Source organism: Zooshikella harenae (assembly GCF_018837975.1).
GTDB lineage: Bacteria > Pseudomonadota > Gammaproteobacteria > Pseudomonadales > Zooshikellaceae > Zooshikella > Zooshikella harenae.
The window spans coordinates 1-57,671 of sequence record NZ_JAGSOY010000023.1 but is presented as its reverse complement, the minus strand read 5'-3'; the positions used below and the strand labels follow the sequence as shown (position 1 = coordinate 57,671).

The following is a 57,671-nucleotide window of genomic DNA, read 5'->3' as shown; positions in this document are numbered from 1 at the left end:
CTTATACCCTATTCCGCACCCCCACTAAAATTGCACGTATCCGTCAAACGTCTTATTTAAATCAGTCTGAACTATTCAAAAACGATGTCATTCCTATTGATGTATTGATTAGCCCAGAGCAAGTCGTCACAAACTATATTCAACGCTTAATTGAACATCCAGGTGCCTTACAGGTACTTGATTTTGCTGGTGGAAAAGTACAGTTGGTTGCAGTAAAAGCTTATTATGGTGGCCCTCTTGTTAAACAAGAATTACGCTTTCTTCGTGAGCATATGCCCTCAGTTGATACACGTGTAGCCGCCATTTTTCGTCGAGGCAAAGCCATCATGCCTGAAGGATCAACAGTCATCGAAGCGGACGATGAAGTATTTTTTATTGCTGCACGAAAACACATTCGCGATGTAATGAGTGAGTTAAGACGACTGGACAATGTCTATAAGCGAATTATTATTGCTGGTGGTGGGAATATTGGTCAGCGCTTAGCTGAGTCTATTGAGAACCGGTATAACATAAAAATCATTGAGCGTGATTTACCCCGCTGTCATTTCTTGTCACAACTACTCAATAAGTCAATTGTCTTCCATGGTCATGCATCTGATCGAGAGTTATTACTTGCAGAAAATATTGAGGAAACAGATATTTTCTGTGCTTTAACCAATGATGATGAAGCTAATGTCATGTCTGCAATGTTGGCCAAACGTTTGGGTGCAAGAAAAGTCATGGCATTAATCAGCAACCCAGCTTACGTTGATCTTGTCCAAGGGGGAGAAATTGATATTGCTATCTCACCACAAATGGCAACAATAGGCAGCTTACTAACTCACGTCCGTCGAGGCGATGTTGTAAATGTTCACTCATTAAGAAGAGGAGCTGCAGAAGCTATTGAGGCTATTGCCCACGGGGATTCCAAAAGCTCAAAAGTTGTTGGTCGCACCATAGGAGAAATAGACTTACCTCCCGGCACATCAATTGGCGCTATAGTTCGGAGCGAACAAGTATTAATTGCTCATGACCATATTGAAATTGAATCCGATGACCATGTCATTTTATTTGTAACCGACAAACGCCGTATTAAAGAAGTTGAGCGCCTATTCCAAGTAGGTCTCACATTCTTCTAGCGTAAAGGACTATAATTTTAAGGCAAGCATGCGCTTTTCTATTATCATCAAAATTCTTGGCATCTTGCTCATGCTTTTTAGTTTTACGTTATTGCCGCCCGCAATAGTTGCTAAATGGTATGGAGAGCAAGAAGTTGCTATCTTTGGTTATGCCTTTCTTATCACCTTAGTTACAGGTTTTATAAGCTGGGCTCCAGTCTGGAAAGTTAAACAGGAATTACGGATTCGTGATGGCTTTTTGGTCACTGTTCTGTTTTGGACAGTGCTAGCCACCTTTGGAACACTGCCATTATATTTAATGACCAGTCCACAACTGTCGTTTATTGATACACTCTTTGAATCATTGTCTGGACTTACCACAACAGGTGCGACAGTTATTACCAGTTTAGACACCCTACCTAAATCCATTTTATTTTACCGCCAACAACTCCAGTGGCTTGGAGGTATGGGGATAATCGTTCTTGCTGTAGCAATTTTACCCATGCTAGGTATTGGTGGAATGCAGCTTTACCGAGCAGAAACGCCTGGCCCAATCAAAGACACCAAATTAACACCGCGCATTACAGAGACTGCTAAGGCGCTGTGGTATATCTATTTATGCCTAACCCTAGCCTGTTTCCTTGCTTACTGGTTAGCTGGCATGAGCCTCTTTGACGCGATATGTCATAGTTTTTCAACCATTGCAATCGGTGGATTCTCAACACATGATGCCAGCTTAGGTTATTTTAATAACAGTGCAATAGAAGCCATCTGTATTATCTTTATGACCCTGGCAGGTATTAATTTTGCGCTCCATTTCTTTGCCTGGAGACACAGAAGTGTAAAGCATTACTTTAATGACTCAGAGGTCAAACTTTACCTATGCTTACTTATCTCTATTAGTTTGGTAGCTGCTGTTGTTTTATATTTTGATTCTCCTTATAACCTTTCAGAATCAATTCGTTATGGCGTTTTTGAAGTTGTATCCATTGCAACAACTACAGGATTTGGTACAGCAGATTTTTCAATTTGGCCACACTTTTTACCTTACTTACTCTTTTGGACTTGTTTTGTTGGGGGGTGTGCTGGATCAACTGCGGGTGGCATCAAAGTTATTCGTGTTCTATTGATTTTTAAGCAGGGTATGCGTGAGATTCAAAAGCTTCTTCATCCAAGTGCTATTGTTCCGATTAAGCTTGGGAAAAAAGCATTACCTGAACGTGTTATTGAAGCCGTCTGGGGTTACTTTTCTGTTTATGTGTTTATTTTTATCGCGCTTTTCTTGACAATGCTGGCTCTAGGTTTGGATTTACCCACATCTTTTTCAACCGTTGCATCATGTATGAATAACTTAGGGCCTGCCCTTGGTGATGCAGCGGCAAACTATGCAGATCTACCTGATGCGGCAAAATGGATTCTTTGTTTAGCAATGTTGTTAGGTCGCTTGGAGATTTTCACATTACTTGTGCTATTTTCTCCATCATTTTGGCGACGTTAAGAAGCTATGTGGATAGCCTGCTATTTTTATGAAGGGACTAAATCAATACTAATAACGTTAATTTATGATATCTAACTAGGTGAAGCAAACAGCTTTGCTCTTAATGTAAGACAACTGATTTAAATCTTTAACTTACCTTAAGCTTATCGACCTATGAGGTCTAATCTATAGGGAATATGCTAATAAATATAATAAGCAATCCTTCAGGAGCTGGACATGAATGAGTTTAAAAATATTCTTGTAGCCATTACTCACACTCATTACAACAACGATGAGATTGACAAGGCTATCAAACTTGCAAAAGCAAATAATGCAAAACTCACTATTGCAGCAATAGACGAACCCATCTCTCGCCTAGCCGAACTGGCTATGGAAACAAAGTTAAAACGACTATTTACTCACCAGTTAGATGAAGTGGTTAATGAGTTTCGCAATAAAATAACTCAAGCAGGTATTAATGACTTTGATACCCGCATACTGTGGGGCAAAGCTTACACTGAAATCATACGACTGGTTCAAAAAGAAAGTTTCGATTTAGTCATTAAGCTAGCTGATCCTTTTGTCAACTTTAGCCGTAAAAAACTGACAGGAGATGATCTTAACTTATTACGAAAATGCCCTGTCCCTGTTTGGTTACTTGTTGATACTGGGACGCACACAGGTGATGTGAAGAAAATTTTAGTAGCTATCGACTCTGACTTTGACAACGATGAACGAGTAACGCTCAACAAACGGCTCCTCAACTATGCCGATAATTTATATAAAATGGAACAAGCTGAAGAGCTTCACATCATACAAGTATGGAGCCTATATGGTGAAGAACGATTAAGAGGGCCATTTATTAATCTTCCTGAAGAAGAAATTGATGAAATGCTTGAAAAGACTCGCAGTGAAAATGAACGTGCGATGAATAACTTAATCAGTGCAGAAGGAATGGATAAACCAGGTGTTATTCCACACCTCATCAAAGGTAGTGCCTCAGTTGAGATACAACGCCTGGCTCAAAAAGAAGATGTTGATATGATTGTTATGGGGACAGTAGGCCGATCAGGTCTCGCAGGATTCGTCATTGGTAATACAGCTGAAAATGTACTCAATGAAGCAAGTTGTTCAGTACTAGCTGTAAAACCAGAGGGTTTTGTCACGCCACCCGTTAAGTAACTATTTCAACAAACACTCTTCAGCAACTTATTACCTATAGAGGATGTCGCAAAGCATCTGGGGCATTGTTTTTTAAACCACTGTATGTTTGCGACCCTCTATTAATTAGAGTATGTTCAAACCACTCTTGAGACATAATTTACAAGCCAAACATAAGCTCCCATTCGTGAAACATTTATGAAAGTATCTAGTTTTACGTTCTTGTAATACAAGTATTTGGGGGCTTTCTCTATATTTTCATATCTATAACACGCTATAATCCCGCTCATTTTTCCATCGCATAATGCTATTACCGAGGTGGTATTGTGGCTAAGCAGAATTCACCAGACATCAGTACATTTCAGGGGTTGATCCTGGCACTCCAAGAGTATTGGGCAAACCAGGGCTGTGTTATTTTGCAACCATTGGACATGGAAGTAGGTGCAGGCACATTTCACCCAGCTACCTTCCTGCGTGCTATTGGTCCTGAGCGCTGGAGTTCTGCTTATGTGCAACCCAGCCGCCGTCCCACTGATGGTCGTTATGGTGAAAACCCAAACCGATTACAACATTACTATCAATTCCAGGTTGTCATAAAGCCTTCTCCAGACAACATTCAAGAACTTTATCTAGGTTCTCTTAAAGCCTTGGGTATCGACCCATTGGTTCATGATATTCGCTTTGTTGAAGACAATTGGGAGTCCCCTACACTAGGAGCTTGGGGTCTTGGCTGGGAAGTCTGGCTTAATGGTATGGAAGTGACTCAGTTTACTTACTTCCAACAAGCAGGAGGCATAGAGTGTTATCCCGTTACTGGTGAGATTACATACGGTTTAGAGCGTATCGCAATGTATTTACAAGAAGTAGATACTGTATATGACTTGGTATGGACAGATGGTCCTTTTGGCAAAGTAACCTACGGCGATGTTTTCCATCAAAACGAAGTGGAGATGTCGACGTTTAATTTTGAACATGCAGACACTGACGAGTTATTCAAACAATTTGACTTCTTTGAACGTGAAAGTCAGCGGCTTGTTGATCTAAATTTACCTCTTCCCGCTTACGAGTATGTGCTGAAAGCTTCTCATACATTTAACTTGCTAGATGCCCGGCATGCCATCTCAGTGACAGAAAGACAACGCTTTATTTTGCGTGTACGTACACTTGCTCGAGCAGTCGCCCAGGCTTATTTCAACACACGTCAAGCACAGGGCTTTCCTCTAGCTGATCCATCAATTCGCGCAGAAGTTCTAGCAAAATCTCACGAGGAACAAAAGTAATGGCAAAGCAAGATTTCTTAGTTGAGCTGGGAACTGAAGAGTTACCACCTAAGGCTTTACAATCACTGTCTATTGCCTTTGCCAATGGGATTATTGATGGCTTAAAAGCTGCTAATTTGAAGCACTCTAACCATCAAGTATTTGCTACACCACGCCGCTTAGCATTGCTTATTAGCCAACTAGAAACAGAGCAACCAGATCAGGAAATAGAGCGAAGAGGTCCCGCACTTACAGCAGCATTTGATGCTGACGGAAAACCGACAAAAGCAGCAGAAGGTTTTGCCAAATCGTGTGGCACAACTGTGGATAACTTGGATACGTTAACTCAAGGAAAAAATGCCTGGTTAGTTTATCGTACAGTACAAAAGGGCTCTAAAGCATCAGTCCTACTGCCATCAATTGTGGATAAATCTGTTGATAGTTTACCAATACCAAAGCGTATGCGCTGGGGGGCAAAGCGAGATGAATTTGTCAGACCAGTGCAGTGGCTCGTCATGATGTTGGGACAAGATGTCATCAACTGTGAGATTTTAGGTCAACATGCTAGCAATATAACTTATGGTCATCGCTTTCACTGTGGCAGGCCTCTGCCACTAACAGCACCAAAAGACTACGCAAAAGTACTAAAAGAACAAGGCTCTGTCGTTGCAGACTTTGCTATTCGAAAAAAGCAGATTTATCAACAAGTTGAAGTCTTAGCCAAAACAATCTCTGGCCATGCTGTTATTGATGAAAGTTTATTAGATGAAGTAACGGCTTTAGTTGAATGGCCTGTTGCACTGTTAGGTTCATTTGATGAACGTTTCCTGGCAGTTCCTGCTGAAGCACTTATCTCTTCAATGAAAGGTCACCAGAAGTATTTTCATTTAATTGATAAAAACCAGCAGTTGTTGCCTAACTTTATCACGATCAGCAACATAGAAAGTAAAGACCCCAGTCAGGTCATTTCAGGTAATGAAAAGGTAATACGTCCTCGCTTGGCTGATGCAATGTTTTTCTTTGAAACCGATAAGAAAAAATCTTTATTTAATTTCAGGGACAAGCTTAAACCTATTGTATTCCAAGCAAAGCTAGGCAGCGTTTTTGATAAAACTGAACGTGTTGCCAAACTAGCCAGTTACATTGCTACCATAATAAATGGTGATGCAGAACTTGCTTTACGTGCAGGTCAGCTATGCAAGTCGGACCTTGCTTCAGAAATGGTGCTTGAATTTCCAGAACTGCAAGGAACAATGGGCTACTACTATGCCCAAAATGATGATGAGCATGCTGAAACTGCAAGCGCTCTATACGAGCAATATATGCCTAGATTTGCTGGTGATCAGGTAGCAACTACTACCACTGGCGCCGCACTGGCTATTGCAGATAAATTAGATACTTTAGTGGGTATTTTCGCAATTGGTCAGCTCCCGACAGGAACGAAAGATCCATTTGGTTTGCGTCGTGCAGCATTGGGTATCCTCCGTACTATTATTGAAAAATCGCTTGATTTAGACTTATTGAGCTGTATTCAAAAAGCGATTGAGCTGCATACAGAGAGCAACTCGAAACTTAACGCTGCTAATAATTTACAAGAGCTCGTCTTTGAATTCCTATTAGAGCGCTTTAGAGCTTGGTATCACGATGAAGGCATCGCAGCAGAGGTCTTTATGGCAGTTAAGGCACTTAAACCTGCTAAGCCTCTAGATTTTGACCAGCGTATTAAAGCTGTTGCTCGCTTTACTGAACTTCCTGAAGCCACAGCTCTTGCTGAAGCCAATAAACGTGTATCCAACATTTTGGAAAAACAAGGTAAAGCGCTTGCTAACCAACCTGTTGATGAAAAATTGCTTCGAGAAAAAGCAGAGCAGCAATTAGCAAAAGCGCTTAATAGCAAACGCCAAGAAGTTGCTCCACTCTTTCAGCAACGTTCTTATACTGCAGCGTTAGAGGCATTAGCATCACTTAAAGACAGTATTGATAACTTTTTTGATGATGTTTTAGTAAATGCTGAAGATACTGCATTACGTCAAAATCGCTATGCATTGCTTAGAGAACTACGCGCTTTATTTTTAGGTGTAGCGGATATTTCTCTATTAACAACTAAATAGAAAATAAAGCAGCTGTTTTGCAGCTGCTTATTCATACCAGAGCAGTTATGAGCAAGCTAATCATTCTCGATAGAGATGGTGTCATAAACCAAGATTCAGATAGTTACATTAAGACGGTTGAAGAGTGGCAGCCAATTCCTGGTAGTATTGAAGCCATTGCAAAACTTTCTCAAGCAGGTTATCTGATTGCAGTGGCAACTAACCAATCAGGCATTGCTCGTGGATTATTCTCAGAACAAACATTACAAGCAATGCATGAAAAACTCTTATCAATGGTTAACGATGCAAAAGGCAAGATAGAGTGTATTGTTTATTGTCCACATGGGCCTAATGACACATGTGATTGTCGTAAACCACAAACTGGTTTAATAAAAAAAATCGAATCTGCATTAAAAACATCAGCCATCAATGCCTGGTTAGTGGGTGATTCCTTACGTGACATAGAAGCAGCTCGAAAAGCAGGGTGTAAACCTATATTAGTTAAATCAGGTAAAGGTCTGCGTACATTAAAAACATACCCAGCAATTGAAGCAGAAATATATGATGATTTAGCAGACTTTGCCAAAGTTCTTTTATCCCAGGATCACTAAAGCATGAAGGACAACACTATTTTATTAGCTTCCAGAACTATTATATTTTATATTATATTATCTGTATGGACATGCTTGTGGACAAGTTTTTTTATTTTAGTAGGGCTTGCTATCCCTCCACAAAAACGTCATGCCATTATTGTCAGCCCTTGGGCTAAAGTCGCTGTTTTTTTATGTAAAATATTTTGTGGTATAACCTTTGAGATAAAAGGAAAAGAAAATATACCTGAAGATAGTTGTGTTATTATCAGTAATCACCAAAGTGCTTGGGAAACTTTTTTCCTTCAAACACTGATTAGTCCACAAAGCCAAGTAATTAAGCGAGAACTTCTTTTTATTCCCTTTTTTGGTTGGGCTTTTGGTTTAGTGCAACCAATAGCCATTGATCGTAGCAACAGGCGCCAATCAATGAAACAAATTTTAAAAAAAGGGTCTAACTTACTTAAAAAAGGCTATTTTGTTTTAATTTTTCCTGAAGGCACACGAAAGCCATCAGGCCACTTAGGTAAATTTTCCACAGGTGGTGCCGTTTTAGCTGTGAATTCTGGTAAAAAAATTCTACCTATTGCACATAATGCTGGTGACTGCTGGCCACCAAAATCTTTCATAAAACGCCCTGGCCACATTACTATCCATATAGGAAAACCGATTCCCACAGCAGGCCGAGAGTACAAAACCATTAATGATGAATGTCGCCAATGGATTTTTTCAGCTTTAGATTCAACACGTAATGAAAGTGAAGCAGCCTGACTGCTTCACTATGGCTCTTATATTTTATAAATACTGTTTATGAAATCTTAAGTGATCTTCGATAAAAGATGCTATAAAGTAATAGCTGTGGTCATATCCTGGCTGCAGTCTATATTCCAACGGATAGTCTATAGCATCGCAAATATCTTTTAATTGATCAGTTTTCAGTTGATTAACTAAAAATTCATCTTCACTGCCTTGATCCACCAACATTGGTAGATGGGTAATATTTTCCTTTCTTAGAATACAGCAAGTATCGTATTCTTCCCACACAGAACTATTTTCTCCAAGATAGTTTCGAAATGCTTTTTTACCCCAAAGAGAATCAGTTGGATTAACAATAGGTGCAAATGCAGACACTGATTTAAATTTGTCAGGATTTCTTAATGCAATCATCAATGCACCATGTCCGCCCATAGAATGACCACTAATACTCCAATGCTCACTTAATGGAAACTCCTTCATTGCTAAAGAAGGCAATTCATTCACAATATAGTCATACATTAAATAATGCTTAGACCAAGGTGACTGTGTAGCATTGATATAAAAACCAGCCCCAAGCCCAAAATCATAGAGTCCATCAGGATCATCAGGAATGCCATCTCCTCGAGGACTGGTATCAGGCATTATCAATGCAATACCTAACTCTGCCGCAATACGTTGAGCTCCCGCTTTTTGCGTAAAATTTTCATCCGTACATGTCAATCCTGATAACCAATATACAACAGGTACAGACTGCCCCATTAATGATTTAGGAGGCAAATAAATAGAAAATGTCATCTGACAATTTAATGTAGATGACAGATGGCTATAGCGTTGTTGATGACCTTTAAAACAGTAATTATCTGCCAGCTTTTCTAATACCATAACCAAACTCCTGAGGCTGGTTTTCTATCTGCCTAACTAAAAGTGGATAACTGTCCGTATCGACTTACCTTCATGCATTAAATCAAAAGCAGTATTTATCTCTTCTAATGGCAAAGTATGGGTAATAAACGTATCTAACTCAAACTCACCTTTTAAATACCTTTCTACATAATCTGGTAATTGAGACCTGCCTTTTACACCACCAAATGCAGAACCTTTCCAAACACGTCCTGTTACTAACTGAAAAGGCCGTGTACTTATTTCAGCTCCAGCTTCAGCAACACCGATAATGACAGACTCCCCCCAACCTTTATGGCAACATTCAAGTGCTGAACGCATGACATTAACATTACCAATACACTCAAATGAAAAATCCACACCACCATCAGTCATTTCAATGATGACTTCCTCAACTGGTTTATTATGTGATTTTGGATTAACAACATCTGTTGCACCAAGCTGCCTTGCTATTGAAAACTTATCTTCATTAATATCTATAGCAATTATACGGCTTGCCTTAGCCATACGTGCACCAATTATGGCAGATAACCCAACTCCACCTAATCCAAATACTGCAACTGTATCACCTTCTTTAACTTTAGCAGTATTTATTACAGCCCCCATGCCCGTTGTGATACCACAACCTAGTAGACATACCTTTTCCAAAGGTGCTTCTTTGCTAATTTTGGCAAGTGCAATTTCTGGTAAAACAGTATATTCAGAAAACGTTGAAGTCCCCATATAGTGAAAGATTGGTTTACCATCTTTGTAGAAACGTGTTGTTCCATCTGGCATTAAACCTTGTCCCTGCGTGCTTCGGATTGCCTGGCAAAGGTTCGTTTTACCAGACTTACAAAATTTACAAACTCCACACTCAGGCGTGTAAAGTGGGATTACATGGTCTCCAGGTTTTACACTTGCCACACCAGACCCCACCTGCTCTACAACTCCAGCCCCTTCATGCCCTAAAATAGCGGGAAAAACACCTTCAGGATCTTTTCCTGATAATGTGTAGTCATCCGTGTGACAAACACCAGTGGCCATAATTCTTACTAAAACCTCTCCTTCCTTTGGGGGCATAAGGTCCACAGTTTCAATTGACAGTGGTTTACCTGCTTCCCAAGCAACGGCTGCACGTGTTTTAATCATTTTTTAACTCACTCCATTTATACAGTGCACACATGTATTTAGCCAAATTATAAAATTTTAAAACATAAATTAACAATTAATGATTAAACACAAATATGAGCATAAACTTATACAACTCTAACTTGAGTATATATTTGTTTGATAAATAGAAAGTTAAATTATGTACTTGTTATGAAAATGAGCTTTCATAACAACAGTGATAAATTGAAATAGCTATAAAAAAGAATATAGAGTCTGAAATTATCTTCTATAGATTGGCTAGTTTTAACTATGTTGCAGAGTCGAACTTTTTGTATGATACAATAGTTAAAGTACTATAAACAAAATACAGCTGTTAGTTTATTTTGCATTTTTTTAAATAAGTAAAGATTAAAATCTTTAGTATTAATTTAGAAAGTGATTTTTTGAAAAATATCACTGCTTCATTTCAATCCTTATAAAGCTAACGACCCCCCTAATCTACAACGCAGAATAACGTATTATTTATAAGTACGACTCTATATAAAGATTTGTACTTGCACCTAAACAACTTAATCTAAAAATACTACACTCATTGATAATTTTTGTTTATCTAATTTATTTATTGCTTAGTACTACTAAAAATGAGCCTTTCTTAAATTATAAAGCACAAAACTTAAAGCTCATTTTATTTTTACTTTTTTTATCACTTCAAAAATATCATAAAACTCTCAACTCAATTGAGCATCATTTAACTATTTATAGCTTTCAACTAATTAGTGATGAATTATTTTTTATTTTATAAGACTAATTTTTAAGAGGTATCAAGCATTATGGATAATAGAAAATCATATACTGAAAAAGAAATTTCTGATTTAAAAAACACTTTAAAATCAATGAAACAGTGCACACCCAAAAAACAAAAAAAATCTGCTTATGCAGTAATTGTAGCACTAGAGGATGATATTAATGAGCTCATTGGGTTAGGCTTTTCTTTAGATGAAATTTATCAACGCTTACAAAAACAAGAGTTTGATATTACATTAAAAACATTTAAAAGCTATTGGAAAAAAATCAATATTAACCCCAAACCTCAGACTAATTCATCTAAGTCTATCCAAGAGGAGAAGAGTCCTTTTACTTTTTCATCAAGAACAAAAACAGACTTCGTTCAAGATATTCCAGATAACGAACTTTAAAATAGGTCTACTATGAGTAATATTATTTTTTTCCACGGTGATAAGGGTGGTGTTGGAAAATCTTTTGCTGCCAATTTATTTATTGACTTTCAAGTCAATCTAAAACAAACCAAGCCAATTGTAATTGATGCAGATTCAAGAAATCCAGATGTTGCTAGAGTTTGGCACAAACTTGCGGATGTTATACCTGTAAATTTGCATCGCCATGAAGGTTGGATGGACCTAATGGATATAATGGCAGATAACCCAAAACTAGATCTTATTGTTTCATTACCAGCAGGTGTTGGTGGGGTAATAAGACGAGAAGCAGCTACTTTTAAAGAAGCACTTCGAACACTTAAACGACAGTTTATTTTGTATTGGGTTATGAATAGGTTGAAGGATTCAATTATTCTATTAAAAGAAGCTCAGCAAGACCTTGGTGATATTACTTATAAAAAAGCAATTATTAAAAACGGGTTTTATGGTGATGAAGATAAATTTTATCGATGGGAAAATTCTCAAACACGACAAGAGTTTTTAAATACTGGTGGTACTGAAATATTCTTGCCCGAGTTACATGAGCGTGTTACTGACAAAATTCACAATTTACCCTTTTCTCATGCTATTAGTAATTCAGACTTAAAATTCTCTGAAAAAAATGAGCTACAGCGTTGGCTGGCTCATGCACATAAAATTATAAATATTTAAAATACTTTTTAACTTGAAAATAAAAAACCGGGATACAAAGTAACCCGGTTTTTTTCAACTTATAATTTTTAAACGTCTAAGTTTGCAACGTTTAATGCATTACTTTCAATAAAATCTCTACGAGGCTCGACCTGATCTCCCATAAGTGTAGTGAAAATCTGATCCGCAGCTATAGCATCTTCAATTGTTACTTGAAGCATACGACGAGTGTCTGGATCCATTGTCGTTTCCCATAACTGGCCAGGATTCATCTCTCCTAATCCTTTATAACGTTGGATAGAGTGGCGCTTTGTCGACTCACTCATTAACCAAGTTAGACCTTCATCAAAACTACTTATGTTTTTCTTTCTCTCACCTTTTTGAATAAATGCAGTCTCTGCAAGTAATCCTTGTAAGGCTTGGCCAAGCTCAACGATTAACCTATAATCTTTTGAATTAAAAAACTCAAAACTAATGGTGTATTTATAGTCAACCCCATGATTAATCATCATCAATTTCGGTAGCCAGTAATGGTGTTCTTTATCTTCAAGTAAAGTTACCTGATAAATTTTACCCTCACCGATTAAAGAGGCTAACTGTTGTGATAGTGCTTCAACCCATTCTTCCATGAAATCTTTATCTCGCAAACACTCTTCATTTACAGGTTTAGAGTATACCAACCGATCTAGAACTTCTGCAGGATAAAGTCGAGATAAACGCTCAATAGTCTGTCTAACTTTACGATATTGCAGTACTAGCTTTTCTAACTGTTCACCCTGAATAGGAAGGCTATCTTCTGCTGTAAATAAACAAGCACCATCTAATGCTGAGTTAGTTAGGTAACTACTTAAAGCTTCATCGTCTTTAATATACTGCTCTTGTTTACCACGCTTAACTTTATATAAAGGAGGTTGAGCAATATAAATATGCCCTCTTTCAAGAATTTCAGGCATTTGCCTGAAAAAGAAGGTTAGTAACAATGTACGTATATGTGATCCATCAACATCTGCGTCAGTCATTATAATGATGTTATGGTATCTTAATTTATCAATACTAAATTCTTCTCGACCGATACCACAACCAAGAGCAGTAATTAATGTACCCACTTCAGCAGAAGAAAGCATTTTATCAAAACGGGCTTTTTCTACATTCAGTATTTTTCCTTTCAAAGGCAATATAGCTTGAGTTTTTCGATTTCTTCCCTGTTTAGCAGAGCCACCCGCAGAGTCACCCTCCACTATATACAATTCAGATAACGCTGGATCTTTTTCCTGACAGTCTGCTAATTTTCCAGGCAAGCCAGCAATATCTAAAGCACCTTTTCGACGAGTCATTTCTCTAGCTTTTCTTGCCGCTTCACGAGCTCTTGCAGCATCAACCATCTTACTTACAACGGCTTTTGCATCTTGCGGATTTTCAAGCAAGTAATCATTTAGTGCTCGATTCATTTCTTGCTCAACGGCACTTTTTACTTCTGAAGAAACCAACTTATCTTTTGTTTGCGAGGAGAATTTTGGGTCAGGAACTTTAACTGAGACAATCGCAGTCAAACCTTCTCTAGCATCATCACCCGTTGTGTTTACTTTTTGCTTTTTCAGTACACCTTCATTTTCAATATACTGATTCAATGTTCGAGTAAGTGCAGCTCTAAATCCAGCAAGGTGTGTTCCGCCATCACGCTGTGGAATATTATTAGTAAAGCAAAAAATATTTTCCTGAAATCCATCATTCCACTGCATTGCCACTTCAACTCCCACACCATCCTCTCTTTGGTGTGTAAAATGAAATACATTATTTAATGGATTTTTATTTTGATTCAAGTATTCAACGAAAGCTTTTAGACCACCTTCATATCTAAAAATATCTTCCTTCGTTGTTCTCTCATCAAATAAGCGGATTGCTATTCCAGAATTTAAGAATGATAACTCTCTTAAGCGCTTAGCGAGTATATCATAGCTAAAACTGATATTTGTGAAAGTATCCTCTGAAGGATAAAACTGGACCTCTGAACCTGTAGTATCAGTTTCTCCAACAATAGTAAGTGGTGCTTTTGGAATACCATGTTCATAAATTTGTTCATGAACACTACCACTCCTGCGTATAGTCAACCTTAAGTACTTTGAAAGTGCATTAACTACTGAAACACCAACACCATGAAGCCCGCCAGATACTTTATATGTATTATCATCAAACTTACCACCTGCATGAAGAACCGTCATGATTACTTCTGCAGCAGAAACACCTTCTTCTTCATGAAGATCAACAGGTATTCCTCTTCCATTATCTTTTACTGTTACTGAGTCATCAGTATGAATGATGACCTCAATCTCGGAGCAAAAGCCAGCTAGAGCTTCATCAATCGAGTTATCAACTAACTCAAACACCATATGATGTAGCCCAGTACCATCATCGGTATCACCAATGTACATACCAGGCCGCTTACGAACTGCATCTAAGCCTTTCAATACTTTAATATTAGATGCATCGTAATTATTATCCGCCATATTTTATGCTCCTATACAAACATCGTTATGGCTGCATTTCTTTTACCTGACCATGTTCCACGTGGAACATTTTCACTTTAGACTTATTATTCCAACTATTAGTGATTAAAAGATTATCTATTGCAGTGATGAAAACTTGAGCACCACTACCTTCTAATAATTGGCAAATATTATTTCTAAAGTGTTGATCAAGCTCTGAAGCCAGATCATCTATCAAAAAAATACAAGGTCTCTGTAACTGTTGTTGAAACAAAAGACCTTGAGCAATTTTTAAAGCACAAACAATAATTTTCTGTTGTCCTCTAGATAGCACATCAGTTGCTAATCTATTTCCTACTGTAATTTTCAAGTCTGCTTTATGTGGTCCTAGGTTTGTATAACCTAACTTACTATCTCTTTGAAAATTACTACTCAATACTTCACTATATTTTTTTTCATTATCCCAACCACGATAGTAGGAAAATTTGAGTTCTTTAATATCAATTAATATTTCTACTATTTGGTTAAAAAGATTTTTAAGTTGATTGATATAATTTGATCTAAACTGATCAACTTTTTCTGCATTTTCAATAAGAGATATGTCCCATGCAGCTACTTGTGAATGGCTTATTGTACCATTTTTAAGCAAATTATTCCTTTGTTTAAGTATTTTTCTCGTGTTTTTCCAATAAGTTAGAAAAGTGTGTTCCACGTGGAACACACCCCAATCTATAAACTGACGTCGCAAAGAAGGTGATCCAGACACTAATTGAAAAGTATCAGGAGTGATAATTATTAAAGGTAATTTACAAGCAAGCTCTGCAACAGAAAAAAGTCGCTTACCTGCATACTTAATTAATAGCTCACCATCAGTCAATCGTTGAATTCCAATTGGATAACCATCATCTAGTCTACCAAAAACAGTGCAACAATTTTCTCCATGCTGAATAATGGGCTGGATTTTTGAGCTTCTAAAAGAACGAGCAAGACCAAGTAAATGAATTGACTCTAGTATTGAGGTTTTACCGCTACCATTAATACCACAAATAATATTAATGGTAGGAGAGGGCTCAATGACCACCGACTCAAGGTTACGTACACCTACGATCTGAAGATGGTCAATTGGCATATTATAACCGCATAGGCATTACAACATATAATGACTCACCACCTTCAGAGTCTTCAACAAGTGCACTGCGATCAGGACCTGAAAGAGTTATTTTAACTGACTTTCCTGATATAACTGAAAGAACATCGAGTAAATACGAAACATTAAAACCAATTTCTAAAGTTTCACCTTGATAATCAACAGGAAGTTCTTCTTGGGCTTCCTCTTGTTCTGGGTTATTTGCAATTATAGTCAGTTGGTTAGGCGCAAAGGTTAAACGAACTCCACGATATTTTTCGTTAGAAAGTATTGCAGCCCTATTTAATGCTTGTCTTAGTAACTGTCTATCAGCGATGACTTCCTTATCCCCACCTCTTGGTAAAACACGCTCATACTCAGGGAACTTTCCATCAACTAGTTTCGAGGTAAACGTATAGTCACCCGTTACAGCACGCATGTGATTTGAACCAAGCAGAATATCCACAGTTTCTGCTCCATCTGTCAAAATTCGAGCAAATTCCAAAATACCTTTTCTTGGAACAATTACCTGGTGTCTATCAGCAGAACTTTCCTCACGCAGCAAGTTACTAGTACACATTGCTAACCTATGACCATCTGTCGCTACCGTTCTTACATGTTCATCCGTTAATTCAAGCAGTAAACCATTTAAATAATAACGGACATCCTGTTGAGCCATGGCAAAACCAGTATTATCAATCAGTGAGCGAAGCATATGCTTATCAGCACTAAATGAAATAGAACCAGGATCTTCATCAATACTTGGAAACTCGGCTGCTGGGAGGGTAGATAAGGTAAAACGGCTTCGACCTGCTTTGACTATAACTCGCTGATCATCTTGTTTAAATTCAATAATGGCATCATCAGGTAAAGACTTACAGATATCCATTAACTTACGAGCAGGAACAGTAATTTCACCATCCTCTGCACCTTGTTGTAAGTTAACACGGCCTATCAATTCAACTTCTAAATCAGTGCCAGTCAGTGATAAGCGATCACCATCAACAACCATCAATACATTTGATAAAACAGGTAGTGTATGTCTGCGTTCAACTACACCAGTTACAAGTTGAAGTGGTTTAAGTAATGCTTCTCGAGTGACTGTAAATTTCATAATTCTGTTCTCTCGCCTTAACTAACATGGAGATTAACCAATGAGAGCTTAATAAATAGAAGAATCAAGTTGTTAATAATCGCAATAAGTTTTTATAATCTTCTCTTATTTCTGCATCAGCTTGAGTAAGCTCTTTGACTTTACGACAAGCATGCAAAACTGTCGTATGATCACGGCCACCATATGCATCACCTATTTCAGGCAGGCTGTGATTTGTCAGTTCTTTTGAAAGTGCCATAGCTATTTGACGAGGCCTAGCAACAGAACGGCTTCTTCGCTTTGACAAAATATCAGAAATCTTTATCTTAAAGTATTCAGCGACTGTCCGCTGAATATTGTCAATACTTACTTGCTTATCCTGCAAAGCTAATAAATCCTTCAGAGACTCCCTAATTAGATCTAGGGTGATATCACGTCCCATAAACTTTGCACTTGCAACAACCCGTTTAAGAGCCCCTTCCAGTTCTCGAACATTAGAACGAATTCGTTGTGCAATAAAAAAAGCTGAGTCATGGGGCAAGTTAACCTTAATTTGCTCCGCCTTCTTCATCAAAATTGCAACTCGCGTTTCAAGCTCTGGTGGCTCTACAGCAACTGTAAGTCCCCAGCCAAAACGAGATTTCAAACGTTCTTCTAGCCCAGAAATTTCTTTTGGATATCTATCACAAGTAAGAATCATTTGCTGTCCACCTTCCAACAGCGCATTAAAGGTGTGGAAAAACTCTTCCTGAGATCTCTCTTTACCAGCAAAAAATTGAATATCATCAATTAACAGAGCATCCACTGAGCGGTAATAACGTTTGAAATCGTTGATAGCATTGAGTTGTAACGCCTTCACCATATCAGCAACAAAACGTTCCGAATGGAGATAAATAACTTTTGCAGAAGCATTTTGTTGAACTAAATAGTTACCCACAGAGTGCATTAAGTGGGTTTTACCAAGGCCAACACCTCCATAGAGAAAAAGGGGGTTATAAGCTGCTCCAGGATTTTCAGCCACTTGTTTTGCTGCAGCAAGCGCTAGCTGATTAGATTTACCCTCAACAAACGTTTCAAATGTAAACTCTTCATTTAAAGAACTGTTATGCTTAAGTCCACCTTCAACCTCTACTTGACGCTCATTCACTTTTTTACTGGAACTGACGATAGCAGGTGGAGCAGACTGACTAGCAATGTTATCTTCAAGCTCAGCAAGTAGAGAGTGATTGATTGGAGGCAAAACAGAGTCTTTGAATACCTTATCTTTTAATGCCTTTGATTCATTTGACGTTCGAATAGTATTCTGCTTCCTATTCAGTGTACGAGAAACATCATAATCACTGGTAGCCTTATTTAACGGTTGAGCAAATTGGGAAATGTTTTCATTTGATCTACTTTCTGAAGTACTTACTGGTTCATTAATTACTTCTTCAGAACTCCCTAACGCTTGAGAGTTACCACTGTTAAAGCGCTGTCGCGAAGTTGACAAATTACGAGTCGGAGGATGCGAAACATTATCATTTCGTGAACTCGTTTGTGAAAAGTTATTTCTAGTTGATAAAAAGCTTTGAGTTCTATTTGCTACAGCTAATGTTACAATAGGTGCAAAACCCTCAGACCAATCATTTAAAATTTCTTCAATACGCTTTAGAAATTTTTCTTGCACCCAGTCCTTAACAAAACGATTGGGGGCTACCAAAACTAAGCCTCCATTTTCAAGGACTTCTGTCTTTAATGGGCGAATCCAGGTATTAAATTGCTGAGATGGCAATTCATCCTGTAACGTTTCAAGACACTGTTGCCAGAGAGTTAGTGGCACAGAATTATCCCCTCAAAAACAGCTGAGTTGTTAATAAGCATCAGTTAGCGTGTTAATTCTATACTTATCCAATCTAGTTATCCACACCCCAATGCAAATTTTATCTTATTTACCCTATATACGCTAATATACTTGATTAATCAGGCTCTTTTTGTGGATAAATAAAAAAATTTGCATCAAATTTAGTGACAAAATCGTGCTTGAATAACCTTGTGGATAAATTGTTATTATAAAGTAGACTTTCCTGTGGATAATTTGGGGGTTTTTATTAACAACAAATTAGTTAACAGCTTATGCACCTATAATACTCAGGTAACTGACAGATAATTCCCGTGTTCTTAACAGAGTTATACTTTTCATAACTTATTGATATTAAAGCTAATAAATTAGTTATTCACAGGAAAAGGCTGCTATAATAAACAATAACAACAATAAATAAATAAAAAGTATTAAATATATATACTTAATTAATTTATATAATATAATAAACTTAGATAAGACATTGTTGATCAATAAGTAATCAACAGCAGAATAGCGTAAAGGAATTTAGCGATTTAAAAATAAAGTCTTAAAGTAAATTTGAATCTAAACTGTACACAGGCCACGATTAATCATGTTATTTAAAAAAGTTATTCACTGATCTTATAAATAATGTTCAGATCAAATTGACGATTGCATTGTTATTCTCTAGAATTACGCGCCTTAAACAATATCCACAAGAGCCCGGTTCATTGTTAACCTGCTCTTTAACTCACGCCATAGGTTAGTGATTACTGCTAGTAGGTGAGCTATGAAAAGAACATTCCAACCTAGTTGTCTGAAGCGTAAACGCACTCATGGTTTCCGTGCACGCATGGCTACCAAAAATGGACGTCAAGTATTAAAACGTCGTCGTGCTAAAGGGCGTAAGCAATTAGCAGCCTAAGCTGTTAGGCTTCAATAGCGTGCGGCAGGTATTTCCGAAACGATTTCGGCTTTTAACATCGGCTGATTATCGTCATGTCTTTGATCACTGTAGTATCAAAGTGCCGCACAAGTTTTTACTGATGTTAGCTGTGCCCTCTAAATCGGAAGATTCTCGGTTAGGGGTCATTGTGTCCAAAAAAATTGCTAAAAAAGCAGTTCAAAGAAACCGCATCAAGCGGCTTTTCCGAGAGTCATATCGACTAACTCATAACAAGCTTCCTGCAATAGATATCGTAATCTTAGCCCGGCCAGGTTTGACCGAGCTGGAAAATGAACAAATATTTCGTCTCCTAAGCAAATCATGGCAGCGTTTAAATAAACGTGCTGCAACCCAAAAATAGTTTTAATAACTACTAGTGCGCTAAAGGGGACCTGTTGACCTAAGCTAAAATAACACTAAAACGACAACTTTAGGTTGGCAGTAAAACTGCTTTTTCTCGTATAATCACTAGTTTCCATTGCGGCTGGATATGAATTGTTCAGACCTACATTGGGATAATTTTTATTAACTACAACGTTTGGCCCTTGAACCATGGATTTGCAGAGAACTTTAATCATTGCTGGCTTAGTCGTTGTGGGATATTTAATGATCCTGCAGTGGAATCAAGACTTCAACCAGCACAATGTTACCGCTGAGCAAACAGCAAGTGTAACAAGCTCAGTACCTGATGTTGATTCAACAACAACTTTAGATAGTGCTGATGCACCAATAATTGTTGAGACCACAGATGATGCTCCAAGGTTAACAGAAGCTACGACAACTACTGCTCAGCCAAGTCAGCAGATAATAAAAATCACTACAGATAAGCTCTATATTGAGATTAATCCTGAGGGTGGTGATATTATCAAAGCTTCGTTACTCGATTACCCTGTTACACTTCCTTCAGAACAAAATCCATCTCCTGAACCTTTTACAATTCTAGAAAGCTCTAAACAGCGTACTTTTGTAGCTCAAAGTGGCCTTGTAGGTAAAAATGGGCCACATAGTAAAGGTACTCCAACTTACTCATCTCCAAAAACAACATATGAACTTAAAGATGGTGAAAATCAATTAGTTGTTGATCTTTCTCTAAGTACTGCAGAGGGCGTTGAGTTAGTTAAGCGATATACATTCCATAGAGATAACTATGCTGTTGATCTTGAGTATTTAGTAAACAATAAATCTTCTAATAGTTGGAAGGCAGTTTTTTATGCACAATTAAAGCGGGATAACTCACCAGATCCCAGTTCCACACAAGGTGCTACAAGCTTTAATACCTATCTTGGTGCTGCAGTAAGGTCAACTGAAGAAAAATATCATAAGTTACCTTTTGATGAATTCAAGGAAGAACCCTTCAAAGAGAAAGTTGAAAAAGGTTATGCAGCCATTTTGCAACATTACTTTGTTGCTGCTTGGGTTCCAAAGCATGAAAATCCTGTTCAATACTCTACGCGTGAAAATGATCAATCTCAGTACATTGTCAGTATGGTTGATGTGAATAATCCCATTGTTTTAGCGCCTGGAGAGCAGGGTAAAGCGAGTGCCACACTCTATGTTGGCCCAAAAATTCAAGATAAGTTACAAGCGTTAACTGATGGCCTGGAGTTAACTGTTGACTATGGCATTCTTTGGTTTGCGGCTAAGCCATTATTTTTATTGTTAGGGTTTATTCACAGTCTAATTCCAAACTGGGGTTGGTCCATTATCATCCTGACTATTATGGTCAAAATGGCATTCTTCCCTCTGTCTGCAGCTAGTTATCGCTCCATGGCAAATATGCGGCGTATAGCTCCTAAGATGCAGGAGTTGAAAGAAAAGTTTGGCGATGATCGCCAAAAGATGTCTCAAGCTATGATGGAGCTGTATCGAAAAGAAAAAGTCAATCCAATGGGGGGTTGTTTGCCCATACTTGTACAAATGCCTGTGTTTATTGCATTGTACTGGGTTTTAATGGAATCAGTTGAGTTACGTCAGGCTTCATGGTTAGGCTGGATCCATGATTTATCACAAATGGACCCATATTTTATCCTCCCATTAATTATGGGTGCATCGATGTTTGTTCAGCAGCAGCTTAATCCAACACCTCCTGATCCAACTCAGGCTAGAGTGATGAAGTTGCTACCAGTGATATTTACTGTGTTCTTTTTATGGTTCCCTGCAGGCTTAGTATTGTACTGGGTTGTGAACAATGTCTTATCAATCTTGCAACAATGGGTAATTACACGTCGAATTGAGAGTCAGGCCGAAAGTAAGAGTTGATACACTGGTTACTCACAGAGTTATCCACAGGCCTCGGTTACTGCCGAGGCCTTTTAGTTTCTGCCTTTAGCTAATTTAGGTGTTACTCTAAAATTACTGTTGTTAACAAGCTGTCAAAAGAACGCAACAATGACTGCAATAAATTATAACCCTGATACGATTGCGGCTATTGCAACTCCACCTGGAAGAGGGGGCGTTGGAATAATTCGTATTTCTGGCCCACAGTCGAAACTCGTTATGAGTAAGATTTTGGGTAAAACCATTAAACCTCGCTACGCACATTATGGGCCCTTTTATAACCAGTTAAATCATGTCGTAGATGAAGGGCTTGCATTATTTTTTGCAGGACCAAATTCTTTTACTGGAGAAGATGTACTTGAGTTGCAGGGACATGGTGGACCAGTTGTATTGGATATGCTTTTAAAAGACGTGTTAAGTCATGGTGTGCGACTCGCTAATCCTGGAGAGTTTTCTGAGCGAGCATTTCTGAATGATAAGCTGGATTTAGCTCAGGCAGAAGCAATTGCAGATTTGATAGAAAGTGCATCTGAACATGCAGCCCAAAGCGCAATTCGCTCATTACAAGGTGTTTTTTCAGACAAAGTTCGTAGCCTTGTGGATAAATTGATTCAATTACGAATGTATGTTGAGGCTGCAATTGACTTTCCTGAAGAAGAAATTGATTTCTTAGCGGATGGAAAAGTGGCTAGTGATTTAGTTGGCATCATTAATCAGCTTGATGCGGTATTGAAAGAAGCAAATCAAGGTGCAATCTTACGTGAGGGTATGACAGTTGTTATTGCTGGTCGACCAAATGCTGGCAAATCAAGTTTATTAAATGCCCTTGCAGGTAGAGAAACAGCTATTGTGACAGATATTGCAGGTACGACGAGAGATGTACTTCGTGAGCATATTCATATTGAAGGAATGCCATTGCATATCATCGATACTGCTGGACTAAGAGATAGTGATGATGCAGTAGAACAGATAGGAGTACAACGTGCCTGGCAGGAAATAGCTCAAGCTGATCGAGTATTGTTGATGGTTGATAGTAGTACGACAGAGGCAACTGATCCTCATATTATTTGGCCTGAGTTTGTGGATAAGCTACCTCATCCTGAAAAAATAACCGTAATACGTAATAAAATAGACTTAACAAAAGAAGGGGCAGAGCAGTACGCTTCTAATGAAAAGTTGCCGGTTATTGGTCTATCAGCAAAAGAAGGTAAAGGTGTTGATATATTGAGAGAACATCTCAAAGCGTGTATGGGATTTACAGGTACTACTGAAGGAGGATTTACTGCTCGTAGACGACATTTGCAGGCTTTAGATGAAGCTAAAGAGTACTTAGCTAATGGTCAGTTGCAACTGTCGGGTTATGGTGCTGGTGAGTTACTCGCAGAAGATTTGAGGTTTGCTCAAAATGAGTTAAACACTATAACTGGGGAATTTACCTCTGATGACCTTTTAGGCAAGATCTTTGGTTCTTTTTGTATTGGAAAGTGACGCTTTTTAGAAGTGTTTCATAAATCACTATTTAATTATCATATCTTAAGCTCTACTGGAACTTTGACCAGTTTTTACTGCAGCACCAATTAAGTGAGCTATTCGTAAAACTTCTGGTATGTTTCCTTGATCAATAAGCTTATCTATGACTTTAGTTGCAGTCATAGATGAGCAGCCTGCTACTTGGAAATAAAGTTTATCATGTGCATAAATTTTACCTGCCCTCTGAAGTATCTTTTTTCGTAATTGATAATCTGAGAAGACTTGAAGTGCTTTATCAATACGTTCTAAATCAGGAAGTTTGCGCATAATAGCGATACATGGTCGCTGTAAACTTTTGCTCAATAAGGGTAAGTCGATAATATTGAAACCGCCTATTGCTATACCATCAGTTAGTACAACATGTGTTTGTGGATAAAATTTACTGTTGGTAAGCATTTTGGTTAAGACTTGTGTTGAATCTAACCCATCCTTCGTTGCTTCTCCCCAAAGCATGCCTTCAAAACGTGTTTTTGCACAAACTATTCCTGAGATATTAACAGGACAGCCACGTTCTTTCTGAAAAGGTGCGTCATCAAATCCTACAACTCTTATGGTCTTATTTAAACGTAAAAGGTCTTCAAGCGAACGCATAATCAAAATATATTCATTAGTAAGACAAAAGTAATTTGTTCGTGAGTGAATTAAGCTCACAATAATACAAAACTTTTCATTTATAAGTATCTAAATTTTATAAGATTATCTCTTTACAAATTATACCTACTGCAAAGTGTGAAAACTCAATAAATAATGCTTTAAGTTTAAGAGTAGATATCAAAAGAGAAGATCCCTAGAGAAAATCGTTAACCATAATAGTTTTTAAAAGCTACTGTGATGTAAGAATAGGAAGTGTTATGTCTGGTAAACCCGTAGCGCGTGTCGGTGATACAAATGCGTGTGATGACCACAAGCCCAATGCTATTAGTACGGGTTCACCCAATGTTTTTTTCAATGGTATTCCTGTTGCTCGAATGGGTGACAAAACAGCTTGTGATGACACTATCGTTGAAGGGATTCCAAATATATTGGTAAATGGTCAACCTATTGCACATGTGGGGAGTAAGACGGTTCACGGTGGTGTCATTATTTCAGGTTCTCCAACAATCACTGTTGGTAGTGGTGCCGGTGGTGGTGTGTCAATAGCCAATGGGGCATATAAAGTAGCTTCAGGAGATACTCTTTGGGATATTGCTAAGCGTCTTGGTGTTTCTTTAGCAGCGCTAATCAAAGCCAATCCCCAAATCGTAAATCCAGATGTTATTCACCCTGGCGATGAAATCAATATTCCAGGTGAAGGCCAACAATCTCAGACTTCTGCTTCAAACAACCAAAATGATGAACAAAAACAAAATGCCAGTGAAGAAGAGTTTGGAAGAAAAGTAACGCATATTGTTATTCACTGTAGTGCGACTGAAGAAGGTAAAGCATTCCGAGCTGCTGATATTAAACGTTGGCATGTCAGAGATAATGGTTGGCAGGATATTGGTTATCATTATGTTATTTGTCTTGATGGAACCTTAGATAAAGGCCGCTCTATAAAAATAGCAGGTGCCCATGTCAAAGGTCATAATAAAAACAGTATTGGTATTTGTTTGATAGGTGGGTTGAGAAATGGAAAACCTGCAAGTACTTATACACAGAAGCAATTTAGTACGCTTAATTATATAGTGCATAAATTAGTGGATCGCTTTCCTCTAGCTGAAGTCCTTGGTCATCGGGACTTTCCTGGTGTGAGCAAAGCGTGTCCTTGTTTTGATGTGGCTAGCTGGTGGAACAAACATAAGTCAGACACCATTACAGAAGAAGTATCCACAGAAAGTACTAGCACCCAAAGTACTTCAGGCGTTGGTAGTATGGGTGGTGTTGCTGCCAATAAAAGTAATAACGCCCAGTATGGGGATGGCCAATCCGATGGGTTATACAAACACTACAATGATTTTAAAGGTGAATGGCCTTGGTTGGATATTTCAATTGAGCATTTAGCCTGTAAATGTTGTGGGGAGTACTATCACTGTAGTAAGTCATTAAATATGTTACAAAAAGCGATAGATATTGCAGACAAAACTTTTGGGCTTAATAGTGCGCATCGATGTGTTAAGCATAATGAAGAAGTTAGTGGTGCTGTAAATAGTGAACACTTAAAAATTGCCTTTGATATCGACGTAACGAGCATTGCTAGGAAAAAAGTATATCAAGCCTTACAGCAAGCTGGATTTAGTACTTTTGGTTTTTATAAACAGTTTATTCATACTGATAAAAGACCTGGTAGACGTTGGTGGGGAGAAGGTGCAAAGCCTTATTGGTAATATTTGTTTTCTTCGGTTTGCTATAACTATGTACAAAGGTTGTATTACAGCATTTCTATTACTTGTTGTGTCCCTTTGTTCCGTTAAGCTAATAGCTTCAGAAAGCTTGTGTAACGAAAGCGAAATTAAAATTTTCAGCTGTACTATTTTAAAAGAAAAAATAGCTTCTCTGTGTTTTGAAAAAATAAATTGCAATACAGATTTGGTAAAAAATCTAAAATAGAAATGATCTTTCCAAATAAAGAAAGTAATACATTATCATATTTTAAGTACTCTAATTATTTTAGGTATCAAACTGAATATAGCGCTATTTTATTCCAAAATAATGACTTTATTTATAGTATATATAATAGATATGAAGGAGATGGATATAAAGAAAACATGTCAGGCATTGACGTTTTCAAAATTAAAGATCACCAACGTATAGTTGCTATTCAATGCAAAAAAAATTCATTAATAAATTTTTCACTCATTAGCGATCAGTTAGCATGTGATACAGACAATCCCTTATCTAACTGTATCGATTTATAAAATTTTTCTACTGTTTTTGTGAATAATAAGGAACTGCAAGGAATGTAGTTCAACATAGCAAAAGTGATACCATTAAATATTAGAACAATCAAATATAGTTTAAATCTGAATTCCTCTTCACAAAACTTAATCGATTAAGCATAATACTGTTGCGAAGCTAAACCGTTTTAGTATGCTTGATTTACTTTGGTTTCATCATGGGAGTGTTAATGAGTAACCAGATATGGGTATTAGGAGATGCTGTCGTTGATCTCATTCCAGATGGCAGAGATAGATATCTCAAGTGCCCTGGCGGTGCCCCTGCTAATGTAGCAGTGGCTGTTTCTCGCTTAGGAAGCAGGAGCAGTTTTATCGGTCGAGTAGGACAGGACCCTCTTGGGGAATATTTGAAAACAATTCTGGAAAAGGAAAGGGTTAATATAAAATACCTTACTTTTGATATCACTCATCGTACCTCTACGGTCATTATCAACTTAGATAAGGCTGGGGATAGAACTTTCACCTTTATGGTGAAGCCGAGCGCTGATCAATTTCTTCAGGTTGGGGATCTACCACATTTTTCAAAAGGTGAGTGGTTGCATTGTTGTTCAAATGCATTTGCTAATGAGCCAAGTCGTTCGACAGCATTTAAGGCGATACAGACTATGCAAAATGCAGATGGGTTTGTTTCTTTTGATCCAAACTTGCGCTCTGAAGTTTGGTTACATCCGGAAGAAATGAGAGATGTAGTGAAGCGAGTGCTTTTCGCTGTTGATCTGGTGAAATTTTCTGAAGAGGAGTTACTTTGGCTGACAGAAACAAGTGATCTCAAAACAGCTTTGGATAAGTTGAAACCATTTACTATACCTCTCGTAGTGATAACACAAGGCAAACAAGGAGCTTTGCTCTCAGTTAAAAATAAAGAGCCGGTGCTATACAAAGGAAAAGCAGCTAAAGCTGTTGATACAACAGGTGCTGGTGATGCATTTGTGGGTGGTTTATTAGCAGTACTTGTCCAAGAAAATAATTGGTTTACTGAGACAACAATAAATAAAGCAATGGCATGGGCTAATTCTTGTGGCAGATTAGCTATTTCAGCAAAAGGGGCAATGACAGCACTTCCAACAAGAGAAACACTAATAAACAAATTATCTACTGATAGTGCATCTTTAGAGGTGCCCGATAGTAAATAAAATCGACTTCAGACTGATAGGAGTAGCCTGATGAATACTGCTGAGGTTGTAAAAAGCTTAATCCTATTATTAGGTGGCGTAGAAAATATTGCAAGTGCAACGCATTGTGCAACACGTTTAAGATTGGTACTTCATGATGATAGAAAAGGAGATAAAGTCGCAATAGATCAGCTAGATAATGTAAAAGGATGTTTTGCGAATGCGGGCCAGCTTCAAATTATCTTTGGTACAGGACTGGTTAATGAAGTATATGATGAGTTTATGCGAGTGACTCAAATAGAGCAACGGAGTAAAACTGAAGTAAATTCTATTGCATCTCAAAAGCAAAATATCATACAGCGTTGTGCTCGAACGCTTTCAAATATATTTGTTCCCATTATTCCAGCAATTGTTGCATCTGGTTTATTAATGGGATTATTGGGAACATTACGTACCTATAATCTTGTTGATTCAGGAAGCACTTTATTTATTTTACTCGATATTTTTAGCTCATCTGCTTTTATTATTTTACCTATTTTGATCGGTTTTACTGCAGCAGAAGAGTTTGGAGGAAATCCTTATTTGGGTGCAACATTGGGAGGTATTTTAACTCATCCAGCTTTAACTAATGCTTGGAGTGTTGCTGGTGGATTTGAAACTATGCAACTTTTTAATTTTGATATTGCTATGATTGGTTATCAGGGAACAGTTTTTCCTGTTGTGTTAGCGACCTGGTTTATGAGTATTGTGGAAAAAAATATACGCCGAGTCGTACCAAATGCATTAGATATTATTTTAACTCCTTTTATAACGGTGGTACTTACAGGCTTTGTTGCCATGATATTTATTGGCCCAGCAGGTAGAGCCTTAGGAGATGGCATATCATGGGTACTTAATGTACTTTATACCCATGTAGGCTGGTTTGCAGGTATACTGTTTGGTGGTAGCTATTCAGCAATAGTTATTACGGGAATACACCATAGTTTTCACGCTATTGAAGCTGGCTTACTGACAAATCCAGAAATTGGTATAAATTTCTTGTTACCTATTTGGGCTATGTCAAATGTAGCTCAAGGCGGTGCTTGTCTAGCTGTTTACTTTAAAACAACGAATGAAAAAATAAAATCAATTGCAGTGCCTTCAGCCGTATCATCATTATTAGGGATTACTGAAGCTGCAATATTTGGAATTAATCTACGTTTTGTTAAACCTTTTTTTGCTGCGCTTGTGGGTGGAGCCTGTGGTGGTGGTTATGTTGTATTTAGTAAAGTGGGTATGACAGCCGTTGGCTTAACAGGTTTACCTGGTATGGCCATTGTTCAACCTAAAACACTCATACATTACATTATTGGCATGGTAATAGCCTTTATTATCTCATTTATTATTTCTTACACATTGAAATATAGCACTGAAAATGTATAAAAAAGAAGAGTTTTACCAAAATCTCATTACTAAACTATTAAATAATTCGTGCACTGTTGGGGCTGATTATTATCGGCCTCAATGGCATGTTTCTGCACCTACGGGTTTACTTAATGATCCTAATGGATTAATTCATCATAAGGGAAATTATCATCTATTTTATCAGTGGAATCCTCTTTCATGCAGACATGGAATGAAAGTTTGGGGGCATATGACCTCAAACGATTTGGTTTCATGGAACCACTATTTTCCTGCGTTAATTCCTGAAGAAGAATATGAATCACATGGTTGTTATTCTGGATCCGCAATAGTTGTTAATGACCAGGTAACATTATTTTATACAGGTAATGTGAAGTTTAAAGGAGGGCGAACATCATACCAATGTCTTGCAACGTTAAAAGATGATGGTGATGTTCAAAAGCTAGGTCCCGTAATTTCTGCTCCTAATGGGTATACGGGTCATGTACGAGATCCAAAAGTATGGCTACATGAAGGGTACTTTTATGTTGTGCTAGGTGCACAAGATATCTATAAACAAGGTAAAGTGATTTGGTATCGCTCAAATGATCTCACAAACTGGCAGTTTTTAGGTGAGTTAGCTGGTTCAGGTCATAATGGATTTGGTAAGTTTGGTTATATGTGGGAATGTCCAGATCTGTTTAATTTGGAGGGAAAAGATATATTATTATTTTGCCCTCAAGGATTGGAGAAAGAGAATGAACATTTTGCAAACTTATTTCAGGCCGGTTATGTCATTGGTGCACTCAACTATCATACTAAAAGTTATCAACATGGCGCTTTTCAAGAGTTTGATTTAGGGTTTGATTTCTATGCTCCTCAAACAATGGAAGATGAATATGGTAGAAGAATATTAATAGGGTGGATGGGGCTACCTGATGAGAATGAAAGTTATCATCCTACAATAAAAAATGGATGGGTTCACCAAATGACTTGTCCAAGGGTGTTAACCTTGAAAAATAATAAGTTATATCAACAACCTGTAAAAGAACTGGAGGTCTTACGTAAAAATGAAACAAAAATAATTTCAATTGCCAATGATATCCCCTCTTTACAATTAAGGTGTGCAGAAATGATAGTGGAAGGAGGGATTAACTGCCAAATAAACTTATCTGATATTGTTTTAATACATGTTGATAACACTGAAGTCACCTTAAAAAGGAAAAATTGGCGCACAAATTTATGGGAGTCTCGTTCTTGGCAAGGAAGTATCGAAATACTACAAATATTACTTGATCATTCGAGTATAGAGCTATTTATTAATAATGGTGAAGCAGTGATGAGTAGTCGTTTTTTCTCTCCTTGCAATGAATCGTTCTATATTACATTTGAAGGGAGTGAAGTTATACACCTTACTTATTGGGAGTTATCTTACTAGAAGATCGGAGTGCATGATAAGGCTGCATAAGTACACTCGCAGCGAAGGATTTTAGAGGTGGCCGCTGATTCAGCCATTTTATATTCGTTTATTAAAGTAATGTGTTATAAAATAGTAAACCTACGTTGGATTGACTAGGTGGGTTGTGAAAGAGAAAAAACGTATAACACTGGCTGAAATAGCAAAAAAAGCTGGAGTATCAAAGTCTACAGTTAGTTTCATTCTTAATGGTAAGTCTGAATCACTTAGAATTAGCGAAACAACTCGAAAAAGAGTGCTGGAAGTAGTTGAGGAGTACAACTATCGTCCTAGTATCCATGCCCGCTCGTTACAGTCAAAACGAAGTTATACTGTTGGTCTGGTTATACCTGACTTGACTAACTTTGGTTTTGCATCAATTGCCAAAGAGCTTGAAAAACACTGTCGTGAAGATGGTTTACAGTTGCTGATAGCTTGTTCAGAAGATAGTCAAGCACTAGAAAAAAAAGTAGTTGAGCATTTGGTTGAGCGTCAAGTTGATGCTCTTATTGTTGGTTCAGCGATGATCGATGATCAATTTTACGTAAAGCTGACACATCAATTACCAGTCATACAGTTAGATAGACAAATAGGCAATTCTATCCTACCACTAGTTTGTACCGACGCATGTAATGCTACTGCAAAAGTTGTTAGCCAATTACTATCAAGCGATAACCAAGAATGCTACTTCTTTGGTGGTCAGTTAGAGCTCTCACCAAGTAAACAAAGATTAAAAGGTTATAAACTTGGGTTACAACAGGCAAACTTAGTACTTAAGCCTAACTGGATAAAACATGCTGATTATCAGTCTCATTCAGGCTATAAAATGATGGCTGAATGTATGAAAGAATTGGGACGACCACCTTCTTGCTTATTTACTGCATCCTATATTTTACTAGAAGGTGTTTTACGTTATCTCCGTGATCATCAGTTATTAAACTGTGATATACGAATTGCAACGTTTGATGATTATCATATACTTGATTGTTTACCTATTGAAATTGATTCAATCGCACAAGATTGTACTTCACTTGCACAAACAGTGTATATACTGGTAAAAAATATGCTGAATGGTGAAGAAATAAGTAAAACGCAATATATTTTACCTGCCAAAATTTGCTGGCGTTCGAGATAAGTTTCCGTATTACAATATATTTTTATGAATGCAAACAAGCTATCTGTACTAGTTATCGATGATCAAGAAGAATATCAAAATGAGATTAAAAATATACTGAGTAGTCTCGGTATTACAAATGTTACTGTATGTGAGAATGGAAATATTGGGTTATTTTGGTTACGGAATAAGTTTTTTAAATTTGATCTTGTTATTACTGACTGGTGCATGCCTCTTTATAATAGAAAAACAATTGAAAAATTACAAAAACAACTATACCGTGATCGTGAATTGAGAGAGTTACCGATTAAGAATGGTATTGACTTTTGTAAATATGTGAGAAGAGATACTACCTTGTTCCATATTAAAATTATTCTTTGTTCTGCATGTCTGGATAATGAAAAGCAAAGTAACTTTATTAATGCTGGTGTAATTAATGCCTGTTTAAAGCATCCTCCGAGTTTTAATGATATTAAACAATGTTTGAGTAATTGGTATAAAATTTGAGCTAAAATGCAGTATTAGAAATAGCTTGTATATAATGTTTTGAAAGTTAACACATAATAGAATAGAATCCCTTTAACTGTAAAGGCGAGAATTATAGATGAAGTTTACTGAAAATTTAAATCTTGATGAGTTATTTCATTGTGCACTCTCTGCAAGTGAGCAAGGAGATCATGCACAATCAATAACACTATTGAAAGAATGTATTCAACAAGAAGAACGTGCAATTTATTATTATATGTTAGCAGCAGAACATGCTGAGATTGGATTATACCAATATGCAATTGAAGAAATGACGCTTGCTTTAGAGAAAGACCCAAGTCTATGGATTGCAAAGTTTCAGTTGAGTTTATTATACTTGACTATAGCTAATATTGAAGAAGCGGTCAAAGTTTGGTCTGAACTAAAAGATAGTAATGCAACTAACTATTTACGAATGTTTTCAGAAGGACTTTTACATATTCAGGAAGGAAATACAGCTATAGGCATAAAAAAATTAAAGGAAGGAATAGACGTTAATAAAGAAAATAATCCATTAAATGATGATATATATAATATAATACAATCATTAGAAGAAAATAATGAAAATGAAGTGCCTGAAATTATTCATGAAGATAATGAAAGTGAATTAGAGGATAGATCAAATAAAGATAGCGCAATAAATAAAATATTTATATCTAAATATCAACAAAACGACAATGAAAATTGATAACAAATTAGATAGTATCGCTAGTATACTATCTAAATTAAACAAGAAAAAATCAGGCAAGGCCAGTAGCTTATCAAGTATAAATAAGCAAGAGGATTCGGTACATGACGTATTAGCATCAACGTTTTCAAAAACGAATATAAATGATTTATCAGATAGAGAACTCTGTAATAAGCTTGTTTCAATATTACTACTAGACAAGTTAGGTGCTGAAAATGTTTCAGAAGATATGGTTAACAGAGTTTCTCAAACACTTTATGATATAATTAATAACCAAAGCAGTTTTATAGAATTAAGAAAGCTTATACATAATTTATAAGCTATGAATTAAATTAGGGTGCATTTATCTGATGATGAAAATTTTAAGCGAATTTCAGTAATTGCTTTATTATGCAACTGTGAAACTCTTGCTTTAGAGTATTTTAACCCATCTGCTATTTCTTGAAAGGACTCATCAAGCAAATAGTGTTGAATAACAATTTTTTTTAGTATTTCATCTAGAGAATCTATAGTACGATATATTGATATTGCTAATGGAGTGTCAATCTTATTTTTATTAAGTGTATTAGTATCATTTAATAATATAAAGTTTTCAAACTCATTTGATAGAAAATAAGTTATCCCCAAATCTACTGTAATATTAATAATGGTTTCAATATCTAATTTGATCATTGATTTTGATATTGCATTATTGTGTTGGTTCTCAAGCTTTCTTTTCCAATGATAATAGTTTGAATACTCAGAAAAAGTATGTGCTGAGTTTAGGATTGAACCTTTTATTCTTAAAGACGCATAAATATCGAAATTTGATCCTTTATCTAAATTAAATTTTTTTATACTTTCGATAAGACCGATAAAACCATACTGAATGCAATCGTCGAGTGATATACCTGAAATAAAAACTTTTTTAAAATAAATATTTGCAATTTTATATACAAGGAAACTATAAATATTAACGAGTTTTCGAAAAGATTCATTACAAGCATCTTGCTTATAATTCTGCCAAATATTATCAACATTTTCTAGGTCTTTAGCTGGCATAAAAATTGACTAAAGCCACTAAAAAAAGCTACCAACTAGAGCATAAGTTATTAAAGACCAACCATCAATTAATACAAAAATTAATAGTTTAATTGGTAAAGATATCATCATTGGTGGTAACATTATCATACCAACAGACATTAATGTACTTGAAATTAATAGGTCAATAAGTAAAAAAGGAAGGAATATAATAAAACCTATTTGAAAAGCAGTTTGTAGTTCACTTAGTAAAAAAGCAGGTATTAACGAGATAAGCTCAATTTTTTCTGTAGAATTTGGTATTTCTTTCCCTGAAAGATCAAGAATCATTGTTAGGTCTTGTTCTCTAGTATGTTTAAGAAGAAATTGTTTTATAGGTTGAGAAGCTAGTTGTGCAGCTTGAATTGTTGTAATTTCGCCATTATTTAGAGGTTGTAGTGCTTGATTATCTATCTCTTGCCAAACAGGTTGCATGGTATAAAATGTCAAGAATAATGCTAGCGCTATTAAAACATTATTTGGTGGAGTTTGTTGTAGACCTAAAGCATGGCGCAGCATTGACAATACAATGATAATTCTTGTAAAAGAAGTTAACATCATCAACAAAGCGGGTGCTAAGCTTAAAATAGTTAGTAATAAAAGTATTTGAAGTGGAGATGAAAGATCATTGTCAATATTATCAAGACCAATAGATAAACCAGAAAGATTAACTAATTCTGAGCAGTTAGCTGTAGGAACAACTAATAAAAAGATTAAAAAAATAAAAATCTTTTTATTCATGATATATTATCACTTGTAGATTGAGGTGAGGCTAGTGGTACTATCTGGCTGTAATTATTATTATGAGAAATAACAAAATGTTGATTTTCAATCTTTATAATAGTTACTGTATTTTTGGGATCTAATTTTTTTTGACTTATTATTTTAAAGTCAAAATTATTTTGATTGTTTTTTTTTAAACTTAAATTGGTTTTAAAATAAACTGCAATACATGTTAATACTAATATAATCCCGATAGTTAAACTGTAAGATGTAAACTTATAATTTGGAATTACTGATTCATTTTTAAAAATAAGATCATCGCTATTAATTTTTTTATTGTCTGCACATGAAGAAAATGCTACAGACAAAAAATATATGAAAATTATGATGTGTAATTTTTTCATATATTATTCTCGAGTATATGAGTAATGCGAATGCCATAGTTATTATTAACAACGACAAGCTCACCAGTTGCTATAGTCTGTCCATTTACCTTAAGATCTAAAGGTTGGTCTATTAATGTATTAAGTATAACAACATCATTTTTTTTTAAATTAAAAAAATCAGATACTGACATTTCAGTTGAGCCTAGTTCTGCTTCAATTGATATATTTAGGTTTTCGATAATAGATGGTTGAATTTTATTAAAAAGAGTTTCTTTTGGTGAAGGAATATCATTATCAGTATAGTTAACTTCAGTTAAATCGATAGACTCATGCTTCATAATTTAATGCCTTAAAACTTTACAGCTTTATCAGTAATATAGACTGCTTTGTTTTGTTTATCGCTACAGGGTTTACAATTAAAAATTTCTTTACTATCAGTTGACTTTAAGAAAAGGTTATTTTGTGAGCTATTGTTTAGTGAGATCACATCACCTATGCGTAGGCTATTTAGCTCTCGTAAAGTTAAAGAAATTGGCTCGCACGTTGCTTTTAGTGTTATCGTTTTATCTGATATTGTATTGAGTCTATTTGTTAGTTTTTTATTACTCTTTGTAACTTCAGGTATCTGTAAAATTGGTTTGATGAATGAAGAAGGAAGCAATAAGGAAAAATAATTGCTGCTTGAAATAAAAAGCTTAACAATTATCCATCCACTACCGAATTTGAGTATTGTTGATTGGTCTGAATTAAGACTAGAAATGGATTTAATTTCGAAAATATCAAGTAGATCTAAGATACACTCATTAAGAACAGAGTAGCAAATTGAATGTTTTAGCTGCTCATCAGAAAAATTTTTATCAAAAAGGGTAGAGTACAAAACCTTATCCCAATTTGAAAAACCATAAAAAGGAATGTTTAATTCATTCTGTATTTTGTTTTTTGTGTCAAAAGATAAGCTTTCTGATGGTATATCTACTGCTAATGAGGCATCACAAGAAATAAACCACTTTTTAACCCACTTTGAATAGAGAGAGTTAAAGTGACTTACCAAAGAAAATAAATGTTCTTTGCTATAAAGTGTTAGAGGATAAATCAAGGTTATTTTCCTCTAGCAGTATTATAAAGTTCTTCGATCATTTTATTCGTTACACTCAGTACTTGCGAGCTTGCTTGATAACCACGTTGTACTATAATGATTTCTGAAAATTCATGTGACATATTGACATTTGACTTTTCTATAGAGCCACCTTTTATCGTTCCGAACATATTTTGGCCTCCATGGCCATATACGATTTCAGAACTTTCTTGGTAGACAAACATGCTATTACCAACAGATTTTAAGTACTGATCATTTGGTAAATTAGCTAGCAGTATATGTAATGTGTCTTGTTTGTCACTGTTCGTATATTCAACAGTCAACTTACCTGTATGGTCAAAGGATAGACTTTTAACTTGCCCTGCTGTTCTTCCATCTTCAGCATTTAAGGTTACATTTGAATTTGCTGAAGAATAACCTGTTAAATTAGAAAAATTACCAGATTTTCCAATATTTAGTTTAATTGATTGGTTATCATCAATTTTAACTGATAAGTCTGAGCTATCTTCATGAGGTGAACCATTACCATTAAACTTTATAGTATGAGTTGCGAGCGTTTCAGTATCTGATTTTTTTACTTCTACACTCCACTCATTTCCAGTTTTTTTGGTAAAGTTAAAATAAAGTGTATGCTTCTCACCAAGTTTATTAAAATAAACGGCTTCTAGTTTATCTTCTCCTTCAGCAGGAACTTTTGTGCCTGTAGCAGCACCTGCATTTAAGTTACCTTTAAGCTGAATGCTTGTTGTTGACTGTGGTGAACTGATATTATAATCGTTAAGATCAAAGTTTTGAATACTTCCATTATGTATTCCTAATACTTTATATCCTGTTGACTTATCGACCAGCTGCCACTGATCAAATTCAAATTGACCAGCTCGAGTGTAGTATTGATGTTCACCATCAGTAAGAACGAACCAGCCTTTACCATCAATCGCTAGATGAGTATCTTGGCCAGTACGACTTATATCCCCTTGAGTGAGCTTTAAAGTTTCTCCTGTATAATGGACACCTCCACCGTTGTTTTGGTCAGATAACATATCACGAAAGTGAACAGAGGTGCCTTTAAAGCCTGGAGTGTTTATATTAGCTACATTATGGCTGAGGTTGTTTAATGAATGAGAAAAGCTTTGTAATCCAGAAAAGCTTTTATAAAGAATACTTAAAGTTGACATTGGACGACTATCATCGGACGATTGAAATCATTGAGGGTTTGATATCTGGTACAAGTTCACCATCTTCCTTCTTTATTGTGAGTAATGGTGTATTTTGTACAAAGCGCAAAGTAGTCACTTCGCCTACATGTTTTTGATTGTCAAAGACAGCCTCAACAGTTTTTCCTATTAACCCGATAGATTGAGAGTTTGCTGTAAGCTGAGCAAGCTCACTAAGTGTATCTCGTGATGACCGCTCAAGCTCAAGTTGAGAAAACTGGGCCATTTGAGCCATAAACTCTCGGTTATCGACAGGGTTTAATGGATCTTGATAATTTAGTTGAGTAATAAAGACATTAAGAAACTCTTCAACACTGATTGTATTATTTTGTACAGTCTGGTTGGTTGAGTTAATTTGTCCTACTGCATCAATAGTCATAGTATGAGTACTGCCAGTATTAACTTTATATACGTTGTTATGGGGATAAAGCCATATTAATACCATTGATCATAATGGCATCAACCTTTATATTGAACTCACTACACAAAGATCTAATCTTTGATAAAAGTTTCTTTTTGTCTAAAGACTCATGAGATACATAGTTTCTTATATACAGTTTTAACTTACCGTCACTGCTGTATAAAAGTTTTGCACTTTCAACGGGTAATAGTTTCGACATTGTTTCAGAAAGCTTTGTCATCGCTTTTGATTTGTTTTTTGAAACTAATACATCTGAATCATTTACTGTCGATGAACCTGCTGAAACTTTGCTATCTATTGCAAGATTTTGTAGCCTGCTATTATACCAATCTATATGACTATTAGATAGTGAAAGATGCATCTGAGTTTTCCTAACGACTGAGTCACCATCGATATGGTAATTGACTCTTTTACCCTCTACATATGCTCTGTTATCACTTAATTTTATATTCTTGTTATCATAAGTATTTCTTGATAGATGACTATTTTGTTGGATTACACTAGATTTATTGACAAACTGTAAAGTCTCTTCCCACTGTTGAAGTACTTTCTGCTTTTTATTCTTTTCTTGAGAGGTTGAATCACAGAGCTTAAGCAAGTTGATACTGTTAGGTATTGCTGTTTTCACGGTTATTCACTTACGTAAAAGGATTGAGTAATGTAAAGCTCTAAGTTTTCTTCTGTATCTTTAAACTCAAGATAAGCTCTAGCATCTCTCATATAATTTGAAAGCTTTTCATTTAGCTTTGTTTTGATATGTAACTCTTTACTTAATACTTGTTGGTTAGACATATAGTCTTTATTGATTTGCTCATTGATTGATAGAAGCTGCTTTTGATCGTTAGAAAGCTTATAATGGTAACCGAGTAGTCGTTCGTGCTTATCTGCTTGATAATAATCAGGATTTGTTAATATATTATCTAGCATCTTTTCCAATGAAGTAATTTGATCTTGATTAATTTTAAGTTGTTTATTATTAGATTTTAACAGTTTCGAAAGGTTTTCAAGTAGCTTTGTATAACTTTGAATTCGTTCTGAGCACTTTAAAAGTAAGTACTTTATAAATACTAGTTTCTTTTTAGACGTCAGCTTCATTTATAGTGATAGTCGTATTATAGCCAATTACTAATCATTTTAAGTACATTTGACCTTTGAGCATATTTATCTGTGTATAATACTGGTTCTAGCTTTTTGTATAGCGATATAATTTGGTCATGCTCAGGATTCTTACCTTTTTCATAAGCACCAAGCTCTATCATTTCGCTAATTTGGTTGTATTCAGCCAAATATTTTCTAAGACGGTTTATGAGAGTCTGTTCATAATCAGAAGTTAATCTAGTATATAGTCGACTAACACTTTGCAAAAGGTTAATTGAAGGGTGAAGGTTTTTATTTGCAATCTCTCTTGAAAGAACAATATGACCATCCAGAATTGAGCGAACATGATCTGCAACAGGTTCATTATGATCATCACCTTCAACGAGTACACTAAATATACTGGTAATTGTGCCCTGTTCTTTAAAGTTACCTGCACGTTCAGCTAATTTTGCAATAGTTGCAAAGGATGAAGGTGTATAGCCTCTAGACGTTGGAGGTTCACCGACTATAAGACCTAATTCCCTTTGAGCCATGGCTAGTCGGGTAATAGAGTCCATTGCAAGTAGGACATCTTTGCCTTTAGCACAAAAGTATTCTGCTATAGACATTGCAGCATTTGCAGCCATAATTTTCATTATAGGTGGCTCATCAGCAGTGGCTACTACAATAATTGCACGTTTACGTTGTTCTTCTGTTAAGGTGTGATAGATAAACTCATTGACTTCACGGCCCCGCTCGCCAATTAATGCAATAACAATAATATCTGCAAGTTGAGTTTGTGTGATTTTACCGAGTAAAGTACTTTTTCCAACACCACTACCCGCAAATAAGCCAATACGTTGTCCTTTGCCAAGCGGTAAAAAAATGTCAATTAAGGGAAGGCCTGTTTCAAGTCGTTCATTAATGAGCTTACGGTTTAAAGGATTCTGAGATGAGCCTTCAAGACTTTTGTTACTTCCTATCTCAACTTTAGTTGATTTATCAAGAGGCTCACCTGCCCCATTTATAGTACAACCAATCAATGAATCGCTGACTATTATTGATGGAAATGTACCTTGAGCGGTCACGCGGCTACCTAAGCGGATACCTGTTGTTTGTCCAAAAGGCATTAATGTGAGTTTACCATTATTAAACCCAATGACCTGAGCAGAAATAGGTTGTTGATTATGACTTGTTATAGTACATAATTCACCCATAGCGGCGTCAGGACCATCGCTTTCAATAGCATAGCCACGTGCTTGAGAAACAAGGCCAATGGGGGTTATTATTGAAGTCCTTGCTATTACTGATTCAAATTGTTCTACCAGATTAGTTAGCATTTCTACTTGTCATTGAATAAAAAAGAAATACTTTCGAGCAAGTTAGTTAATTGATTGCTTAGCTGAGCATCCCAGCCTTGATATTGACTCTTTAAAATACAGCCTCCTGTTTTTAATGAATCATCAGTAGCAAATGACAATTTAATTGGTTTAACTTTTGCTTGTATTTCTGAAGAATAGTGTTTAACTCTGTTGTAATCATACTTGTGCAGATACACGATTAGTTCATGTTGACTGTCAACAGTTTCTACAGCTTCAGTAATTAATGAAACAATTGTTTCTGATTTACTATAAGCTTTACCCAAAATTTTGGATAATGAAAATTGAAGCATAGTGAACAGAGCATATTTATGATTTTCGATATCTTTAAGCATTTTATCTTTAAATAAAATACAGCATTCGCTTAAAGTATCATTGAGATCAGTGAATTCTTGTTTGGATTTTTCTAAGCCTTCATTAAAACCTGCTTTGTATCCTTCTTGCTTTGCACTTTGATAATGATTTGCAGATGATTCTGATAACTCTTTTTGTAGATCACTAAGCTTGTTATGTAGAATTGTATTTTCATTTTTCAGCTGATCAACAAATTTATTGAGTTCACTTATTTTTTTATTGTGATCCGCTAAAGAAATTTGCTTGTTGTCAAGCAATTCATATTTATCGCTATCTAATTTTTTTATAACTTCATCACGAATTATTTTGGTCATGAAGATACCTCAGATTGCTCTAACATATCCTCGATGATTTTATTTAGTGCTGTTTGCGTATGTTCAGTCATTTTTTTGACAGAATCAGCATTATCATTATTATAAACTTTATTAATAGTATAGTTATATAAAAAGGGTGGTAAGCCTTCAAATGTTTCATTACTAACATTTGTAGAACCGTTATCATTACTCAAGCGATTAGTGCTATCATTCAAAGTATATGTAGCTTGATTTATCAGCTCATTCGTTTCATTAAATGATAGCTTAGAAAATTGTGACTTTTTAATAACTTTAAGAATAGACTTAATTCGAGTGCGTTGTTTTTTATTAAGCCTAGACAATATCCAGTAGCGATCAACCCAGCTTAATTGTGCTAACTTTAGAGCAACAATTTTTTCAGAAGGCAGTTCAGTGTTCATTTGAATCAACCTTTAGCCAATCTTTTATATCAAGGAGTAATTGTTGTCTTTCGTTATTTGATAGTCGCTTAGGCGAATTTCTTCTAATATTAAGTAAAACTATAAAGAATAAAATAATACCTATTACCGAAAAGATAATAGATAGTGATTGTTTTTTTTCAATAACGTTGTTTAGTACCGCTTGAACAAACGTAGTTTCAGAACTAGGCTCGTCAACATTAAGCAGAGAACTATCTTGTTTTATATTACTTTGGGATTCTGACAGATGAATTGCAGGAATAACACTCACTGAAATACTATCACCCCGATTTGTCTGTAAACCTACTGATTTTGAAATTAGGTCTGTAAGCTTGTTTTGTGCGGTAGTATCTAAATTCGATGAAAGTAATACTGCAACAGTAATAGACTTTATAGTACCTGCAGGTTGTTTTTTCGTTCTTGTTTCTTTTGAAAAAACAAACTCTTTTCTTATATGTTCATCTGTAAGCCTTTCTGTTAACTTCATATCACTTTGTTTGTCATTTGAAAAATGATATTTTTTATCTTCTATAGCCTGCTTAATAATGGCTTGTCCATTTTCACTGACTGGGATAGATCGCTCTTGATGAATTGACTCACTTACTTGATTTAATTCAATATCTATATTTACAGTGTACTGATTATTTTCGACGACTCTATTTAATAAACGTTCGACTTTCTTTTGGTAAAACTGCTCTAAATCTCTTTTTTGATTAATTGAGCTGAAAGCAGAGTATTTATTAGAATCAGTTGATAGCTGTTGTCCATTTTGATCTATAATCATTACTTGATTAGTCGATAAAGTTGGAACAGCGGATGCTACAAGAGTACGTAAACCTTCTATTTGTCGAGCATTTAGTTTTTTTCCTGGATACAGCGCCAAGGTGACTGATGCTTTCGCTTTAGAAGAATTGACCCTAAATGCACTGGTTTCTGGTAATACTATATGTACTCTTGAAAATTTAACTTCTGAAAGTGTATTAATAGTTCGAACAAGCTCACCTTGAAGAGCACGTTGATAGTTAATTTTTTGTGCAAACTTAGAGATTCCGTAGTCTGCTTGATCGAAAAGTTCAAGCCCCGGCAGCTGATTTTGTTCTAGTCCACTATTAGCAATAGCTAAGCGGGCTTTATGTAGCTGGTTAGGGTCAACATATAAATTACTCTGATCATCAATGGTATAATCAATATTTGATCTATTAAGTTCTTTAACAATTAGGCTCTGTTCTTGCTGAGATAAGTTACTAAAGAGCAGAGTATAGTTATGAGAAAATAAGAAAAAAATAGATATAGCTGTAAGTAAAACAACAGCTAATAGAATTATAATAAATGATGTTCGATGTTTTTGGCTGATACTATGCCAGATATTCATAAAATTGTTCATTAATTTAAACTTGTAAACGCATTATTTCTTGCAACCCTTCAATACATTTGTTTCTGACTTGAATTGCCAAGTTCAGATTACGAGTTGCTTTATCCAGCTGTTGCATAACTTGATGCAGGTTTTCGATTTCACCTGAGGCCATATTTAGTGCACTTGATTCAGCTGTCTTGTATTGCTGATCTAGTGTGCTAATTTGTCCCATAATAGTATCAAAGCTACTCGCTGTTTTAGCTTGATGACGTTGACTATGACTGAGGCTGTTAATCGCTTCTATTGCTTCAATATTCACATACTACCTTTCTAATACAAGTTGTGCCATTTTTTTACTAGCATTAAAAACACTTAAGTTCGCTTCATAAGCACGTGTTGCCATCATCATTTTCATCATTTGATCAGCCATATTAATATTTGGCCGTTCAACAAAACCATCATTATTAGCTAATGGATGGTTTGGATCAAATGTTCTTATAGGTTGTGCTTTTATTTCTTTTATTTGCGCTTGGCCTACGTTAAATGGTTGCGATGGTTTACTTACTACTAACTCCAATGCCCTATAGGCTTCTCCTGGCTTGCCGACAGTATTTGCATGTGCAACGTTCTGTGCAATAAGGTTTAATTGTTGCTTTTGTAGTGACATTCCTATTTCGCTTAAGGAGAAGCTATCCATTATGACTTACCTTCCTTAATTGCCAGGGTTAGCATATTGTTTAGTTTACTTTTGGCAGAAAGAATCGCTTGATAATGAATGACATTTTTAGACAATTTTGCAAGTTCTTTTTCAAGCTCTATTTTGTTAGCAGTAGAGTCTGTTTGTATATTATGTTCCGGAACCCAGTCTTTAACTCTATTAATCGTACTTGCTGATGACTGAGTATTCTCTAGGCTATCGATAAGCGCTGTGAACTTATTATTGGTCTTAATAGTTTGTGCTTTGTAGCCTTGAGTATCAATATTTGCAATATTATTTGCGATTAGTTTGTGCTCAAACAATGTTCCTTCTAAAAATTTATTAAGAAGACCTACAGTAGTTGTTTCTAGTAAGAAACTCATAAAATATTTGCTCCACTATTTTATGATAAGTTCGGCATGTAAAGCACCAGAAGACTTGATTGTTTGCAAGATAGAAATTAAGTCCCGTGTACTAACACGAATCTTGCGCAATGCTGAAACTAAATTGCCAACTGTTGTACCTGATGGCATTGAAATAGCCGTGACAACATCTTCTTTAACCTCAATTTGAGTATCTGGTACAACAGTAGTATTTATACCAGACGATGAATTAATGTTAGCCTGAATATTAATATTAGGTTGTGAAGTTATATAATCAGTAGTAATTGAAAGCTCAATATTACCATGGGATACAGTAACACTATCAATTACGACATCACTTCCAGATACCACTGTACCTGTTCGTTCGTTAACTATAATTTTTGCAACATTATCAGGAATAATTGTAAGGCGCTCGATTGTAGCTATTAGATCAACATAATCATATTGGTTATTCTGACTAATGACAATTTTTCCTGGGTTGACCGCTCTAACTTGCACACCCTTTAGTTGCTTTCTTAATTTTTGTTTTATTCGAGCAGCAGTTGTAAAGTCTGGCTCTTTAAGTAAAAGAGTAATTTCTCCATTATGATTTACAACATTGTTAGCTATGGCTTTTTCAACTGTAAGCCCATCAGGAATGCTTGCTACAGTCGGGTGATTTTTTTGAATGACATTGCCGTATAAATCATATTTAAAACCACCTACTGAAACAGGACCTTGTGCCAAACCATAAATCTTACCATCTGCACCTCTTAAAGGTGCAAGTAATAAAGTTCCACCAACCAGACTTCTTGAATCTCCTATTGAAGATATGTTGACATCTAGTTTATCACCTTTATTCGCAAATGCAGGAAGCTTAGTTGTTACCATGACTGCGGCAACATTACGGCTACTAATATCTGAATCACTAACACGAATACCAAAACGAAGTAGGGCATTTGCAATTGAGTGAACTGTTGCTTGACTGCGTCTAGTATCACCAGTACCTGCTAGTCCAACTACAATGCCATAGCCAGTTAAGGCATTTTCACGAATTCCTTCAATTCTAACAAGGTTTTTTAGTTGAATGGGGGTCGCATGTGCTGTTAATGCAAGTAGCATTGTAAGAGTGATTACAAACTGCTTCATTTAAAAGCCTAACCATGAGAAAAATCGTGTGAAAAAGCCAGGTTCATCATTATCGAAGCCAGTATATTCAATATCAGCCTGGCTAATTCGAGTAGATAAGATATTATTATTTTGGTCTATGTGTTCTGGTCTAATCCAGCCTTTAACAGATATAAACTGTTCTTCGCCATCGATCAAAATTTTTTGTTTTCCTTCAAGTCTTAATCTACCTAGTCTATCTTTTTCGATAATATCTACTGTTATTTGTGCTTGAAGTTTGCCGTAGCGAGTCGAAGTATCTGTACCGTCATAACCAAAATTTAGCCCTAAACTACCTTTTTCTTCTCGTGTTGAAGTGGAAAACTTACCACCTACATTTAAACTTTGATCGTTATTGCTTTGGTTGTTAGTTGCCGCAGAAGATTTTTCAACAATTAAAACGGTAACGCTATCACCTACTTTTTTAGCAATAGGATCTTCGATTAACGACTGATATGTGTCTTCAGAGTAAAGAGACGTGGCAGAAGCCTGTCCATAAACAATACAACTAGTTAATAGTAAAAGTGTAAGCTTTCTCATTTTTAATTTGTTACATGAATCATGTTAGTGTTGGTTACTATACCATAAAAAAACTCACCTGAACTCAATGATTGCAATTTAATTCTTTGATTAATATTGCCATCTTGAAGTGCTTTAACTTGAGTTTTGATTGTTATGCCGTTATGAGTTGCTTGTGCTATTACAACAGCGTTTTTTTCAACAGCAGGTAGTTCTTCAATGTGAGTTGCAAGCAATACAGTGCCTGTAGGTAAGTTACGCTTATAACGGTGTTTGAGCTTTTGTGGGTTTTTTACCAACTTTGTTATAGGATACTTAGCTATGTCAATGAGTTGGGAAGTAACTTGAGAATGATGGAAATGGCTATTTGCTTGTTGCGATTGAGATAAAATCCAAGCGTGTTGTTTTAACGTTACATCAAACCAGATAGGAACTGTTCTTATATTTGTCTTTGTCTTAACTGTTATCCATACACAAGTACGCTTTAAGAACTGACTAACACTATTTCTTTTAAAACTTAAATTATAGTGCTGTTCATTTATATATACCTCTGGTATATCACTTATCGCTTTAATGATGACTTCTTCTGCTAGTGGCGCTAACTGAAGGTTCAGAAAGTGCTTAGCCTGTGTTAACAGTTTTTTTACAGGTACAATATAGCCCTCACGAGTAACTTTTACTGAGTCAAAGCCTCGTATATGAAATTCATTTAACACTATGGTCAGATTACGCTCTAATAGCGTTTTGGTCAGCACTTTGTAGTCTGCAGGTTTTAATCCCAAGATAATTTTTTGATTTAAAGCTTTGGTAATCTTTTGTGGTGATTCTGTCGTTGATATCAGTTTAACTATTTTCCCAAGAACTGGGTTTGAGTCTTGTACAGTCACTGCGGGAGGTAACTCAAGTATTGTACCTCCTAACGCTTCTATAGAAAGAATAGGTAGTATCAGTAGATTAATAATAATTGCTGATAGTAACTTATTCTTTAACATACTCTAGGATCTTAAGCTATTTGTAATTCGCATGATATCGTCAGCAGCACGAATAATTTGCGCTTTAACCTCATAACCACGTTGTGCTAGTGTAAGTTGCATTAGCTCTTCAGTGAGATCAACATTTGATGACTCTAAAAATCCTTGTTGGATTTTTCCTGCACCATTTTCTCCAGCGGTAAGATAAAAGGGCGTTCCTGATTGTTCGTTTGCAAGATATATACTGTTGCCGACAGCGTCTAATGCTTCGGGATTGGCAAACTTGACTACTTGTATTGAGCCTAAAGGTATACTTTCATAGCCAACTTGTGCACTTACTTCTCCTGCTTCATTAATGGTAAGGCTTTTGGCATCGGTTGGAACTTGAATTCTATCAGCCAGTAAATTACCTTTTTGACTGATTAAAAAACCGTCTTGATCTAATCTTAATGAGCCGTTTCGAGTATAAGCTAGTTCACCACTTGTTAATTCAACCTCCAAAAAGCCGTCCCCAGCAATTGCAACATCAAGATTACGATTTGTGGGTTTTAGGTCTCCACTATCAAATTGTACTGATGCTTGGTTGAAGGTTACACCAGCACCTTGGCGTATTGCTTGATGAGTGTATTTATCAACTTGTTGAAGTTGCATTACTTCGTTAAATGTCAAACGTCCTTTTTTGTATGCTGTTGTATTTAAGTTAGCTAAGTTATTTGCAATAACATCCAGAGCTTTTTGCTCTGCATGCATACCGCTGGCAGCAATATGTATTGCGTCAATCATTACCTTACACCTAATAAAAAACGTATATTAAAAATCGCCTAAATCAGAAATTGTTTTTTCTAGTAAGCTGTTATAACCGTTGGCTACCTGAAAAATAGACTCATAATGTCTATTTAAATTTATAAGGTTGACCATTTCATCCATTGCTACTGCATTAGACGATTCTAAATGTTGTTGAATAATATCTTTATTCTGCTGTTGTACTGGAGTCGTATTTTCATGACGAAACAAACCATTACCAAGGTAATGATCTCCAGTCAAATTTGCATTGACTACTTGGATTGAGTCTTTAACAACATTATCTTGAATGATGTTGCCATGTTGATCAACACTAAAACTTTTAGGCTCTAATATGATATCACCACTTTGTCCCTGAAGTCGCTCACCTGAAGCTAGTGTTAAATATCCTTCTTTATTGATTTCTAACTCACCTCGACGGGTTAAGTAAGTTTGACCTTGCTGTTTTACAACAAAGAATCCACTTCCTTTTAATGCAATATCTTTATAACGATTAGTGCGGTGAAGACTACCCGTTGATAAATCCATTGAAGATGAATTTGTCGATGTAAGGCCTTTGTTGACATCTACCCACCTTTTATAGGCATTGGTATTCGTATTTGCCAGGTTATGAGTAATATTATTTAATGATTGTAGATCCTGACTAGCCGAAATATTGAGAACACTCATCAAGTCTGACATGGTTAAACCTTTTACAAAAAGCACTGTATGCGAATAAAAATAATCAACTCACTCACGACGACTCTTGAATACTCACAGTTGAAAAAGACGTGATTGCAATGACAGAGGGTATTTCTTGTATAGAGAGTATTGTTAAATGTTTCAGTGTTCTCTCAGTGAGTAACTTTAAATGTGGCCTTAATACGGAAGAACATAATAATACTGGTTTTAAATTATTCATGGCCATTTGTTCCGCAGTGTTTGCAATTGCAATAACGAGTCTTTCGGTCAGCAGAGGATCAATATGGATATCTGTTGTCTGCTCAGTGTTAGGTTGAAGTTGTGAAACAAGCTGTTGCTCTAGTTTTGGTGATAGCGACATCACATGCAGGGTATTATTATCGTCAAGAAAAGATTCACAAATATTTCTCCCCATATTTTGTCTGATAGACTCACTTAGAAAAATGGGGTCTTTTGTTGTTTTACCGTGATCCGCTAAAGCTTCTAGAATAAGCTCCATGTTTCTTATGCTGACACTCTCTTTAACAAGACGCTGTAATACCTTCTGCACATCCGTGAGTGAAAGCATGTTAGGAATGACTTCTTCATATAAAGAGGCATGAAGTTGTTTTATAGGCATTAATAGCTTCTCAACCTCACTTCGAGTTAGCAGCTCATCTGCATGTCTTCTTATAACCTCGCAAAAGTGCGTAAAAATAACTGTTGTTGAGTCAACAACAGTACACATTTGCTGTTTAGCAATACTTGTTTGATCATGAGTTATCCACACTGCAGGCAGTTGGTAAGAAGGATCTTTATCTTTTATACCTTCTAATGCTATGTCTGATTGTGTAGAAATTGCTAAATATCTATCTAAGTAACAGTTATTACTATCAACCCTAGATCCATGAATTCTAATTTCGTAGTGGTTCTCTGCAAGCTTACTGTCTGCAATAATTTTCACTTTAGGAATAACAAGGCCACTTTCCATGGCATACTGCTTTCTGAATGATTTGATTTTTTCTGATAGAAGACTATTTTCTGCACTAAAACGATCAGCAAGATTCTTTCCCAAAGAAAGTTCGATGGGGCTAATAGCTAGTTGGTTGTATAAAGTGTCACCTTCACTCTCTTGAATATCTTGTTGAGTTATATTTTCTTCTGAATCACTTTGGCGGTGCGCATTAAGGGCTTTATAAATCAAAAAACAGATTACAACCAATACAGCAAATACAGGTAACCAAGGAATTCCTTTGGTAAACATGATGCAAAACAGTGCTAATGCAACCAAAATTAAACTTTTTGGATAACGTGTGACTTGTCGGCTAACTTCTTGACCAAGAAAAGAATCACTTGCTGCTCGTGTAACAATAATCCCTGTACCTGTGGAAAGGATTAAAGCAGGTATCTGTGTTACAAGCCCATCACCTACTGTCATTAATGTATAGGTATGTAATGCTGCAGACCAGGATAAACCATTTTGACCAATACCGACAGATAATCCGCCAATAATGTCAATCAAAACAATGATAATCCCTGCTATAGCATCTCCTTTTACAAACTTGCTGGCACCATCCATTGCTCCATAAAAGTTTGCTTCTCTTTCTAAATTAGTGCGCTTTTTCTTCGCTTCTTGTTCACTGATAATGCCCATGTTTAGTTCAGCATCAATACTCATCTGCTTACCTGGTAAGCTATCAAGTGTAAAACGGGCAGCCACTTCTGCGACACGTTGAGCACCACTCGTTACTACGACGTATTGCACGACAATCAGAATAAAAAATATGACTAAACCAATAACATAGTTGCCACCAACTACATATTCTCCTATTGCGTTGATTACTTGTCCGGCATCACCATCACTCAAAATTAGTCGGGTTGCTGAGATATTTAATGCTAATCGAAATAGTGTTGCTATTAGCAGTAGTGATGGAAAGGTTGAAAAGTCTACTGGCCGATCAATATAAAAGGTGACTAATAGAATAAGTAGTGCAAAACTGAAGTTGGTAATAAGTAATATATCAAGAACAACAGCTGGAACTGGAGTAAAAAGCACAAGAAGGATGCCAACAACAGCAACCACAAGCAGTAGTTCACTTTGTGAACCTAGCAAATCTTTAATTGTTATTGACTTCATTGGTTACTTTCAGCCTTGGCAAGATAACTTCTTTGCTGATAAATTTTGTGGAGTATAATGGCTATATCTAAAAATGTTGAGTCTGGGATTGTACTGTTAATGACAGCTTTTTTGTATAATGCTCTTGCAAGGGAAGGTTTTTCAATAATAGGAACATTAGCCTTTGCTGCTTCGTAACGAATTTGTTTTGCAAGATGATCTGCTCCCATTGCAACAACTTTAGGGGCGTCCATTTTATTACGTTGGTAGCTGATTGCAACTGCAATATGCGTTGGATTTGTAATCACCACATCACTGCTTTTGACGTTATTTAAGCCGTCAGTTTGTTGACGAAGTTTGTTTTGAATTTCTTTACGCTTTTGCTTGATTAAAGGGTCACCTTCACGTCGTTTATATTCATCTTTAACTTCTTGCTTTGTCATTTTAAGTTGTTTGATGTATTGTTTTCGAGTGAATAAGTAGTCAAGCAAAGATAAAGCTAAAAGCAAGGCTATAACAGTAATACATAGTTTGGATAATATATGTAGTACTGAAACCATTCCTTGAAATAGCTCTTGATAATGTAGCCTAATTACAGTATTTACAATGTCTTCGCTGTATAAATAAAGAACGATAATGAGAATGGCTATCTTTATTGCAGACTTCAAGAGGTCAAATAAGCTCTTAATTGAGAATAGCTTTTTGAAGCCTTTTATAGGGTTTATTTTTTGTATATCCCATTTAAGAGGTTCAGAAGAAAAGACTATGCCTGTTTGTAATACATTGCCTAGTATGCCAGATAGTACTGCAATGCCACTTAACGAGAAAAGCATACTACACATTAGGACGAATGAATTTTTAATTCCATCTAATACAACTTTTTTGTCTGAGGCAAACTCTGCAAGATCTAAAGTATTTTGTGTTAACTTTGCTAGTTCTATTATACTTTTAATCCCATAGCTGGTGAATGCTAAGATGAATATGGATAGAACGACTAAACCTGTTACCTCCATACTTTTTGCTAACTGACCTTTTTTCCTTGCTTCTTGAAGGCGAAACTGGGTAGGCTGTTCTGTTTTTTCAGCAGTGTTGCTAGACATGAAGTTTAACTAAGTATTGACTGCCAAAAATCAACTAGCGAGCCTAAAATATCTATATTTAGGTTTGTTAATGATGGCAGAAGACAGATGAGTAACATTAGCCCTAGTAAGATTTTAATAGGAAGGGTAAGAAAGTATACGTTAAGCTGTGGCATTGTTTTTGATAACAAACCGAATATTATATCTCCAATAAATATGAGTGCAATAACAGGCGCTGCGATTCTTATACCAAATAAGAATACATTCGGCAGAAATTGAACGGCATGAGTTATATTTATCTCATAAAACTGAAGTGGATTTAGTTTTTGTAAAGAAAAAGCTAACATATATAACAGGTTATGATGTTGATTAGTAAAAAAGAAGACAGCTAAAGCTAGAAGACGAAGTAATTGGGTAGTAAAACCTGACATTGATTGAGAATGAGGATCAAATGCTGCCATAGCATTAATACCTGTTTGGGTATCAATAACTCGTCCCGCAAGGTTAATGGCACCGAAAACAAAATATATCCCAGTCGCTAACAGTATACCAAGTATCACTTCTTTAATAAGAAGAAGTGTTAGAAATGTAATTTTTAAGTGGTCTAGTTGCACTGATTGATCAACAAATGGTAATAAGATAAAACCAAGTGTAATAGCAAGAATACCCTTGATTAGCCAAGGTAGCTTGATACCTCCTGCATGAAAAAGTGCAAATAATACAATTCCAATTCTTGTTGTTGTCAATATTAAGGCGTATAGCCAAGTAACATCAAAGTTAATTACCATCTTTTATAGAATCGTATTTTTAGCCTATGTAGCTTGGTATTTCACTAAATAACGCAGTCGCATAACTTGATATAGTTGTTAATATCCATGGCCCAAAAATAAAAAGAACACCTAAGATTGCAAGCATTTTAGGTACAAACGTCAGTGTCATTTCCTGAATTTGGGTAATTACTTGAAATATACTTATTATTAAGCCAACCACTAAGCTGGTTATCAGTACGGGGGCAGCTACTTTTGCTGTGTTCCATAGCATGCCATCTAATAACGAGTTTGCTATATCAAGATTCATGGATTTACAATTATCTATATTGGGTTTGTACTAGCTTTACACCCAATAGATTCAAACTGGGTGTTTTAAAAAGCCTAAAAGGGAAATGCGTATTTTGGTTTAGTGTTTTGTTTGGCGGTTTATATTTTTTTTCAGAACAGAGCCAACCGTGACTTGCTCAGTAATAGAAATATTCATTAACTGGTCGAGTGTGTCTTTAGCTTCATCAGAATTTAAGCGCGTCAGAATCAAGTATTTTGCATACAGGCCTGCAAGTGAATCTGCATTAAGTAATAATGCTTTTCGATAGTAAGTTTTAGCCTCATCAAAACGATTTAGAAAGCAAAGCACTATAGCCATCATGCCCTGTGACTCAGAAAAAGCTGGTGAGATAGCTAATCCCTCATGTGCTGCTTGCTCAGCCTCATCGATCTGATTATTGATTATTAAGCACCATGTAAGCGTATTCCAACTCCCTGGGTGGTTAGGCATATACTGAGTTGTATTGCGGAGCGCGGTTATTGCTTTATTAAGATCGTTCTGTTGCATACAAATAAGCCCAGTGCCAAGCCAAGCTCTTCCACTTTTTGGTTTCAGTTTTAGTACTTGGCTAAACGTTGCTTGAGCATCAGATAGCTTATCGGCAGATAAAAGCTGGAACCCCTTTACAATATTCGCTTCAAGTTGCTTAGGGTTAATCGCAAGAGCATTGTCTGCTAGTGAATGGGCTGTTTCAAAGTCTTCAATATCCCAATATAGAAGCGCTAAATAACCTACGCATTCTGCATTGGTATTGTCCTCTGCGAGTAAAGCGATCGCCTTTTGTACGTCACCTTGACTATGTAACGCTCTGGCAAATAATAAGCGGGTAGGGGTACCCATTTGCTCTACAGGCATTACTTGCAGTGTAATAAGAGCATTGTCACCTTGGTTGAGGCGAAGATAAGCCAAAGCAAGCAAATAGATAACCGCTTCTTCATAGGCCTCTTTGTGTTGTTGCAGTAGAGCCACAACCTGTTCATCATTACCTTGATGTGAGGCAAGTGCTGCCTTTGCAATTATTAAGTGGATGTCTTCACTTCCAGTGAAACTGCTTATAATGTCTTGTGCTTTCTGAGGGGTATTTTCTTCAAGGTAAAGCTCCACTAACTTCCGAATAATAAGCGTATTATTTGGATCATAAGACAAATATCCAATGTATTGCTTAATGGCATCTTGAAGAGAGTTGGTCATGTTTGATTACTGCTCGTGGAGCTAAGTGTTATAAGAGGATAAGTGAACAGTTTATGTTTGTTTACTCACTCTTTTTAAATAGGATTTGTCAATATAACCTAAACGTATTGTGTGCAGTTTTTATCATAAGAATGTTGATATTTCAAACAAAAGTTCCATAGAAGATATTAATTAAAAGGGTTGGGTAGATATAAATAACTGTTTACTTCTATCTGTAGTATCTTGTAAATGGTTGGTATTAACCGGTGAGCTAAGTGAGGGTTATAGTACCTTCGCACTTGAAAATACTGACGCTAGTAAGGACTGGCTGTTCAATGAGTTGATTAAATCGATAACTTAACTTGGAGTATAACTATACTGTTCAATTATATTTACTTATTTTATTGCTCCAAGTCATTAGTAGGCTTAGATTATTTATGTAATGCGTAACTTAAAATCTGATTTAAATTGCTATGTTTTATTGTTGCTGGCATTAGATAAAATATGGTTGTTACTAATAGCTTTTAAATAAGTAAAGTGGTTAGCTTGTAGAAATCCAATTACGCTGGCGACTTTTTACTAACAGCAATTTTCCGTTATTACGAACCATTAGCATGGATGTTAAAGGTGTAGAATGAATATTATCAATGGTAGTGGCAATTAAATAACCGTGCCGCTCAGATTGACTAGGAGAAGTTGGCAACTGTAAATTTAGATTTAACCAAACATAGTTTGGTATGGAAAAATTATGTAACTGTTCTGGGTAAATAGTTAGCATCCTATGAGCTGGATGCAGTGTAATCACCATTATTTCTCCAAGAGAAAATACGTCAGAAGAGCGCAGTTCTGCTTGAATGAAAAATTGTCTAATCGTTAAGTCAAATGTGTTGGCTGCAAAGTCTTGATCGGTACATTCACAGCTGAATGAAAATGAACTTATCTCAAAGATTTGTTTATTTCCCAAGAAATCTTCCAGAATAATTTCTTGTTGATCGTGAGGGCTTCGGGAGTATTGAAAAAACTTTGGATTTTGCACCAGCCTGTCCTCCATGTATTGATAAGATCGTTTTATTTAAAGTACAAAACCAGTGCCAATTTGGAATAATTGCTAATAATCAATAAGTTGGGTTCTCGAGAAGGCGCTAAGTGTAAAATATTCTGAATAAAAAAAGCCCGCTAGAAGGCGGGCTTAATCAGGTGTATTAATTTGTGAAAGAAGTTATTTGTTTTTCCAGTTCCACTGTTGTCCTTTCCAGTCTGACTGGTTATTCCATACGCCGACCCACTCACCGTATTTTTCGAAGTGAGTGATAAACAAAGTAGGGTAAGCTAGGTTTTTAATTTTTCCTGCTGATAAGACCCAGCGCTGGTTTAGCTGTTTAGCATCACAGTTACCAATTTTGGCTTGGTTTTTACCATTGTACCAAGAAGGCATTAGTAAACATTTTTCTGGTGCTGTGGAGGGATGAACTAATCCTTTGTCATCAATAAGCCATTTGGCACTGTTTGTTGAGCTACAAGAAGGCGCACTAACAGTATCGTTGCTTGCACTTAGACATGCATCTTGCGCATTAGCAAGTACCTTGTAGTCACTACCTGGATTAGGATTAGGATTAGGGTTTGGATTAGGATTGCTTGAGTCATCAGGTTTATCACCGCCATCGGGTACATTACAGTTGTTACCTAAACCAACGACTTTAAAGGCAGCTTTTACATCACCAACAGACCAGCTTTTATCTTTTGCAGCCCGCATAACATCACATGAACCTTGTTCAAAATTAGTGTTTGATTTCCAGTACATTTTGTTGGCAATTAAAAAGATTTCAAACGCATGCTTAATGTTCCAGCCATCTGTTGTCGCCAAGTTATAAAAAGCACGGTTATATACACCTGAGGAGTTGTGTACGTCCATTCCTTCACGGTAGTCTTTTGCATGATCAATAGAGCCTCGGTGATCACTCGGTTTTTTGAAGTTACGAATGCCGCGTTTGTTTTTGGTAGCTTGAGCGCCAATGATCCAGTCTACTTTTTTAAAGTTGTAATATTCTGCTGTTTCTCCGGCCATGTCTGAAAATGCTTCATTAATGCCTCCAGATTGACTGCGATAGGCGAGATTTGAGTTATTTGATGTGAGGCCATGGCTTACTTCGTGAGCCGCGATATCCAGTGTTGTCAGTGGATAGAATACACTGCCTCCATCACCAAATGTCATGGCGCGGCCATCCCAGAAGGCATTATCATAATTGCGTCCATAATGAGCGCGCATGGTTAATTTGAAAGGTAATGGTTTGGTTTGATACCAATCTTGGTACATACGGAACACGACATGTCCAAAGTGATGAGCGTCATTTAGCGGAGAGTAACCACCATTTGATTCACGTGCTGTATTTTCTGGGCAGTTGAATTGATGAACACGACCTCGACTTTGGCTGTTACCCATATCTTGGGTTTCCACATACTCTGTGCTCATACGGCACTGGCTATCTACTTCTAGATTGGGGTATTCAGAACCATACTGGTACTTGCCTGTATTGGGATTACCCCCTGGACCTGTTGCCTTTTGAAAATTAAGGCCTTCCCATTGCTCAATCACTTCTCCTGTATGCGCGTCAATAATGTAAAAAGGTCGTGTTGGACCTTCAGCACTATGAGTAAAATAAGAGACTTCATAAACTAAACGGGGTTGGTCAGGATTTTTTGCATATACATACAGCTGGCTATTATGGTGCTCAACCTGCGAGTTACTTTGACTGAAGCCTTTGCCATTTAATGCAATTTGTAACGCATCTTCATTTGATAAACTTGGTGAAGTGTTTAGGTTATCGCTCGAAAGATCTTGGACGATAAAGCCACTTAGATCGCTATAAACCTCACGCTTGTTTTTTGCTGCAACAAATGACTGACCGTATACAGGTACGCCTTGATATAATTGCTGATATTTAGTTTTTGTTACACCATTAGCTAGCTTCAGGCTGGTGACAGGCTTGATGTCTTTTTCAGATTCAAGGCTTAGTACTTCATGAAGGGGGGCTATTGTACGAAATGCTTGAAATTCGGTTTCCTGCTCCAGGTTGATAATTTGAGCTGCTAACGTTGTTAGTGGAAATGCAGCAAGTGAGCTGATTGCGCCAGCACACAACATTATTTTAAGGCTATTTCGGCTCATGTTTACTCCTCAGGTGTTTACCATCTATGCCAACAGATGCGGTTTACTAACGGGTACCTCTAAAAATGCACTTTTTCCTTGATAGCTGTGTTAGCGCTGTACTCATAGCCCTGCTAGCGCTAATAAATACTTGAGGCTGCTATCGCTAATCATGCAGTAGCTGTTTAGCCCTCATGTATTTCTTATACACTGGGGTCCTTCGTGCAGCGCTTTCTTTCTGTCACAAAAAAATCACTATTTTTAGAGGCGCCCTAACGGTTTTTTGTATTTATGCGTGTTTTCGTTCTATTTGAGGAGATAATTCTTATCTTACCCCTTCACTTTGACTTATAACCGTTTAAATAAAGCAAATTGCCCGGAAGCGCCGGTATAGTCGGTTGGCATAACTGACAAACTCGTTAAAACTTTTACTGAAAATAAAGTTATAAAAATTGTTTTCTTCTTTTCCGCTTTCAACACACTTGGTTCTTGATGAAGGTCAGTGAGTTGAGTAGGTGACGAACATATTTGAGTTTTAATAATGACAAAAAATAAGACAGGAGATATTTACCTCGTCACATAATGGGTTAAGCTGGCGAGTAATGTGGATATTTTTGACACCAGTGGTCTTTATGATTTTTGGTTATTCACGGTTCAAGAGTGAAGTAAAACAGTTGATGTAAACAAGACGATTAAGTGTAGAAGAGGGGCACAATGCTGATTGACTTTTCAACCCTAACGCCAAACCAAATTTATCATTGGATGACGCAGAGTATTGTGCCAAGGCCTATTGCTTGGGTACTTTCTATGAATGAGGTGGGAGGCTACAATTTGGCTCCTTTTTCTTACTTTAATGCAATTTGTAGCGATCCACCGCTTGTCATGTTATCAGTAGGTAAAAAGCCAGATGGTGAGCATAAAGATACCAGCACGAATTTGATAGCACGCAAAAACTTTGTGATTCACATTGCTAACAGTCACTTGGCACAATTGGTTACAGACTCTTCAAAAACCCTTCCTGCAGAAACTTCAGAAGTTGATGAGTTGGAGTTGGAACTTTTACCGTTTGAGGGGTTTGATATTCCTAGATTAGCGTGTTGTAACATAGCAATGGCATGCAGCTTTTATCAGGTGCATGAGCTAGGTCGAAATCAGCAAAGAGTCATCTATGCTGAGGTTCACCAGCTTTTTGTAAGTGATGAAGTTATGTCACAAGATGCAAAGGGACGTAGTAAGGTTGATGCCCTTCGTGTTGATCCTTTAGCTCGTCTAGGGAGTAGCGAGTATGCTGTCATGGGCAATGTGATCAGTATTCCACGACCTAAGTAAGCATTTTTTCACCTTTACGCACTTCAACGCAGGG

The 57,671-nt window shown here is 36.3% G+C and carries 57 protein-coding genes (1 of these 57 running past the window's edge); 22 read left to right on the top strand and 35 right to left on the bottom strand.

Going from position 1 to position 57,671, the window contains the following annotated elements; translation table 11 throughout:
- From trkA to KCG35_RS11540, 7 genes are all read left to right on the top strand, one after another.
- On the top strand, nt 1-1,118 hold the 3' portion of the coding sequence (gene trkA, locus KCG35_RS11570) for a Trk system potassium transporter TrkA (RefSeq protein ID WP_215819857.1). The gene continues 256 nt to the left of window position 1, outside the view; 1,118 of the gene's 1,374 nt are visible here — the last part of the coding sequence; its start codon lies beyond the left edge, outside the window; it ends in the stop codon at nt 1,116-1,118.
- Between the two features lie 28 nt (nt 1,119-1,146).
- Nucleotides 1,147-2,595 (top strand): TrkH family potassium uptake protein, encoded by a 1,449-nt coding sequence (locus KCG35_RS11565; RefSeq protein WP_215819856.1) that lies wholly within the window; start codon nt 1,147-1,149, stop codon nt 2,593-2,595.
- A gap of 216 nt (nt 2,596-2,811) precedes the next feature.
- Nucleotides 2,812-3,756: a universal stress protein gene (locus KCG35_RS11560; RefSeq protein ID WP_215819855.1), complete on the top strand. Its 945-nt coding sequence runs from the start codon at nt 2,812-2,814 to the stop codon at nt 3,754-3,756.
- A 305-nt stretch (nt 3,757-4,061) separates the two neighbouring features.
- Nucleotides 4,062-5,015: a glycine--tRNA ligase subunit alpha gene (glyQ, locus tag KCG35_RS11555; RefSeq protein WP_215819854.1), complete on the top strand. Its 954-nt coding sequence runs from the start codon at nt 4,062-4,064 to the stop codon at nt 5,013-5,015.
- The gene (glyS, locus tag KCG35_RS11550) at nt 5,015-7,105 is read left to right on the top strand and encodes a glycine--tRNA ligase subunit beta (protein ID WP_215819853.1); all 2,091 of its coding nucleotides are present in this window, start codon (nt 5,015-5,017) and stop codon (nt 7,103-7,105) included. Before glyQ ends, glyS begins: the two co-directional genes overlap by 1 nt.
- A 47-nt stretch (nt 7,106-7,152) precedes the next feature.
- Nucleotides 7,153-7,695 carry a D-glycero-beta-D-manno-heptose 1,7-bisphosphate 7-phosphatase gene (gmhB, locus tag KCG35_RS11545; protein ID WP_215819852.1) on the top strand — a complete coding sequence of 181 codons (543 nt, stop codon included), beginning with the start codon at nt 7,153-7,155 and terminating at the stop codon, nt 7,693-7,695.
- Between the two features lie 3 nt (nt 7,696-7,698).
- Nucleotides 7,699-8,445, top strand: a complete 747-nt coding sequence (locus KCG35_RS11540) for a lysophospholipid acyltransferase family protein (RefSeq protein WP_215819851.1) — start codon at nt 7,699-7,701, stop codon at nt 8,443-8,445.
- A 24-nt stretch (nt 8,446-8,469) separates the two neighbouring features.
- Here KCG35_RS11540 and fghA read toward each other — a convergent pair whose 3' ends face one another.
- Together fghA and KCG35_RS11530 are read right to left on the bottom strand one after the other, a co-directional pair.
- Nucleotides 8,470-9,312: an S-formylglutathione hydrolase gene (fghA, locus tag KCG35_RS11535; RefSeq protein ID WP_215819850.1), complete on the bottom strand. Its 843-nt coding sequence runs from the start codon at nt 9,310-9,312 to the stop codon at nt 8,470-8,472.
- 36 nt (nt 9,313-9,348) lie between these two features.
- Nucleotides 9,349-10,461 (bottom strand): S-(hydroxymethyl)glutathione dehydrogenase/class III alcohol dehydrogenase, encoded by a 1,113-nt coding sequence (locus KCG35_RS11530; protein WP_230409148.1) that lies wholly within the window; start codon nt 10,459-10,461, stop codon nt 9,349-9,351.
- A gap of 791 nt (nt 10,462-11,252) precedes the next feature.
- Here KCG35_RS11530 and KCG35_RS11525 point away from each other — a divergent pair.
- Together KCG35_RS11525 and KCG35_RS11520 are read left to right on the top strand one after the other, a co-directional pair.
- Nucleotides 11,253-11,618: a hypothetical protein gene (locus tag KCG35_RS11525; RefSeq protein WP_215819849.1), complete on the top strand. Its 366-nt coding sequence runs from the start codon at nt 11,253-11,255 to the stop codon at nt 11,616-11,618.
- A gap of 12 nt (nt 11,619-11,630) precedes the next feature.
- Nucleotides 11,631-12,308 (top strand): ParA family protein, encoded by a 678-nt coding sequence (locus KCG35_RS11520; protein ID WP_215819848.1) that lies wholly within the window; start codon nt 11,631-11,633, stop codon nt 12,306-12,308.
- Between the two features lie 68 nt (nt 12,309-12,376).
- Here the strand turns inward: KCG35_RS11520 and gyrB are convergent, their stop codons facing one another.
- The 4 genes from gyrB to dnaA all read right to left on the bottom strand — a co-directional run bounded on the left by gyrB (nt 12,377) and on the right by dnaA (nt 18,808).
- Nucleotides 12,377-14,791, bottom strand: coding sequence for a DNA topoisomerase (ATP-hydrolyzing) subunit B (gene gyrB, locus KCG35_RS11515; protein ID WP_215819847.1), 2,415 nt, complete (start codon nt 14,789-14,791; stop codon nt 12,377-12,379).
- Between the two features lie 25 nt (nt 14,792-14,816).
- Nucleotides 14,817-15,899 carry a DNA replication/repair protein RecF gene (recF, locus tag KCG35_RS11510; protein WP_215819846.1) on the bottom strand — a complete coding sequence of 361 codons (1,083 nt, stop codon included), beginning with the start codon at nt 15,897-15,899 and terminating at the stop codon, nt 14,817-14,819.
- 1 nt (nt 15,900) lies between these two features.
- Nucleotides 15,901-17,010 carry a DNA polymerase III subunit beta gene (gene dnaN, locus KCG35_RS11505; RefSeq protein ID WP_215819845.1) on the bottom strand — a complete coding sequence of 370 codons (1,110 nt, stop codon included), beginning with the start codon at nt 17,008-17,010 and terminating at the stop codon, nt 15,901-15,903.
- A 64-nt stretch (nt 17,011-17,074) separates the two neighbouring features.
- A complete protein-coding gene (dnaA, locus tag KCG35_RS11500) occupies nt 17,075-18,808 on the bottom strand; it encodes a chromosomal replication initiator protein DnaA (protein WP_215819844.1) in 1,734 nt (577 codons plus the stop codon).
- 790 nt (nt 18,809-19,598) lie between these two features.
- Between dnaA and rpmH the strand changes: the two genes are divergently transcribed.
- The 4 genes from rpmH (at nt 19,599) to mnmE (ending at nt 23,519) form a co-directional block, all read left to right on the top strand.
- Nucleotides 19,599-19,733, top strand: a complete 135-nt coding sequence (rpmH, locus tag KCG35_RS11495) for a 50S ribosomal protein L34 (RefSeq protein WP_215819843.1) — start codon at nt 19,599-19,601, stop codon at nt 19,731-19,733.
- A gap of 19 nt (nt 19,734-19,752) precedes the next feature.
- Entirely contained in the window at nt 19,753-20,115 is a 363-nt protein-coding gene (gene rnpA / locus KCG35_RS11490) for a ribonuclease P protein component (RefSeq protein WP_215819842.1), read from the top strand.
- A gap of 191 nt (nt 20,116-20,306) precedes the next feature.
- Nucleotides 20,307-22,013 carry a membrane protein insertase YidC gene (gene yidC / locus KCG35_RS11485; RefSeq protein WP_215819841.1) on the top strand — a complete coding sequence of 569 codons (1,707 nt, stop codon included), beginning with the start codon at nt 20,307-20,309 and terminating at the stop codon, nt 22,011-22,013.
- Nucleotides 22,014-22,142: 129 nt separating this feature from the next.
- Nucleotides 22,143-23,519 (top strand): tRNA uridine-5-carboxymethylaminomethyl(34) synthesis GTPase MnmE, encoded by a 1,377-nt coding sequence (mnmE, locus tag KCG35_RS11480; protein ID WP_215819840.1) that lies wholly within the window; start codon nt 22,143-22,145, stop codon nt 23,517-23,519.
- 45 nt (nt 23,520-23,564) lie between these two features.
- On the opposite strand, the gene KCG35_RS11475 is transcribed toward mnmE, so the two are convergent.
- The gene (locus tag KCG35_RS11475) at nt 23,565-24,152 is read right to left on the bottom strand and encodes an endonuclease dU (protein WP_215819839.1); all 588 of its coding nucleotides are present in this window, start codon (nt 24,150-24,152) and stop codon (nt 23,565-23,567) included.
- Nucleotides 24,153-24,412: 260 nt separating this feature from the next.
- On the opposite strand from KCG35_RS11475, the gene KCG35_RS11470 reads away from it, so the two are divergent.
- The 8 genes from KCG35_RS11470 to KCG35_RS11435 all read left to right on the top strand — a co-directional run bounded on the left by KCG35_RS11470 (nt 24,413) and on the right by KCG35_RS11435 (nt 33,028).
- On the top strand, nt 24,413-25,864 hold the full coding sequence (locus KCG35_RS11470) for a PAAR domain-containing protein (RefSeq protein WP_215819838.1): 1,452 nt from the start codon (nt 24,413-24,415) through the stop codon (nt 25,862-25,864).
- A gap of 740 nt (nt 25,865-26,604) precedes the next feature.
- Nucleotides 26,605-27,567, top strand: coding sequence for a PfkB family carbohydrate kinase (locus tag KCG35_RS11465; RefSeq protein WP_215819837.1), 963 nt, complete (start codon nt 26,605-26,607; stop codon nt 27,565-27,567).
- Nucleotides 27,568-27,597: 30 nt separating this feature from the next.
- Nucleotides 27,598-28,968, top strand: coding sequence for a sucrose-specific PTS transporter subunit IIBC (locus KCG35_RS11460; protein ID WP_215819836.1), 1,371 nt, complete (start codon nt 27,598-27,600; stop codon nt 28,966-28,968).
- Complete coding sequence (locus KCG35_RS11455; RefSeq protein ID WP_215819835.1) at nt 28,961-30,364, top strand: sucrose-6-phosphate hydrolase; 1,404 nt, start codon at nt 28,961-28,963, stop codon at nt 30,362-30,364. Before KCG35_RS11460 ends, KCG35_RS11455 begins: the two co-directional genes overlap by 8 nt.
- A 145-nt stretch (nt 30,365-30,509) precedes the next feature.
- The gene (locus KCG35_RS11450; protein ID WP_215819834.1) at nt 30,510-31,517 is read left to right on the top strand and encodes a LacI family DNA-binding transcriptional regulator; all 1,008 of its coding nucleotides are present in this window, start codon (nt 30,510-30,512) and stop codon (nt 31,515-31,517) included.
- 24 nt (nt 31,518-31,541) lie between these two features.
- Nucleotides 31,542-32,003: a response regulator gene (locus KCG35_RS11445; protein WP_215819833.1), complete on the top strand. Its 462-nt coding sequence runs from the start codon at nt 31,542-31,544 to the stop codon at nt 32,001-32,003.
- A gap of 97 nt (nt 32,004-32,100) precedes the next feature.
- Nucleotides 32,101-32,709, top strand: a complete 609-nt coding sequence (locus KCG35_RS11440; RefSeq protein ID WP_215819832.1) for a tetratricopeptide repeat protein — start codon at nt 32,101-32,103, stop codon at nt 32,707-32,709.
- A complete protein-coding gene (locus KCG35_RS11435; protein ID WP_215819831.1) occupies nt 32,699-33,028 on the top strand; it encodes a hypothetical protein in 330 nt (109 codons plus the stop codon). Before KCG35_RS11440 ends, KCG35_RS11435 begins: the two co-directional genes overlap by 11 nt.
- Before the next feature lie 8 nt (nt 33,029-33,036).
- On the opposite strand, the gene KCG35_RS11430 is transcribed toward KCG35_RS11435, so the two are convergent.
- The 28 genes from KCG35_RS11430 to KCG35_RS11295 form a co-directional block, all read right to left on the bottom strand.
- Entirely contained in the window at nt 33,037-33,750 is a 714-nt protein-coding gene (locus tag KCG35_RS11430; RefSeq protein WP_215819830.1) for a sigma-70 family RNA polymerase sigma factor, read from the bottom strand.
- 18 nt (nt 33,751-33,768) lie between these two features.
- Nucleotides 33,769-34,509, bottom strand: a complete 741-nt coding sequence (gene fliP, locus KCG35_RS11425) for a flagellar type III secretion system pore protein FliP (RefSeq protein WP_215819829.1) — start codon at nt 34,507-34,509, stop codon at nt 33,769-33,771.
- Nucleotides 34,506-34,895, bottom strand: coding sequence for a hypothetical protein (locus tag KCG35_RS11420; RefSeq protein WP_215819828.1), 390 nt, complete (start codon nt 34,893-34,895; stop codon nt 34,506-34,508). The genes fliP and KCG35_RS11420 overlap by 4 nt, the downstream gene beginning before the upstream one ends.
- Nucleotides 34,892-35,215 (bottom strand): FliM/FliN family flagellar motor switch protein, encoded by a 324-nt coding sequence (locus tag KCG35_RS11415; RefSeq protein ID WP_215819827.1) that lies wholly within the window; start codon nt 35,213-35,215, stop codon nt 34,892-34,894. Before KCG35_RS11415 ends, KCG35_RS11420 begins: the two co-directional genes overlap by 4 nt.
- A gap of 11 nt (nt 35,216-35,226) precedes the next feature.
- Entirely contained in the window at nt 35,227-35,973 is a 747-nt protein-coding gene (locus KCG35_RS11410) for a FliM/FliN family flagellar motor switch protein (RefSeq protein WP_215819826.1), read from the bottom strand.
- A 2-nt stretch (nt 35,974-35,975) separates the two neighbouring features.
- The gene (locus tag KCG35_RS11405; protein ID WP_215819825.1) at nt 35,976-37,148 is read right to left on the bottom strand and encodes a flagellar hook-basal body complex protein; all 1,173 of its coding nucleotides are present in this window, start codon (nt 37,146-37,148) and stop codon (nt 35,976-35,978) included.
- 10 nt (nt 37,149-37,158) lie between these two features.
- Nucleotides 37,159-37,566 (bottom strand): flagellar hook assembly protein FlgD, encoded by a 408-nt coding sequence (locus tag KCG35_RS11400; protein WP_215819824.1) that lies wholly within the window; start codon nt 37,564-37,566, stop codon nt 37,159-37,161.
- A gap of 37 nt (nt 37,567-37,603) precedes the next feature.
- Complete coding sequence (locus tag KCG35_RS11395; protein WP_215819823.1) at nt 37,604-38,236, bottom strand: hypothetical protein; 633 nt, start codon at nt 38,234-38,236, stop codon at nt 37,604-37,606.
- Between the two features lie 2 nt (nt 38,237-38,238).
- On the bottom strand, nt 38,239-38,703 hold the full coding sequence (locus tag KCG35_RS11390) for a hypothetical protein (RefSeq protein ID WP_215819822.1): 465 nt from the start codon (nt 38,701-38,703) through the stop codon (nt 38,239-38,241).
- 17 nt (nt 38,704-38,720) lie between these two features.
- On the bottom strand, nt 38,721-40,025 hold the full coding sequence (locus KCG35_RS11385; RefSeq protein ID WP_215819821.1) for a FliI/YscN family ATPase: 1,305 nt from the start codon (nt 40,023-40,025) through the stop codon (nt 38,721-38,723).
- Nucleotides 40,026-40,027: 2 nt separating this feature from the next.
- A complete protein-coding gene (locus KCG35_RS11380; protein WP_215819820.1) occupies nt 40,028-40,732 on the bottom strand; it encodes a FliH/SctL family protein in 705 nt (234 codons plus the stop codon).
- Complete coding sequence (locus KCG35_RS11375; protein ID WP_215819819.1) at nt 40,729-41,151, bottom strand: hypothetical protein; 423 nt, start codon at nt 41,149-41,151, stop codon at nt 40,729-40,731. Before KCG35_RS11375 ends, KCG35_RS11380 begins: the two co-directional genes overlap by 4 nt.
- Nucleotides 41,141-42,541 (bottom strand): flagellar basal-body MS-ring/collar protein FliF, encoded by a 1,401-nt coding sequence (fliF, locus tag KCG35_RS11370; RefSeq protein ID WP_215819818.1) that lies wholly within the window; start codon nt 42,539-42,541, stop codon nt 41,141-41,143. The genes KCG35_RS11375 and fliF overlap by 11 nt, the downstream gene beginning before the upstream one ends.
- A gap of 16 nt (nt 42,542-42,557) precedes the next feature.
- Complete coding sequence (fliE, locus tag KCG35_RS11365) at nt 42,558-42,842, bottom strand: flagellar hook-basal body complex protein FliE (protein ID WP_215819817.1); 285 nt, start codon at nt 42,840-42,842, stop codon at nt 42,558-42,560.
- A 3-nt stretch (nt 42,843-42,845) separates the two neighbouring features.
- Nucleotides 42,846-43,220: a flagellar basal body rod protein FlgC gene (locus KCG35_RS11360; protein WP_215819816.1), complete on the bottom strand. Its 375-nt coding sequence runs from the start codon at nt 43,218-43,220 to the stop codon at nt 42,846-42,848.
- Nucleotides 43,220-43,603, bottom strand: a complete 384-nt coding sequence (locus tag KCG35_RS11355) for a flagellar basal body rod protein FlgB (protein WP_215819815.1) — start codon at nt 43,601-43,603, stop codon at nt 43,220-43,222. Before KCG35_RS11355 ends, KCG35_RS11360 begins: the two co-directional genes overlap by 1 nt.
- Nucleotides 43,604-43,618: 15 nt before the next feature.
- Nucleotides 43,619-44,731, bottom strand: coding sequence for a flagellar basal body P-ring protein FlgI (locus KCG35_RS11350; protein WP_215819814.1), 1,113 nt, complete (start codon nt 44,729-44,731; stop codon nt 43,619-43,621).
- A complete protein-coding gene (locus KCG35_RS11345; protein ID WP_215819813.1) occupies nt 44,732-45,289 on the bottom strand; it encodes a flagellar basal body L-ring protein FlgH in 558 nt (185 codons plus the stop codon). It lies immediately after the preceding gene.
- A 2-nt stretch (nt 45,290-45,291) separates the two neighbouring features.
- A complete protein-coding gene (flgA, locus tag KCG35_RS11340) occupies nt 45,292-46,260 on the bottom strand; it encodes a flagellar basal body P-ring formation chaperone FlgA (RefSeq protein WP_215819812.1) in 969 nt (322 codons plus the stop codon).
- Between the two features lie 3 nt (nt 46,261-46,263).
- Entirely contained in the window at nt 46,264-47,022 is a 759-nt protein-coding gene (locus KCG35_RS11335; protein WP_215819811.1) for a flagellar hook-basal body protein, read from the bottom strand.
- 27 nt (nt 47,023-47,049) lie between these two features.
- Nucleotides 47,050-47,721 carry a flagellar hook-basal body complex protein gene (locus KCG35_RS11330; RefSeq protein WP_215819810.1) on the bottom strand — a complete coding sequence of 224 codons (672 nt, stop codon included), beginning with the start codon at nt 47,719-47,721 and terminating at the stop codon, nt 47,050-47,052.
- Nucleotides 47,722-47,773: 52 nt separating this feature from the next.
- Nucleotides 47,774-49,837 carry a flagellar biosynthesis protein FlhA gene (locus KCG35_RS11325; RefSeq protein WP_215819809.1) on the bottom strand — a complete coding sequence of 688 codons (2,064 nt, stop codon included), beginning with the start codon at nt 49,835-49,837 and terminating at the stop codon, nt 47,774-47,776.
- Nucleotides 49,834-50,916 carry an EscU/YscU/HrcU family type III secretion system export apparatus switch protein gene (locus tag KCG35_RS11320; RefSeq protein WP_215819808.1) on the bottom strand — a complete coding sequence of 361 codons (1,083 nt, stop codon included), beginning with the start codon at nt 50,914-50,916 and terminating at the stop codon, nt 49,834-49,836. The genes KCG35_RS11325 and KCG35_RS11320 overlap by 4 nt, the downstream gene beginning before the upstream one ends.
- Before the next feature lie 5 nt (nt 50,917-50,921).
- Entirely contained in the window at nt 50,922-51,683 is a 762-nt protein-coding gene (locus KCG35_RS11315; RefSeq protein ID WP_215819807.1) for a flagellar biosynthetic protein FliR, read from the bottom strand.
- Between the two features lie 19 nt (nt 51,684-51,702).
- Nucleotides 51,703-51,972 (bottom strand): flagellar biosynthesis protein FliQ, encoded by a 270-nt coding sequence (gene fliQ / locus KCG35_RS11310; RefSeq protein WP_215819806.1) that lies wholly within the window; start codon nt 51,970-51,972, stop codon nt 51,703-51,705.
- A 99-nt stretch (nt 51,973-52,071) separates the two neighbouring features.
- Nucleotides 52,072-53,184, bottom strand: coding sequence for a tetratricopeptide repeat protein (locus KCG35_RS11305; RefSeq protein ID WP_215819805.1), 1,113 nt, complete (start codon nt 53,182-53,184; stop codon nt 52,072-52,074).
- Nucleotides 53,185-53,704: 520 nt separating this feature from the next.
- Nucleotides 53,705-54,199 (bottom strand): hypothetical protein, encoded by a 495-nt coding sequence (locus KCG35_RS11300; protein WP_215819804.1) that lies wholly within the window; start codon nt 54,197-54,199, stop codon nt 53,705-53,707.
- A gap of 183 nt (nt 54,200-54,382) precedes the next feature.
- The gene (locus KCG35_RS11295) at nt 54,383-56,329 is read right to left on the bottom strand and encodes a M4 family metallopeptidase (protein ID WP_215819803.1); all 1,947 of its coding nucleotides are present in this window, start codon (nt 56,327-56,329) and stop codon (nt 54,383-54,385) included.
- A 693-nt stretch (nt 56,330-57,022) separates the two neighbouring features.
- Here KCG35_RS11295 and KCG35_RS11290 point away from each other — a divergent pair.
- Nucleotides 57,023-57,637, top strand: coding sequence for a flavin reductase family protein (locus KCG35_RS11290; RefSeq protein WP_215819802.1), 615 nt, complete (start codon nt 57,023-57,025; stop codon nt 57,635-57,637).
- Nucleotides 57,638-57,671 lie beyond the last annotated feature (34 nt).

Bases quoted from the DNA above. Each gene is read 5' to 3' on its own strand.
- KCG35_RS11565 (WP_215819856.1), top strand. From the start codon at position 1,147: ATGCGCTTTTCTATTATCATCAAAATTCTTGGCATCTTGCTCATGCTT.
- KCG35_RS11560 (WP_215819855.1), top strand. From the start codon at position 2,812: ATGAATGAGTTTAAAAATATTCTTGTAGCCATTACTCACACTCATTAC.
- glyS (WP_215819853.1), top strand. From the start codon at position 5,015: ATGGCAAAGCAAGATTTCTTAGTTGAGCTGGGAACTGAAGAGTTACCA.
- gmhB (WP_215819852.1), top strand. From the start codon at position 7,153: ATGAGCAAGCTAATCATTCTCGATAGAGATGGTGTCATAAACCAAGAT.
- KCG35_RS11540 (WP_215819851.1), top strand. From the start codon at position 7,699: ATGAAGGACAACACTATTTTATTAGCTTCCAGAACTATTATATTTTAT.
- fghA (WP_215819850.1), bottom strand. From the start codon at position 9,312: ATGGTATTAGAAAAGCTGGCAGATAATTACTGTTTTAAAGGTCATCAA.
- KCG35_RS11530 (WP_230409148.1), bottom strand. From the start codon at position 10,461: ATGATTAAAACACGTGCAGCCGTTGCTTGGGAAGCAGGTAAACCACTG.
- KCG35_RS11525 (WP_215819849.1), top strand. From the start codon at position 11,253: ATGGATAATAGAAAATCATATACTGAAAAAGAAATTTCTGATTTAAAA.
- KCG35_RS11520 (WP_215819848.1), top strand. From the start codon at position 11,631: ATGAGTAATATTATTTTTTTCCACGGTGATAAGGGTGGTGTTGGAAAA.
- gyrB (WP_215819847.1), bottom strand. From the start codon at position 14,791: ATGGCGGATAATAATTACGATGCATCTAATATTAAAGTATTGAAAGGC.
- recF (WP_215819846.1), bottom strand. From the start codon at position 15,899: ATGCCAATTGACCATCTTCAGATCGTAGGTGTACGTAACCTTGAGTCG.
- dnaN (WP_215819845.1), bottom strand. From the start codon at position 17,010: ATGAAATTTACAGTCACTCGAGAAGCATTACTTAAACCACTTCAACTT.
- rpmH (WP_215819843.1), top strand. From the start codon at position 19,599: ATGAAAAGAACATTCCAACCTAGTTGTCTGAAGCGTAAACGCACTCAT.
- yidC (WP_215819841.1), top strand. From the start codon at position 20,307: ATGGATTTGCAGAGAACTTTAATCATTGCTGGCTTAGTCGTTGTGGGA.
- mnmE (WP_215819840.1), top strand. From the start codon at position 22,143: ATGACTGCAATAAATTATAACCCTGATACGATTGCGGCTATTGCAACT.
- KCG35_RS11475 (WP_215819839.1), bottom strand. From the start codon at position 24,152: ATGCGTTCGCTTGAAGACCTTTTACGTTTAAATAAGACCATAAGAGTT.
- KCG35_RS11470 (WP_215819838.1), top strand. From the start codon at position 24,413: ATGTCTGGTAAACCCGTAGCGCGTGTCGGTGATACAAATGCGTGTGAT.
- KCG35_RS11465 (WP_215819837.1), top strand. From the start codon at position 26,605: ATGAGTAACCAGATATGGGTATTAGGAGATGCTGTCGTTGATCTCATT.
- KCG35_RS11460 (WP_215819836.1), top strand. From the start codon at position 27,598: ATGAATACTGCTGAGGTTGTAAAAAGCTTAATCCTATTATTAGGTGGC.
- KCG35_RS11455 (WP_215819835.1), top strand. From the start codon at position 28,961: ATGTATAAAAAAGAAGAGTTTTACCAAAATCTCATTACTAAACTATTA.
- KCG35_RS11445 (WP_215819833.1), top strand. From the start codon at position 31,542: ATGAATGCAAACAAGCTATCTGTACTAGTTATCGATGATCAAGAAGAA.
- KCG35_RS11440 (WP_215819832.1), top strand. From the start codon at position 32,101: ATGAAGTTTACTGAAAATTTAAATCTTGATGAGTTATTTCATTGTGCA.
- KCG35_RS11435 (WP_215819831.1), top strand. From the start codon at position 32,699: ATGAAAATTGATAACAAATTAGATAGTATCGCTAGTATACTATCTAAA.
- KCG35_RS11430 (WP_215819830.1), bottom strand. From the start codon at position 33,750: ATGCCAGCTAAAGACCTAGAAAATGTTGATAATATTTGGCAGAATTAT.
- fliP (WP_215819829.1), bottom strand. From the start codon at position 34,509: ATGAATAAAAAGATTTTTATTTTTTTAATCTTTTTATTAGTTGTTCCT.
- KCG35_RS11420 (WP_215819828.1), bottom strand. From the start codon at position 34,895: ATGAAAAAATTACACATCATAATTTTCATATATTTTTTGTCTGTAGCA.
- KCG35_RS11415 (WP_215819827.1), bottom strand. From the start codon at position 35,215: ATGAAGCATGAGTCTATCGATTTAACTGAAGTTAACTATACTGATAAT.
- KCG35_RS11405 (WP_215819825.1), bottom strand. From the start codon at position 37,148: ATGTCAACTTTAAGTATTCTTTATAAAAGCTTTTCTGGATTACAAAGC.
- KCG35_RS11400 (WP_215819824.1), bottom strand. From the start codon at position 37,566: ATGACTATTGATGCAGTAGGACAAATTAACTCAACCAACCAGACTGTA.
- KCG35_RS11390 (WP_215819822.1), bottom strand. From the start codon at position 38,703: ATGAAGCTGACGTCTAAAAAGAAACTAGTATTTATAAAGTACTTACTT.
- KCG35_RS11385 (WP_215819821.1), bottom strand. From the start codon at position 40,025: ATGCTAACTAATCTGGTAGAACAATTTGAATCAGTAATAGCAAGGACT.
- KCG35_RS11380 (WP_215819820.1), bottom strand. From the start codon at position 40,732: ATGACCAAAATAATTCGTGATGAAGTTATAAAAAAATTAGATAGCGAT.
- KCG35_RS11375 (WP_215819819.1), bottom strand. From the start codon at position 41,151: ATGAACACTGAACTGCCTTCTGAAAAAATTGTTGCTCTAAAGTTAGCA.
- fliF (WP_215819818.1), bottom strand. From the start codon at position 42,541: ATGAATATCTGGCATAGTATCAGCCAAAAACATCGAACATCATTTATT.
- KCG35_RS11360 (WP_215819816.1), bottom strand. From the start codon at position 43,220: ATGGATAGCTTCTCCTTAAGCGAAATAGGAATGTCACTACAAAAGCAA.
- KCG35_RS11355 (WP_215819815.1), bottom strand. From the start codon at position 43,603: ATGAGTTTCTTACTAGAAACAACTACTGTAGGTCTTCTTAATAAATTT.
- KCG35_RS11350 (WP_215819814.1), bottom strand. From the start codon at position 44,731: ATGAAGCAGTTTGTAATCACTCTTACAATGCTACTTGCATTAACAGCA.
- KCG35_RS11345 (WP_215819813.1), bottom strand. From the start codon at position 45,289: ATGAGAAAGCTTACACTTTTACTATTAACTAGTTGTATTGTTTATGGA.
- flgA (WP_215819812.1), bottom strand. From the start codon at position 46,260: ATGTTAAAGAATAAGTTACTATCAGCAATTATTATTAATCTACTGATA.
- KCG35_RS11335 (WP_215819811.1), bottom strand. From the start codon at position 47,022: ATGATTGACGCAATACATATTGCTGCCAGCGGTATGCATGCAGAGCAA.
- KCG35_RS11330 (WP_215819810.1), bottom strand. From the start codon at position 47,721: ATGTCAGACTTGATGAGTGTTCTCAATATTTCGGCTAGTCAGGATCTA.
- KCG35_RS11325 (WP_215819809.1), bottom strand. From the start codon at position 49,837: ATGAAGTCAATAACAATTAAAGATTTGCTAGGTTCACAAAGTGAACTA.
- KCG35_RS11320 (WP_215819808.1), bottom strand. From the start codon at position 50,916: ATGTCTAGCAACACTGCTGAAAAAACAGAACAGCCTACCCAGTTTCGC.
- KCG35_RS11315 (WP_215819807.1), bottom strand. From the start codon at position 51,683: ATGGTAATTAACTTTGATGTTACTTGGCTATACGCCTTAATATTGACA.
- fliQ (WP_215819806.1), bottom strand. From the start codon at position 51,972: ATGAATCTTGATATAGCAAACTCGTTATTAGATGGCATGCTATGGAAC.
- KCG35_RS11305 (WP_215819805.1), bottom strand. From the start codon at position 53,184: ATGACCAACTCTCTTCAAGATGCCATTAAGCAATACATTGGATATTTG.
- KCG35_RS11295 (WP_215819803.1), bottom strand. From the start codon at position 56,329: ATGAGCCGAAATAGCCTTAAAATAATGTTGTGTGCTGGCGCAATCAGC.
- KCG35_RS11290 (WP_215819802.1), top strand. From the start codon at position 57,023: ATGCTGATTGACTTTTCAACCCTAACGCCAAACCAAATTTATCATTGG.